This window comes from Roseospira navarrensis, assembly GCF_009601025.1.
Taxonomy (GTDB): domain Bacteria; phylum Pseudomonadota; class Alphaproteobacteria; order Rhodospirillales; family Rhodospirillaceae; genus Rhodospira; species Rhodospira navarrensis.
In genome coordinates this window covers 1-56,071 of record NZ_WIVE01000008.1, presented here as the reverse complement: position 1 = coordinate 56,071, position 56,071 = coordinate 1, and the positions used below count along the sequence as shown (strand labels likewise).

Here is a 56,071-nt window from a genome sequence, read left to right as displayed (position 1 = left end):
CCCGACCCCGCACGCCCACGCCGCCGCCGTCCGCCGGGCCGTGGACCATCACGGCGGCGGGCACGCCACCCTGATCCGGGCGGACCGGGACGTGCGCGCCCATGTGGCCGTGTTCCACCCGCAGCCGCCGGCGCTGGCGGCGCTGACCCGCCGCGTGAAGGAGAGCTTCGACCCCGCCGGGATCCTCAGTCCCGGCCGCATGGGGGAGGGCCGCTGAGCCATGCAGACCAACTTCTCCCCCGAGCGCCTTGAAGCCGACCGCCTCGTCCGACAGGCCAACGACATCCTGCGCACCTGCGTGCACTGCGGGTTCTGCACCGCGACCTGTCCCACCTATGTGCTGCTCGGCGACGAGCTGGACAGCCCGCGCGGCCGCATCTACCTGCTCAAGGACATGCTGGAGAACGACAAGCCGGCCAGCCCCAAGGTGGTCAAGCATATCGACCGCTGCCTGACCTGCCTGTCGTGTATGACCACCTGTCCGTCCGGTGTGGACTACATGCACCTGGTCGAACAGGGCCGGGTGCATATCGAAAAGACCTACAAGCGCCCACCCATGGATCGGCTGGTGCGGCGCATTCTGGGGACCGTGATCCCGCACACCAACCGCTTCCGCTGGGCCATGCTGGGCGGCTGGCTGGCGCGCCCGGTGGCGCGCTTCATCCCGGGACGGCTGGGCGCCATGGCGGGCATGGCGCGACGACGGCCGGCGCTGCGCTCATCCATCGACAGGGCCCAGGTGATCCCGGCCCAGGGACAGACGCGGATGCGGATCGCGCTCATGCGCAACTGCGTGCAGCCGGCGCTGGACCCGGAGATCGACGCCGCCACGGTGCGTCTGCTCACCCGCCACGGCTGCGAGATCGTCATTGCCGAGGGCCAGGGCTGTTGCGGCGCCGCCGTGCAGCACATGGGCGAGGAGGAGCCCGCGAAGGCGATGGCCCGCGCCAATGTGCGGGCATGGACGGCGGCCGGCGTGGACCGCGTCGTGGTCAACGTGTCGGGCTGCGGCACCACGGTGAAGGACTACGGCCACCTTCTGGCCGACGAGCCGGAGTGGGCCGAGGACGCCCGCGCCATCGCGGACAAGGCCGTGGACGTCTCGGAGATTCTGGCCGCGTTGGGCCTGATGGAGCCGACCACCCCACACGCGCGGATCGTGGCCTACCATGCCGCCTGCTCGCTGCAGCACGGCCAACAGATCAAGACCCAGCCCAAGGACCTGCTGGAAGCCGCCGGCTATCGGGTGGTGCTGCCGCGCGATGCGCACCTGTGCTGCGGCTCGGCCGGGACGTACTCCATCACCCAACCGGAGCTGGCGCGCCAGTTGCGGACACGCAAGGTGGAGACCCTGCACGCGCTGAAGGCGGACGTGATCGCGTCGGGCAACATCGGCTGCCTCAATCACCTAGCGGCGGAAGCCAACCTGCCACTGGTGCACACGGTGCAACTGCTCGACTGGGCCACCGGCGGCCCGCGCCCCCCGGCGTTGAAGCCGTAGGGCGGAAGGTCCCGCATACGGCGGGTTGCGCCTGCGGCGCGAACCCGCCCTACGGAGAACGATCGGCCGCGCAGGGCGGATTCGGGGCCGCGTCAGCGGTCCCAATCCGCCGAGAACGGGGCGACTTCAGGCCGGATCAGCCCGCCAGCCGCTCCCACAGGTCGAGGGCATAGCTGCGGGGCACGTGGACATCGACGGTGTCGAAGTCCACCGCGTGCAGCAGCACCGGGATGCCGTGCATCTGGGTCTGGGCGCAGCGGCCGGCGTCGAAGGTCTCGCGCGTCAGGTCCAGCAGGCAGCCCCGGGCGAGCACGCCCCAGGTCCCCGGCCCGGCCAGCCGCAGCACGCAGCGGGCGTGAGACAGGTCCACCACGGTCAGCCCCGGGGCCTGGATCGGCTGCACCCCTTTCGGGAACACCAGCATCCAGCGGCCCGGCCCGATCCACAGGGCGGCGGGGCCGTCCTCGCAGTCGGGCATGTCCGAGGTGTCGGGCACCGTGGGCAGGGCCAGACTGGCGATCCGCTCCGGCATCGGCCCCCGGCCGGCATCCACATGCAGCAGGGTGAGGCCGGTGCGCTCGGTCAAGGTGGCGTCCGGCAGCGTCGCCGGCATGGCGATCCCGGCCAGCGGCGAGCGCGGCAACGGGCAGTCGTACAGCAGGGCGGCGGCGGGCTCAGGCATTCTGGCGGCTCCCGTCCGGATCATGGAAGTGGGGCGGCACGACGCGGGCGCGGACCTGCGTGCCCTTCAGCGGGTAGGCCGCGACGACGGTCTGGCCCTCCCACCGGGCCAGCCCGCCCTTGAGGAACCCGAGCGCCACCGGATGCCCCACGCTCGGCCCCGAACAGGCCGAGGACACATGGCCCAGCATGGGGATCGGCACCGCCTCCGCCGCATGCTCGGTGGCGATGAGCTGGCTGCCCGCCGGGATGGCCGTGCGGCCGTCCTCCGGCACCAGTCCGACCAGCGCCGGCCGGTCCGGATCCTGCAACGCCGGGCGCTGCAGCAGGCGCTTGCCGATGAAGCTCTTCTTGGTGGAGACCATGCGGCCGAGCCCCAGGTCATGGGGCGTCGTGCGGCCGTCCAGTTCCGCGCCCGCCACGTGGCCCTTCTCGATGCGCATCACCCCCAGCGCCTCGGAGCCGTAGGGCACCAGGCCCAGAGCCGCGCCCGCCTGGGTCAGGCGACGCCACAGGGCATCGCCATATCCGGCGGGCACGTTGATCTCGTAGGCCAGTTCGCCCGAGAAACTGATGCGGAACACCCGCGCCGGCAGCCCGCAGACCGGCCCCACGGTCAGACCCATGAACGGCAGGGCCTCGTTGGACACATCCAGGTCGGTGACCAGATCCAGAAGCTGCCGGCTCTTCGGCCCGGCGATGGCGACGGCGGCCCAGGCATCGGTGGTCGAGACCAGCCGCACGTCCAGGTCCGGCCAATGGACCTGAAGGGCATGCTCCAGATGCGCCATGACCCGGCCGGCGTTGGCGGTGGTCGTGGTCATGGCGACGTGGTCTTCGGCGAGTCGCGCGCAGGTGCCGTCATCCAGCGCCATGCCGTCCTCGCGCAGCATCAGCCCGTAGCGCACCCGGCCCACGGGCAGGCTCTTCCAGCCGTTGATGTAGACGCGGTTCAGGAATTCGGCGGCGTCCGGCCCCTGGATGTCGATCTTGCCCAGGAACGACACGTCAACCATGCCCACGTTCGCGCGGGTCGCCAGCACCTCGCGGCGCACCGCCTCGGCCAGGGTCTCCCCGTCGCGGGGGAAGTAGCGGGGCCGCAGCCACGGGCCGACGGTCTGGAACACCGCGCCGGCCTCCGCCTGGGCCTCGTGCATCGGAGAGCGCCGCACCGGCGCGAACCGGGGCCCGACGGACTCGCCGGCCAGCGCCCCCATGGTGATGGGCGTATAGGGCACCCGGAAGGTGGTGGTGCCGACCATCGGGATCGGCTCGCCCCGGGCCTCGGCCAGCAGGGCCAGCCCGTTGACGTTGCTGGTCTTGCCCTGGTCCGTGCCCATGCCGAGCGCGGTGTAGCGCTTCAGATGCTCGACGGTGGCGAAGCCCTCCTGATGGGCGAGCGCGATATCCTCCGCCGTCACGTCGTCCTGGATATCCACGAAGCGCTTGCCGCCCGCCATGGCGGGCTTGGGCACGGCCCACAGCGGCGCCTGGGGCGTACCCTCCCCCACCTCGCTGGGCTCGTCCCGGTCGATGGCGGGCACCGGCGGCGGCGCGCCGGTCAGGCGCAGGCCGGCGGCCTCCACGGCGTTCCGGCCGGCCTCCAGGCCCTGGCGCAACACGGCGTCGAGCCCGCGCGTGCCCGCACAGCCGCCGGCCATCCAGGGCGGCATGCGCCAGGGATCGGGGCGGAAGGCGAGCAGATCATCATCCCACACCGGGCGCGCGCCGGTCTGGGCGTGCAGGTGCAGGGTCGGGCTCCAGCCGCCGGACATGGCGAGCAGGTCGGCCTCGATCCACTCGCCCACCGGCACCATGCCGCCGTCGTGGTAGCGATGGAGGGCGACCCCCTCCAGCCCCCGCGTCGGGTGACCCCGGGTGTCCCCGATGACGTGGCCGTCCAGGACGCGCACCCCCACCGCACGGGCACGGTCGGGCAGCGGACCCCGGACCTCCGGGCGCGGATCGACCACGGCCACGACCTCGATGCCCGCGCCGCGCAGGTCGAAGACGGTGCGGTAGCCCTCGTCGTGGCTGGTGAACACCACAGCCCGCCGACCGGGCGTCACGCCATACTGATTGACGAAGGCGCGGGCGGCCCCGGCCAGCATCACGCCCGCGCGGTCATTGCCGGCGAACACCAGCGGGCGTTCGATGGCCCCGGTCGCCAGCACGGTCTGGGTCGCGCGGATGTGCCACAGGCGCTGGCGCGGCCCCTCGCCCGCCGCCGGAGCATCGGGCCGGTCGTAGATCCGGTCCGCCGCCAGCCAGAAGCCGTGGTCGTGCTGGCCCGTCACCGTGGTCGCGGGCAACAGGGTCACGCGGTCGTCGCGGCTGGCCAGTTCCTCCAGGGCATCGGCCACCCAGGCCGTCCCGGGCCGCCCGTCCAGGCGGGTCTTCTCCTTCAGCAGGCAGCCGCCCATCCAGGCCCGCTCGTCGGCCAGGATCACCCGCGCCCCGCAGCGGGCCGCCGCCTGGGCCGCCATCAACCCGGCCGGACCGGCCCCGACCACGAGCACGTCGCAATGCGCCGTCCGGTGCTCGTAGCGGTCCGGATCAGGCGCCGTCGGGCTGCGGCCCATCCCGGCCATGCGGCGCAGGATCGGTCCCGCCAGCGGCCAGACCTGCGGCGGGGTGATGAAGGTCTTGTAGTAGAACCCGGCCGGCATGAAGGCCGAGGCGACGGCGGTCAGCGCCGCCGCGTCCCAGCGCAGCGACGGCCAGCGGTTCTGCGAGCGCGCCACCAGCCCGTCCGTCAGGGTGGTCAGGGTCGCGCGCGTGTTGGGCTCGTGCCGGTCCCCCCGCCCCAGGGCCACCAGCCCCGAGGGGTCCTCGGCCCCCTCGCCCTGGATGCCGCGCGGCCGGTGGTATTTGAACGAGCGCGCCACCAGCCGCACCCCGTTCGCCAGCAGGGCCGAGGCCAGGGTGTCGCCGGGATGGCCGGTCAGGCTGCAGCCGTCGAAGCGGAAGGAGAGCGTCCGGCTGCGGTCGATGTGACCGCCGGAGCCCAGGCGGTGCGGCTGTCGGGCGGGACCGGGGGCGCTCATCACAAGTCCTCCCCGACGGGCCGGGGCGCGCCGGGCAGCGGATGGCTGCCGGCCACCTCGTGGGTGACGGTGTCCCGCTCCACGACGAACCATTGGCGACACCCGGCGGCATGACGCCACAGCTCGCGGGCGGAGCCTTTCGGGGTGTCGCGCTCGTAGACGTATCGCGTCCACGCCTCCAGCGGCGCGTCGTCGGCGGGCCGGGGATGGTCGGCGGGGTCCGGACCGCCATAGCTGAAGTCCACGCGGGGGCGGGGGCCGCACCAGGGGCAGGGAATGAGCATCATCGGTCGGAAGTCCTCAGCGTGCGCCGTCGTCAGTGCAGGGCCGGGGTGGGACCGGCGCCCTTCTCGTCCAGGGTCGCCCCGCGCGCGAAGCGGTCCAGGGCGAACGGCTTCACCAGATCGTGGGGGGCGTCGTGGGCGATGGTGTGCGCCAGGCACCAGCCGGCGGCCGGGGTGGCCTTGAAGCCGCCGTAGCACCAGCCCGCGTTCAGATAGAGCCCCGGCACCGGCGTGCGGTCGATGATCGGGCTGCCGTCCATGGACATGTCCATGACCCCGCCCCAGGTGCGCATCAGGCGCAGCCGCGAGAACGCGGGGAACAGCGAGACGGCGGCGGCGCAGACGTGCTCGACCAGCGGGGTCTCGCCGCGCTGGGCATAGCTGGGGTAGCCGTCCAGATCGCCGCCGAAGACCAGTTCGCCCTTGTCGGTCTGGCTGATGTAGCAGTGCGCCGCGCCCGAGGTGACCACGGTATCCAGGCACGGCTTGACCGGCTCGGTCACCATCGCCTGCAGCAGGTGCGTTTCCAGCGGCAGGGGCAGGTCCACCATGGCGGCCAGCCGCGAGGTCTGGCCGGCCACGCACAGGCCGATCTTCTCCGCCCGGATACGGCCGCGCGTGGTCTCGACCCCGGTGATCGCGCCCTTGGTGTCGCGCAGGATCTCGGTCACCTCGCACCGCTGGATGATATCCACGCCCAGGGCGCTCGCGGCCCGGGCATAGCCCCAGGCGACGGCGTCGTGCCGCGCCGTTCCGGCGCGCGGCTGGATCAGACCGCCGACGATGGGGAAGCGGGCCTCGGCGGAGGTGTCCAGCAGCGGCGCCAGTTGCTTGATGGCGGGCACGTCCAGCACCTCGGCGTCGATGCCGTTCAGCCGCATGGCGTTGCCCCGGCGGGCGAACGCCTCCATCTGCGCGTCGGTGTGGGCCAGATTGAGCACGCCGCGCTGGCTGAACATCACGTTGTAGTTCAGGTCGCGGGACAGGCGCGTCCACAGCTTCATGCCGTGCTCGTAGAACGCCGCGTTGGCGTCCAGCAGGTAGTTGGAGCGCACGATGGTGGTGTTGCGCCCCACGCTGCCGCCGCCGAGCCACCCCTTCTCCAGCACGGCGATGCGCTTGATGCCGTGGTTGCGGGCGAGGTAATAGGCGGTGGCGAGGCCGTGGCCGCCACCGCCGACGATCACGACGTCGTAGTCGGGGCGGGGATCGGCATCGCGCCAGGCGCGGGGCCAGCCGCCGTGGCCGGCGAATCCCTGGCGCAGCAGGGACAAGGCGGAATATCGGATCATCGGTCGGGTCCGCTGACGGGGGGCCATTGACGGGGGGCCATCGCACGCGCCGCCCTGGCCCGCCGGGGGCCCCGGACACCGCGCACCGGCGCATCATGCCGTGCCCGGGCGCGAATGTCACACGTCATTCAAACCCGGGGACCGGGGCGCGCCCGGATGTCGCTCCCCCCATGACGACCGCATGACATCCGCATGACATCCGCGGGCCGCCGCGCTGCCGTCGCGGCACGGTCATTGACCGCCCCGGGAAACCGCGTATGGTGCGGCCACTTTTCAATCCCCTGTTCTGAAAGGACAAGTGCAGGACCATGGACCTGAAAAAGATTCCCATCGGCCAGAATCCGCCCGAGGACGTCAACGTCATCATCGAGATCCCGCTGCGCGGCGACCCGATCAAGTACGAGGTGGACAAGGAGTCGGGCGCCATGTACGTGGACCGGATCCTGCACACCGCCATGCACTACCCGGTGAACTACGGGTTCATCCCGCACACGCTGTCGGATGACGGCGACCCGGTGGACGTCATGGTTCTGGGCCGCATTCCGGTCGCGGTGGGCGCCGTCATGCGGGTGCGCCCGATCGGCGTGCTGAAGATGCAGGACGAATCGGGCATGGACGAGAAGATCTTCGCCGTGCCGCACACGAAGCTGCACCCGTATCACGACAACGTGAACCACTATAACGACGTGCGGCCGACCGAGCTTCACCGCATCGAGCACTTCTTCACCCACTACAAGGACCTGGAAGACGGCAAGTGGACCAAGATCATCGGCTGGGGTGATCCGCAGGAAGCCTTCGACGTCATCCGCAAGGCCATCGTGGCCGCGAAGGACGCCTGAGCGCGACCGGGGCCAGCCAAGGGCATATCTCGCCCGGGCATATCTCCATTGCGACGGCGCATCCCCGACCCGGGGGTGCGCCGTTCGCATGTGTGCGGCAGGACCCGCCCTACCCCAGCGCTCGCACGGCCTCCAGGACCTTGTCGGCGTGGCCGGGGACCTTCACCTTGGGCCAGACCTGCCGCACGATGCCCGCGGCGTCGATCAGCACCGTGGTGCGCTCGATGCCCATGTACGTCTTGCCGTACATGCTCTTTTCCTTCCAGACGCCGTAGCGCTCGCAGACATCGCCCTCGGCGTCCGATGCCAGGGTGAACGGCAGTTCGTACTTGGCCTTGAACTTGTCGTGCTTGGCGACCGGGTCCTTGGAGACGCCGACAATGACCGCGCCCGCCGCCTCGAAGTCGGCGAGGCTGTCCTTGAAGGCGATCGCCTCCTTGGTGCACCCGGACGTGTCGTCCTTGGGGTAGAAGTACAGCACGACGGCCTTGCCCTTCAGGTCCGCCAGCGACACCCGGCCGCCCCCGTCCGTGGGCAGGGCGACCTCCGGGGCGGGCTGGCCGATCTCGACGGTCATGGAACGACTCTCCTCTTGTTGTGGGAGTTTAATTTGATGGACGAAACGGACACCTATTGCGTCCATCAGCCGGCGCGACTGCGCCGGCGCCGCGAAGGGGCGGAGGCGATGCACCGGATGTGTCCGGTTCATCGCCGATCAGCACTCGAAAGGAAAAAGGCGGATGGCCGCGAAGCCATCCGCCTTGGCGACGGAGACTGTCGCCGGGTCAGGCGGGCGCCGGCAGGGGATCACGGCCGGCCGGCGCGGTGGGCGTCGGCATGGCCTTGTGCATCCACTTCTGCAGCTTCTCGAAGGCCCGCACCTCGATCTGACGCACCCGCTCGCGCGAGATGCCGTACTCGCGGCTCAGGTCCTCCAGCGTCATGGGCTCTTCGCTCAGACGCCGCTCGGTCAGGATGTGGCGCTCGCGCTGGTTCAGCGTTTCCATGGCCTGCTTGAGCAGCGTCCGGCGCTGACCCAGCTCTTCGCCGTCGGCGAGGAGGGTTTCCTGAGAGACACTGTCGTCCACCAGCCAGTCCTGCCACTCGCCCTCGCCATCCATGCGAACCGGCGCGTTCAGCGAATGGTCCGGGCTGGCCAGCCGGCGGTTCATGTTCACCACGTCCTGTTCGGGCACGCCCAGCTTGGTGGCGATCGTGGTCACACTCTCGTGCGGCAGGTCGCCGTCCTCCATAAGCTGGAGCTGCCCCTTCATCTTGCGCAGATTGAAGAACAGCTTCTTCTGGGCGGCGGTGGTGCCCATTTTCACCAGCGACCAGGAATGCAGGATGTACTCTTGGATCGAGGCGCGGATCCACCACATGGCATAGGTGGCCAGTCGGAAGCCGCGTTCCGGGTCGAAGCGCTTGACGGCCTGCATCAGGCCCACGTTGCCCTCGGAGATGACCTCGCCCATGGGAAGGCCGTAGCCCCGGTAGCCCATGGCGATCTTCGCCACGAGACGCAGGTGGCTGGACACCAGTCGGTGGGCCGCATCGCCGTCTTCCGACTCCTGATAGCGCTTGGCGAGCATGTATTCCTCGTCAGGCGCCAGCATGGGAAACTTGCGGATCTCCTGCAGGTAGCGGGAGAGGTTGCTTTCGGGTTCAAGGCCAAGGAGGCCGCCGGTTGCGTTCGCCATGGGTCGCTCTCCTTCTTGCCGCTGCCGCGCCCGGCTGCCCGAATCCCCGGACCAACCGGAAGCCACCGTCGCCGTCTCGGGTCTCACGCCCGACCGGCGCCCTTGGTATTAATCCTATCGAACCGCGTTCTCCCGAGTCCACCGAAATGGTACTAAATTGGTCAGGAATCGGGATGAAAAGTTCGTAACGTCTCCAGGGAGGTGAAGATCTCCTCGATTTCCAAAGGCATACGGGACTCGAAGCGCATCGGTTCACCAGTGACGGGATGAACGAAGCCCAGCGCCACGGCATGCAGGGCCTGCCGCTGAAGCCCGATCAGACGAGTCATGATCTCGGGCGGCAGGTCGGGACGGCGCGGCGGGCGGCGGGGACTGCGCCCATACGTCTGGTCGCCCACCAGGGGATGACCGATATGATCCATATGGACCCGGATCTGATGGGTCCGTCCGGTCGCCAGCCGGCATTCCACCCGGGCCAGCGCGGTGCCATAGGCCCGCAGGGTGCGGTATCGGGTGAGGGCCGCCTTGCCGCCGCGCGCCACCACGGCCATGCGCGTGCGCTGGGTGGGATGACGACCCACGGGCGCGTCGATCTCGCCCGCCGCGGGCGCCGGCACACCCCACACCAGGGCGTGATAAACCCGATGCAGCGTGCGGTCCCCGAACTGGGCCGCCAGGCCCTGGTGCGCCGAATCGGACTTGGCGACGACCATCAGGCCGCTGGTGTCCTTGTCCAGCCGGTGGACGATGCCCGGCCGTCGCACCCCGCCGATGCCGGACAGACTGTCGCCGCAGTGGGCCAGCAGCGCGTTGACAAGGGTATGGTCCATGGCCCCCGGCGCCGGGTGCACCACCAGCCCGGCCGGCTTGTCGATGACGATCACATGGGCGTCCTCGAACACCACCGTCAGCGGCATGTCCTGCGGCCGCGGCGCGGCATCCACCGGCGGCGGTTCGGCCAGCCGGACCCGCTGCCCGGCGCGGACTCGCAGACTTGGATCCGTCGCCACCGCGTCGTCCAGGGTGACCGCGCCGCCCAGAATCAGAGCCTTCAGCCGCTCCCGCGAATGGCCCCCATGCGCCCCCGCAAGCCATCGGTCCAGACGCAGGCCCGCGCCGTCCTCCGGAATGGCCGCCTCGAACACCGTCGGCGCGCCGCCCTGCCCCGTCGGCGCGTCGTTGCCCTGCCCCATGCTCTGCCTCTATACCATCCATGCATGATTAACGATCCCGAGGCCAATTCGATGCGTGCCGTCAAGATCCTGGTTGCCACGATGGGCGTCCTCATCATCGCGGGGATGGGCCTCGTGATCTACGGGCTCATGAAATCGTCGGAGGAGATGGCGAAGGACGGCGCGGTGCCCGAGGTCGCGCCGGCGGGTCTGGCGCGCCCCGTGCCCGCGCCCGTGCCCGCGCCGGCGAGCCCGTTCGATCCGGTGCATCTGGGCGAGCCCGCCGGCAGCCGCATCGCCCACATGACCAGCGACGGCCACGGACGCCTTCTGCTCGGCCTGACGGACGGTGGCCGCCCGGACCGCGTGGTCGTGATCGACACGGCGAGCGGCCGCACGCTGGGCGTGATCGGGCTGGAAGCCGCGCCGACACGCTCCATCCAGTGACACGACCCACGGCCCTCGTGCTGCCCGCCGGGGCGCGGGCCGTGCTGCTCGATCACATGCGGGCGGCGTGGCCGCGCGAGGGATGCGGCCTGCTGGTGGGATCCGACGACACGCAAAGCGGCGCCCTGGTGGTCGAGGCCGTCCACCCCACCACCAACGTGGACGCCAGCGGCCGTCCGGATCGCTTCGAGGTGGACCCGGCCGCCCGGTTCGACCTGATGCGCCAGCTGCGCGGCAGGCCGTCGCGCCTGATCGGCCACGTCCACAGCCATCCGGGCCATCCGGCCGAGCCCAGCGAGACCGACCGCCGGGCCGCCTTCGAACCGGACCTGGTGTGGGTCATCGTGGGGCTTGCGGACCGGACCACGCCGGACCCGCCCGTGACCGCCTGGACCGTCGTGCCCGGCCCGGAGCCCGGCGCGCCCGCCGCCGGGTTCCGCCCGCTGCCGATCATCTCACGGTCCTGACGGGGTTAGGCTCCCGCGCTCATGGCCAGCCAGCCCAGATAGGCCGCATAGCCGAGCAGCAGCACCGCGCCTTCGCGCCGGCTGACCCGCCAGCCGGTGACCACAGCCAGCACCAGGGCCGCCGTCGCCCCCAGCATGACCCAGATGTCGAAGGCCGCGATCTCGGCCGGGATGGCGATGGGGGTGACGATGGACACCACGCCCAGGACCCCCAGCACGTTCACGATGTTGCTGCCGATGATGTTGCCGAAGGCCACATCGCCTTGCCCCCGCACCGCCGCCACGATCGAGGTGGTCAGTTCCGGCAGCGAGGTGCCCACCGCAACCATGGTCAGGCCGATCAGGGTGTCCGACACGCCCAGCCCGGCGGCGATCGCCACCGCGCCGTCGATCAGCAGCCGCGCGCCCAGCACCACCAAGACCATGCCCCCGAACAGGAACAGCAGCGACGGAAACAGGCCCATGGGGGCCGATCCCGCCGCATCCGCCTCGGCGGTGTGCATGTCGGCGGAGGCATCGGGCTGTTTCCGCTCCCGCAGGTAGGTGATCGTGACATAGGCGATCAGCAGCAGCACCATCATCAGGCCGCTGGTCCGCGAGACCACGCCCAGCATGGTCACGGCCATGGCCACCACGGCGGCCAGCACCACCATCGGCCCATCGCGTCCGAACGCCACGGGATGGGCCAGAACGGGGCGGATCAGCGCGGTCAGGCCCAGGATCAGCAGGATGTTGGCGATGTTGGAGCCGACCACGTTGCCCACCGCGATCCCGGAGGACCCGGCCAGCGCGGCCTGCATGCTCGTCACCAGTTCAGGCGTGGAGGTCCCGAACCCCACCAGCGTCAGCCCGATCAGCAGCGGCGACACCCCCAGGCGCCGGGCCACGGAGACCGCCCCCCGCACAAGCCCCTCGCCCCCCAGCACCAGCAGCACGAAGCCGCCGATCACCAGCACAGTGCTCGACATTCTGGTTCCCCTCTGGCTGCAGTGGCCTTTTCATTATCCTGATCGGCGATGACCCGGACTCGTCCGGCTCATCGCCTCCGCCGCTTCGCGGCGCCGGCCCAGTCGGGCCGGCCACGGACTTCGACGGTCATCATCAGATGCCGTTGGGATCAGGAGTCCGATGCGTTCTTTTTCGCCTTGGCGGGCGCATTGTCGCGCCCGGCCACACGGTGCCGGGGCAGCGTGATATGGACCGTGGTGCCGGACCCCGGGTTGCTGGTGACCGAGACCCCGCCGCCGTGCAGGTCGATCAGCGCCCGCACCAGCGACAGCCCGAGGCCCCGCCGGGGTTCCAGACTGCCGCCGGCATGGGACACCGCGGCGTCCAGGGGCCGTTGCAGGGCCATCAGGTCGTCCTCGCCCAGGCCCAGCCCGGAATCGCTCACCGAGACCCGCGGCTCGCCGCCCCGTTCCATGGTCACGCGCACCATCACCGACCCGCTGGCCGGGCTGGCGCGCAGGGCCGCCCCGATCAGGGTGGAGAGCGCATGACGGATGGCCCCCTCGTCGCCCTGGATCAGGATGCGCTCATTGGGCAGGTGCCAGTCCCACGAGACGTTCCGATCCCGCCCGCTCTGCCTGAGTGCGCGGCACACCTCGCCCACCAGAAGCGTCAGGTCGAACACCCCGGCCGACCCGGGGTCGCCCCCGGTCTCCAGCCGCGCCACGTCCAGCAGTTCATTGAGCAGATCCATGAGGGACCCGCTGAGCGCCCGGATCTCCCCGGCGTATTCGCGGAACCGATCCGCGATCACCGCCTGATCGCCGGTCTCCAGCGACTCGGCGAAGCCCTGGATGGCATGGAGCGGAACCCGCAGCTCCCGGGCGAGCTGACCCAGGAACTCCGTGCGCCCCCGGGCCCGCGCCAGCGCCTGAGCCCGGGCGGCCGTCAGCGCCCGCTGGGTGCGGTACATGTTGGTCACGTCGTCGAACGTGAACACCCCCCAGGCGCGCGACTCGCCATCGCGGTCGACGGCGAACAGCCCCCGGCGCACGACCTGAAGCGTGCGGTGCCCAGCCGTGCCGGACCACCACTCGACCTCCTGCACGCCGCCCTGGGGCAGGTCCACCAGACCCGTGGGCAGGCCCATCGCCACCAGCACGTCCACGACCGGACGCCCGAGGATGTCGGCATGGTCCACGTCGAACTGGACGCAAAAGGCCGCGTTGGCCGCCAGCGCCACGTCGCGCGGCACGCCGGCCCGGCCCCTGGAGCCGTCCGGCCCGGGCACCGCGAGCAGCGCCCCGTTGTCGGCCAGATCCAGCCCCTCCAGGATGGTGGGCGCGCGGCGCTCGAACCCGGCCATGAGCGCATCCACGGCCTCCGCCCACAGCGCCGCACGGTCCCGTTTGTCCCGGCCGGGAAGGGACTCGGTCAGCACCTCGGCGAGGTCGCGGAACAGGTCGATGGTCCAGTCCTCCCAGGGCCGGGCATGGCCCCGCACCTCCTCGCGCCAGAGGTTGAAGGACTTGCGCGGCGACAGGCGCTGCGAGGCCGCATCCACCTCGACCGGCTTGTTGGGATCGCCGCCCCAGTGCACCTCCTGCACCACCTCGTCCCGGAAGCAGGCCAGGGCCACGAGCGGATCCCGGCTGACGATCACCACCAGGGCGCCGCAGCAGCCGGCCGGCAGCACGTCCTCGAACCCGCCCGCGGCGCTCAGGGCGTCCGAGACGAACAGGCCGTCCTCGGCCAGCATCGCCACCCGCTCCAGGAAGGCCCGCAGATCGCCGGGCGCCGGCGTGTTGCCGGTGGCGGCCACCCGGCCCGGCGCGCAGACCGCCAGCCCGTCGCAGCGCACCACGTCGGCCAGCCGGGGCGCGCCGAAGAACAGGGTCTCCAGCGCATTGCCGGTCTGGCGCTGGGCCGCGCCGATCAGATCCAGGAACCGCCGCTTGCGCCGCTTCTGGCGCGAGCGCTGAATCGTCAGGATGTCGCCGATGCGCTCCGAGATGCGGATGCTCAGACGGTCCATGGCCTCGCGCCGATGCCATGGCAGCATTTTGGGGCTGTAGTTGTGGCAGGCGATCAGCCCCCACAGCCGCCCATCCACCACCAGAGATGTCACCAGCGTCGCCGCCACCCCCATGTTGCGCAGATACTCGATGTGATAGGAGGACACGCTGCGCAGCACCGCCTGACCCAGGTCCAGCGGCGCTTCCTCCGCCACCGACGGCGCGCCGCGCAGCATGGGCACGCTGACGCTGCCCACATCGGCGATGACCCGCAGACGGTTCGACAGGTACAGGTCGCGGGCCTGCGACGGAATGTCGGACGCCGGATAGCGCAACCCCAGGAAGGGCGTCAGGTCGCCGGAGAAGGACTCGGCCACCACCTCGCCCGACCAGTCGGGATGGAACATGTAGGCCATGACGCGGTCATAGTCCGTCAGCCCGGCGATGGCGTGGACCGCCTGATCGAGCAGCTTGTACAGGTTTTCGCTCTCGGTCAGGGCCGCCATGGCGAACCCTTCGGCCTCATAGGTGTGTTCGGCGTCGTCCTCGTCCGATTCCGGACAGTGCTCCAGCTCCAGGATCAGGCAGGGCTGCCCCGCGTGCTCGATGCGGCGGGCGAGGCCGCGCAGCCGCTGGCTGCGGCGGCCGGTCACGGTGGAGCGGGCGTACAGGCCGAACGGGTGCCCTTCGCTGGTCCGGACCCCGCCTTCGGTCATCAGGTCCAGCAGCAGGTCGGCGGCCAGATCATCCAGCAGGCCCTCGACCGGCTGGCCCAGGATCTGCTCGGCGGTCCGGCCCAGGAACCGATCGGTGTTGTTGCTGGCCTGGATGACCGTCAGCGGCTCGCCCGCCAGCAGCAGGATGCAGCCGTGGCTCTGGACCAGTTCCAGCAGGTGAATCGGCTCGTTCTCGCACTCGCTCAGGTCCACCGTCGGCAGGTCGGCGGCACGGTCGGGCTGGGATCCGGTCATGGGGCCTCGTCGAACCAGGCGGTCAGGGCCGAAAAGGCGGCGCAGGCGGCGCCGACGGCCGCGTCGGCGCGCGCGGGATCGCGGCCCAGGGTGTTGATGAGGGCGCCAACCTGACGCCAGTGAGCCCCGATATCGACTCCCGGAGACCCCAGGAAACGCGTCGCCATGGCGGACGAGCGCGGCAGCGCGCGGCCCAGATGGCGCGCCAGACCGCGCCCGCCCAGCCGCGAGCCCTCGACCACATACAGCACCCCCAGCGCCGCGCCCTCGCCCGGGGCGACCCCCAGCCCGCCGGGCGGGCGCTCCGGGGCGGGTTCGGGCGGGGGAGCGGCTCCGGCCTCGCGCAGATCGGTCAGGTCGCGGGCGAGGTCGTACCGCCGCGAGACGCGATGGAATCCGTTCGCGGCGAACCAGCCGTCGGCGGGCACCAGCACCTCGCGTTCGGCCGCCGCCAGAAACCCATCGAAACACTCCAGGATGTGGCGGTAGCGCCGCGCGCCGAGGCTGGGGGCGAGCAGATCGCCCAGGGCGTGATGCTCGTGCAGGGCGTCGTGGACATCGCGCGTCGCCGCCCGCAGCCGCGCCATCAGGACAGGATCGCCGCCCGCTCGATCCGCATCGTCGGGCGTGGAGAGCGCGGCCTCGTCCCCGGCGGCGGACGAGGCGGTCAGATCGGGATGAACGGTCACGGTGCAAACCTCGACGGTAGAGTTGACCGGCTCGCTACGCTATCAGGCGCCCGCGCGCCAATCCACGGTCAACTGCATGCGGGCCGGACCCCGGGTCCACCCGTCACGTCAGGCTGTGCAGCCCATAGGCCACGCCGGCCGCCACCGCCGCCACCAGCAGGGCCAGCAGCGGGTTCGCCAGACGCGGGGCGCGCGCGGCGGCCTCGGCCGGCAGCCTCTTGTGACCGATCACCATGGGGCGGATGAGGTTCTCTTTCTTGATGAACAGGTACCCGAAGGCCGCCACGATATGCACCGCCGCCAGCACCAGCAGGGTGTCGAACAGGATGCCCTTGTGCAGGCTGGTGATCGTGGACGAAAGGTCGCTGCCCACCAGCGAGGCCAGCGGGCCGGAGACGAAGGCCCAGGTGTTCTCGCTGGCGAACAGGCCGGTCAGGGCCTGTCCGCCGGTGGCCAGCAGCAGCAGGATCACCATCAGCCCGCCGGCCGGATTGTGGCCCAGGGCGTTGTCCTTGCGCGTGGTGCTGAACAGGCCGCGCAGATAGCGGCCGATTTCGCCCGGCCCCTTCACGAAATCGGAGAACCGCGCGGTCTGGCTGCCGATCACGCCCCAGGCGAGCCGGAACAGCACGAGCCCGAACACCACATGCCCCGAGATGAAGTGGACCGTGAAGTTGCCCTCCTCGCCGCTCCACCAGCACACCCCGAGTGCGACGGCCAGGCTCCAGTGAAACAGGCGGGTGGGCAGGTCCCAGATCTTGACGGCCACGCGCGGGGCGGACGAAGCGGCCGGGGCGGCCCCGGTCTCGGATGACGACGCCATGGACTGAACTTCCCTGCTGCGGATCCGGTCGCGGGAGCACAGCCCGGTTGACCGCGCGCCCGAGACACGCCCATATCGAGTCAGGGCCGGACTGTCCAGGGGAACCGTCAGGGCCCGGGCGGACCCGGCTTGGGCGGCCGGGGCAATGGGGAGGCGCAACCGTGGACACGCGAACCCTGTGGGGCATTGTGGGAGCGGCCGCCGTCCTGGTGGTGGCGATCCTGGGCATTCATGCCTTCCTGTCGATGCCCGTGCTGTTCCATTCCACATTCGAGACGCCGACGGAGACGGACTCGCCCGACGTCGTCGCCGAGGACGGCGCTCCGACCGAAACCTCCACCGGCAGCGCGACCCTGGATCGGGCGTTCGCCGAGGCACGCGAGACGCTGACCGCCACGGCACCCGATCCGGCCACCCCGTCCCGACAGTCGGCCGAGGCGGGCGTATCCGATGCGGCCTCCCGCCCCGTCGTCGTTGCGAGCGTACCGGACGCCGGCGAGACCCCGCCCGAAGCGGCCGCGTCCGCCGCGCTGCCGGCCGCCGTCCCGCCGCCCAGGGTGGAGGCCAGCGGCGCGCCCGATGGCCCCGACGCGCCCACCTTCGATGTGGTCCGCGTGGACCCCGACGGCAGCGCCGTCATCGCCGGGCGGGCCGCGCCGGGGGCGACGGTGTCCGTGCTCGCCGACGGGGCCGCCATCGGCGAGGCCACGGCCGACCGCCAGGGCCAGTGGGTCTACCTGCCCGACACGCCGTTCGCGCCGGGCGCGCGCGAGTTGTCGTTGAGCGCCCGGGGGGGCGACACGGCGGGACCGGCCCCCGCCGCCCAGGCCCGCCTGTCCCCCACGGTCGTGGTGCTGTCCGTGCCCGAGCGGGAGGGCGGCTCATCCCGTGCGCCGGAAACGGGCGCCAGGGGAGATTTTGCGCCGGTCATCGCGCTGGAGGCCCCGCGCGTCGGCGGCGGCACCGGCCGTCTGCTCCAGGGACCGACGCCGGAGGTGGCGGAAGGGACCCTACAAGTCGGCCGGGTGGACTATTCCAGCACCGGCGCCCTGTCCCTGGCCGGCACGGCCGAGCCCAACGCGGTGCTGAACCTCTACATGGACAACGCCCCGGTGGCCCAGGTGCGCGCGGATGCCTCCGGCGCCTGGACCGCCCGCCCGGACACGGCGGGCCTGGAGGAACGGGTCTACACCCTGCGGGTCGATCAGGTGCGGCCGGACGGGGCTGTGGAAACCCGCGTGGAACTGCCGTTCCAGCATACGGACTTCACCTTCCGGCGCGGGGACGAGGGCGAGGCGCTGCTGGTGGTTCAGCCCGGCAACAACCTGTGGCGCGTGGCCCGGGCGGTGTACGGGCGCGGCATCGAGTACACCGTGATCTATCAGGCCAACGCCGACCAGATCCGCGATCCGGATCTGATCTACCCCGGACAAGTGTTCGTCGTGCCGGATGAGGGCGATGGTGGGGATTGAAGAATCGTTACCATTCTGAAGAGCTGGTGCCTGGACTAAGAGTCCGACGTTTGGCGGTCATCCTGAGGACGCGAAGCGACCGAAGGATCTCGGGCACGGACACGCTTCCTGCACCGCTTCACACTTCCTCCCGAGATCCCTCCCCGCCTCCGGCGGCTCGGGATGACTTTGATACCAGCGGTGGGTGAGTGTAACTCACCCACCGAGCGGCACCGGCCCGGCCGGGCCGGCGCCGCGACGCGGCGGAGGCCCTGAAACGGACGGGTCCGTTTCAGGGCCGATCCCATCCAGACTCACGAATAGCGGTAGGGCACGCCCACCTGTTCCATGACCTTGTTGTACTCCTTGAAGATCTCGACCACGCGGCCGGCGCGCGGGCTGGAGGCCGCGATCTCGTCCCAGAAGCTTTCGGCGTCCTTGACCACGGTGTCCCACTCTTCCGCCGGGATGGTGGTCAGTTCCATCTTCTTGCCGTTGACGCGCAGGTCGGCCTCGCCGCCCCAGTACCAGACCTGCCGGTAGTAGTGCGACTGGTCGATGGTGATCTTGAACAGCTCCTTCAGGTGCTCCGGCACCTTCGCCCAGGAGTCCGAGTTGGCGAAGTAGGAGCCGCACCACGCGCCGGTCACGTTGTTCAGAAGCGCGTAGTTGCAGACGTCGGCCCAGCCCACCTCGTAGGCTTCGGTGAAGCCGCACCACGCCACGCCGTCGAGCTGGCCGGTCTGGATGGCCACTTCCACGTCGTCCCAGGGCACGGTGACCGGGATCAGGCCGTAGCGGGCCAGGAAGCGGCCGGCGGTCGGCACGCCGAAGACGCGCTTGCCCTTCATGTCGGCGAGCGAGCGGATCGGCTCCTTGGTGAAGATGTGCAGCGGGTCCCACGCCCCGGCGGAGATCCACTCGACGCCGTCGATCTCGTCGTAGGCCTCCTTCCAGATCTCGTTCAGGCCGTAGCGCTGGAACAGCACCGGCAGGTCGAGGCTGTAGCGGGTCGAGAACGGGAAGTAGCCGCCGAACACGGCCACGTCGGCCGGCGAGGCCATGGTGGCGTCATCGGACTGCACGGCGTCGATGGTGCCGTTCTGCAGGGCGCGGAACAGCTCGCTGGTGGGAACGAGCTGGTCGGCGTAGTACAGCTCGATCTCCATTTCACCGTTGGCGGCCTTGTTGAAGGCCTCGATCTGCGGCTTGATGACGTGCGCCCCCAGGGGCGCGCCGGAATAGGTCTGCAGGCGCCAGCGGATCGGGCCGTTCTGGGCGTGCACGGCCGGGGCGGCCAGGGTGGAGGCGGCGGCGGCGGCCCCGGCGAGGCCGGCGGTCTTCAGGAAGCCGCGACGGTTGGCGTCGGCCGGGCCGCTGGCGGCGTCGTCCGGGCGGATGATCGTGGTCTTGTCGGTCTTCTTCATCCCTGTCGTCTCCTGTTTTGGTTCAGGTCTGGCTCGGACGCCGGGACCCCCCTGGGCGCCCCGGGACCGCACGGCGCAATGGCCCTAGTTCCCGTACACGGTGTTCGGCAGCCACAGCGCGATCTGGGGGAAGATCACGACGAGCATCAGGCCGATGGTCATCACGATCACGAATGGAATGATGGATCGGTAGATGTCGATCAACGAGATCTCCGGCGGCGCCATGGCGCGCATCAGGAACAGGTTGTAGCCGAAGGGCGGCGTCATGTAGGCGATCTGGCAGGTGATCGTGTACAGCACGCCGTACCAGATCAGGTCGAAGCCCAGCGCCCCCACCAGCGGCACGTAAAGGGGCGCCACGATCACCAGCATGGCCGTGTCGTCCAGGAACATGCCCATCAGGATGTAGGAAAGCTGCATCATGATGAGCACTTCCCACGGGCTCAGCTCCCAGCGGGTGATGAACAGCGTCTCGATGGCGCGCACCGCGCCGATGCCGTCGAACACCGCGCCGAAGGCCAGCGCCGCCAGGATGATCCACAGGAACATGCAGGAGATGCCGAGCGTCTTGCGCACCGTCTGATGCAGCACCCGGGCCGTCAGCCGCCGCTTGAACAGGGCCGCCGCCGTCGCCGCCAGCGCACCCACGGCAGCGCTCTCGACCAGGCTGGTGTAGCCCATCACGAACAGGCCGGTCATCAGGAAGAAGACCAGGAACGGAATGATGCCGGCGCGCAGCAGCCGCAGTTTCTCGACCAGCGGGATGTCCAGTTCCTCGGGCGAGAGGGTCGGCCCCAGGTGCTTCTGGATGCGGCAGCGGACGTAGATGTAGATAATGAACAGCGTGGCCATCATCAGGCCGGGCAGCGCGCCCGCGAGCCACAACTGTCCCACCGGCTGGCGCGCGATCATGCCGTACAGCACGAGCACCACGCTCGGGGGCACCAGAATCCCCAGCGATGACCCCGCCTGGATGACGCCGGTCACCATGACCTTGTCGTAGCCCCGCCGGAGCAGTTCCGGCAGCGCGATCGTGGCCCCGATGGCCATGCCCGCGACCGACAGCCCGTTCATGGCCGAGATCACCACCATCAGCCCGATGGTGCCGATGGCCAGACCGCCGTGCATGGTGCCGAACCAGACGTGGAACATCTTGTACAGGTCGTCGGCGATGCCGGACTCCGACAGCATGTAGCCCATGTAGATGAACAGGGGCAGCGTCAGCAGCGGGAACCAGTTGAAGACCTTGAAGGCCTGGCTGAAGGGCATCTCGATGGCGCCGTCGCCGTACAGCAGCAGGGCCGTGCCCGCCGCCACGGCGCCGATGGCCGCGAACACCCTCTGGCCGGTCAGCAGCATCACCATCATGACGCCAAACATGGTCATGGCGATCATTTCATGGGTCATACCGCCGTTTCCTCATGCATCCGCACGCCGGGGATCGTCACGCCCCGAGCCGTCGCCAGGTCCTTGAACAGAACGGAGAGCACCTGGAGCAGCATCAGGACGATGCCGAACACCATGATGATCTTGATCGGCGCCAGGGGCGGCGCCCACACCGACATGAGCTTCTGGTTGTACTGCAGCGAATACAGGGTCGAGGAGACCGCCCCGATCAGAAGGCACACCAGATAGAAGATCATGAAGCTGCTGGTGACCACATCCATCCACGCCTTGCCGCGCTCGGACAGCCGGTCATAGATCAGATCCATGCGCACGTGGTCGCCCAACTGCAGCGAGTGCGCCCCGCCCACGAAGTAATAGGCGGCGAGGATGAACTGAGCCATCTCGATGCACCAGTGCAGCGGGATGTTCACCACGTTGCGGGTGAAGGCGTCGAGCAGCAGCACGGCCATCATGACGAAGATCAGGCACATCGCCAGCAACCCGAACTTGTGCGAGACCCAATCGACGACCTGGACATAGAGCACTATCGGACGGGGCATGCCGGCGCCTCCCTTTTCCGCCGGGTCAACCCGGCGCTGGGACCGAACGGGGCATTCGCCCGCGCCCGCCCCCGTCGTTCCAACCTCATGGTGCGACCACCCCTTGTCATTGAACGTGGTGTCATTGCACGTGGTGTCATTGCACGTGAACCCCGCTTGCCGCGAGCGCCTCGGCCAGCGTGCCGTCCGGCGCTCGCTCGCAAACAAGATGATCGACCTGACCGAAGCCGCAAACCGTAAATGCGGCATGGCGATCGAATTTGGAGGAATCGGCGACCACCACCACGCTGTCGGCCAGGTCCACCATGGCCTGGGCGATGTGGGCTTCGTTGACGTTGATGTCCGCAACGCCCGCTCGGGCATTCAGGGCGGCGGCCCCCAGAATCGCGCGGTCCGCATGGAACGCGGCCAACTGGCGCACGGCCATCGGCCCCACGGTCTCGCGGTTGTCGCCGTCGTAGGCGCCGCCGACCAGAAAGACGCCGCTGGCGCGGCCGCCGTCGGCGATGGTCGCCGCGATCCGGGTGGAGTTCGTGACCACGGTCAGGCGGTCGATTCGGGCCAGGTCCTGGGCACAGAGCAGGGTCGTGGAGCCGGTGTCGATCAGGAGGGTCTCGCCCGGCTCGATCAGACGGGCGAGCTTGGCGGCGATCTCGCGCTTGGCCGGCTCGTGCTGCGTCATGCGGTCGCGGAAGGGGCCTTCCTCGCGGCGGCTGGGCACCTTGGCGCCGCCGTGGACCTTCTGCACCACGCCCGCTTCGGACAGCGCGGTCAGGTCGCGCCGGATCGTCTCGTGCGACGCCTGGAAGGCGCGGGCCAGGGCCTCCACCGTCACGGTGCCGCGCGTGCGGACCATGTCCGCAATGCGCGCCTGCCGGACCCGCGGGCTCATTGCCGTTTGACTGCGCATTGCGCGCCCCCTCAGGGAGAACTGACCCCTTGTTGGGCAAAAACTCTACCGAGGGAATTGACTGTTTCCAACATGTTTTTCGTTTCCCTCTGATTCAACACGAAAAATGGGGATGCCGCCACGCCGTCGCGATTGACCGAACGGTCAAAGCGGCGTACCGTGAGTGCACCCATGGGCCAATCCAGACCGGCCCCGGACTCGCCAGGGAGAGGCACCGCGTGACATCCAACGGTCTCTACGACGTGGCCGTCATCGGCGCAGGCGTGGTCGGATGCGCCATGGCCCGGCGGTTCACGCTGGACGGGGCGCGCGTGCTGGTGCTGGAGCGCGCACCGGACATCCTGGATGGGGCCAGCAAGGGCAACAGCGGCATCCTGCACACCGGGTTCGACGCCCCGCCCGATACCCTGGAACAGGCGTGCATCGCCGCCGGCCATCAGGAGTACCTGAAGATCCGCGACCGCCTCGGCCTGCCGCTGCGGACCACGGGCGCGATGGTCGTCGCCTGGACGGAGGCCGAGGCCGCGCGCCTGCCGGCGCTGATGGAGCAGGCGCACCGCAACGGCGTGACCGACGTGCGGCCGCTCGACCGGGCGGAGATCCTGGAGCGCGCGCCTCACATCAACCCGGCGTTCCACGGCGGGTTCCTGGTGCCGCGCGAATCGGTGATCGACCCGTGGGCGGCGCCCACGGGCTATCTGCTCCAGGCCATCGCCAACGGCGCCCATGTGGACCGCAACGCCCCGGTCCAGGGCGGCGCGTTCGACGGCGAGACCTGGCGGCTGGACCTGCCCGGGCGCAGCGTGCGGACGCGCAGCGTCATCAACTGCGCCGGGCTGTACGGCGACCACGTGGACCAACTGCTGCTGGGCGCGCCGGGGTTCGAGATCCGGCCGCGCAAGGGGCAGTTCGTGGTGTTCGACAAGGCGGCGGCGCGACTGCTGCCCACCATCCTGCTGCCGGTACCCAGCCCCACCACCAAGGGGGTCGTGGTCTGCCCCACCGCCTACGGCAACATCCTGGTCGGCCCCACGGCCGAGGAGCAGGAGAGCCGCGCGGACGCCTCGGTGGACGGCGCAACCCTGGCCATGCTGCGCGAGACGGCGGCCCGCCTGGTGCCCGCCCTGGCCGGCCAGCCGATCACCGCCACCTATGCCGGCATCCGCCCCGCGACCGAAGAGAAAGGCTACCGCATCACGCCCTACCCGGACCGGCGCTACATCTCCGTGGGCGGCATCCGCTCCACCGGACTGACCGCCGCCCTGGGCATCGCCCGGCACGTGGCCGGACTGCACCGCGCCTGCGGGACCGACTGGGCGCCCCTGGCCGCACCCGGCTGGCCGGCCGCGCCGCGCCTGTCGGAGACGGACCCGCGCGACTGGCAGGACCGCGACAACGGCGGCATCGTCTGCCACTGCGAACTCGTGACCCGGCGCGAGATCGAGGCCGCGCTGGGCGGCCCCCTGCCCGCCCGCAGCCTGGGCGGCCTGAAACGGCGCACCCGGGCGACCATGGGGCGCTGCCAGGGCTTCTATTGTTCGGGCGCCCTGGCCGAGATCACCGCCGGGCACTTCGCCGCGCCCCTGGCCGACCCGGCGGAGGATCGCCATGACTGACGCCGGCCGCACGGGGCCCGGCGGGTCCGACAGCGAATGGGACGTGATCGTGATCGGCGGCGGACCGTCCGGCCTGTCCGCCGCCACGCGCCTGCGGGCGCTCGGCGTGCCCCGGGTCGCCGTGCTGGAGCGCGAGGTCGAGGCCGGCGGCGTGCCGCGGCACTGCGGCCACTCACCCTATGGCCTGCGGGAGTTCGGCCGGCTGATGGGCGGGCGGAGCTATGCCGCCTGTCTGGTCGAGGCCGCCCAGGCCGCCGGAGCCGAAGTGCTGACCCAGCACACCGTGGTGTCCTTCGGTCCCGGCCCGGACCCGGTGCTGATCGTGACCACGCCAAGCGGCGCCACCCTGATGACCGCGCGGCGGGTGGTGCTGGCCACCGGCATCCGCGAGACCAGCCGCGCCGCGCGCCTGTTGGGCGGCGACAGACCGCTGGGTGTGATGTCCACCGGCGCGTTGCAGGCCGTGGTCTATCTGCAGCGCATGACGCCGTTCCGCCGACCCGTGGTGCTGGGCACGGAGCTGGTGTCCTTCTCCGCCCTGCTGACCTGCCGCCATGCGGGCGCCCGCCCCCGGGCCATGATCGAACCGAACGACGGCCTCACCGCGCGCGGACCCGCCCGGCTGCTGCCCCTGGCGCTGGGCATTCCCCTGCACCTGGGCACGGACATCGCGGCCATCCACGGCGCGACACGGGTGGAGGGCGTCACCCTGCGCGACCGCGACGGGGCGACCCGGACGCTCGACTGCGACGGGGCGGTCATCACCGGCCGCTTCACGCCCGAGGCGGCCCTGGCCCGCATGGCCGGCTGGACCGTGGACCCGGGCACGGAGGGCCCGCGCATCGACGGGTTCGGGCGCAGCCTCGACCACCCGGCCTATTTCGCGACCGGCAACCTGCGCCGTCCGGTGGAGACCGCCGGCTGGTGCTGGGGCGAGGGACAGGCCACCGCCGCGGCCGTCGCCGCCGACCTGGAGCGCGGGCTTCCGCCGCCCGACGACGCGGTGCCGTTGACCGTCGCGGGCGATCCGCTGCGCTACGTGGTGCCGCAGGCCATCCACCCGACCGCCGAGACCCCGGACCTGATGCCGGAGGTCGCCCAGCTTCGCCTGTCGCGGCCCGCGCGCGGCACCCTGATCGCGGAGCAGGACGGCCGGACGCTCTGGTCGCGGCGCCTGGACAGCCGGCCCGAGCGCCGCATCACCGTGCCCCTGCGTCCGATGATCGAAGCCGTCGAGCCGGGCGGCCCCATGACGTTCCGGCTGAGGGAGGCCCCCTGACATGTCCGATCCCGCCGCCGCCGTTCTCGCCATCGACCAGGGCACCACCAGCACCCGGGGCCTGCGGCTGGCCGCCGATGGATCGGCCACCGTCCGCCACGCCGTGACGCACGCCCAGCACTATCCGAAACCGGACTGGGTCGAGCACGACCCGGCGGACCTGCTGCGCAGCATCGACGCCTGTCTGGAGGCCGCCGGGCCGGTGCGCGCGGTGGCCCTCGACAACCAGGGCGAAAGCTGCCTCGCCTGGGACGCCGAGACCCTGGAGCCGCTCTCGCCGGTCGTCGTCTGGCAGGACAGCCGCACCCAGAGCGTGGTGGACGCCCTCAAGCGCGACGGCGCCGAGGCGGAGGTGATGCGCCGCAGCGGGCTGCCGCTGGATTCCTACTTCTCGGCCAGCAAGCTGGCGTGGCTGTACCAGACCGTCCCGGACGCGGCGCGCCTGCACGCCCGGGGCCGGCTGCGCCTGGGGACCACCGATGCGTTCTTTCTGCACCGGCTGACCGGGCGGTGCGTGACCGACGCCACCACGGCCTCGCGCACGTCGCTGATGAACATCGAAACTCTCGCCTGGGACCCGGACCTGTGCCGTCTGTTCGGCGTGCCCTTGGAGGCGCTGCCGCCGATCGTGCCCACCACCGGGGACTTCGGCACGCTGATGACGGAGCACGGGCCGGTGCCCGTGGTCACCAGCATCGTGGATCAGCAAGCGGCCCTCTACGGCCACGGCTGTCGCGTGGCGGGGGATGCCAAGATCACCTTCGGCACCGGCGCCTTCGCGCTCATGGTCACCGGGGACAGCCCCCTGCGCGCGCCCGAACGCGGCCTGTCGCCCACGGTCGCCTGGCACAGGGACGGCGAGGCCCCCCAGTACGCCATCGACGGCGCCGTGTTCTGCGCCAGCGCGGCCGTGAACTGGGCGCGCGACCTGGGCCTGTTCCGGTCGTTCGACGAGATCAACGCCTTCGAAGGGCCCTCCGCCGTGGAGCGCGGGCTTGTGTTCGTGCCCGCGCTGACCGGACTGGCCTGCCCGCACTGGGTCCGCAAGGCGCGCGGCGCCTGGCTCGGCCTGTCGCTGGAAACCACGGCCGCCGACATGGTGCGGGCGGTGCTGGAGGGCGTGGCCTTCCGCGCCGCCGAGGTGCTGGAGGCCATGGGGTCCCTGCGCCCCACCGGGGATACGGTGTCGGTGGACGGCGGCCTGACCGCCAACCCCTACTTCGTGCAGTTCCTGGCCTGCGCCCTGGACCGCCGCATCGTCGTGCCGGCCGGGGCCGAGGTCACCGCGCTGGGCGCGGCCCGCCTGGCCGCCGAACACGTGGGGCTGACCATCCCGGCGCGGGACACTCCGGTCATGGTCGAACCCCCGGCCATCCCCGGGTCGGGCGGAGTCCGCTTCCAGAAGGCCGTGTCGATCGTTGCCGACTGGCCATGACCCGGACGGGGCCTCACGGCGCAACTATATTTTAAATACTGCTATCTTTTGGGATAGAAAGTTCGTATGATGCCGGCCATCGAACATCATCCAGTCTAGCCGCGACCCAAACCGCCCCATGCGCCCCTGGCGCCCGTGCGGGGACCCGCCGCAACACGAGCGGGGCGCGACTGGACGGGACAGGGAGGAGGCCCGCCATGATGCGCACCGTGACCGCCGATCTCGGCACCGGGCCCGTGCCCGACTACGAATCCGTGACCGTTGACGAGTCGGGCCTGTGGGTTCACCGGGCGCTGGCCGATTTCCGGCGCGCCCCCGTCACCAGCCTGATCTACGGCGGCGTGTTCGTCGGGATCTCCTGGCTGGTGGTCGCGGCCATGCTGTTCGCGGGGCTGGGCTCCGTGCTGCTGCCCCTGGCGAGCGGCTTCATGCTGGTGGGCGCGATGTTCGCCGTGCCGCTGCACGTCATCAGCCGCGCCCACGAGCAGGGCGAGTCCATCAGCCTGATCGAGGCCATCCGCCGCAGCCGCGCCAGCGTGCCGGGCCTGGCCTTCGTCGGCATCACCCTCACCCTGGTGATGCTGTCATGGATGCTGCTGGCCCTGCTGCTGTTCGCCGGGTTCTACGGCGGCCAACCGCCCACGCTCACGCATTTCGCCACGGCCCTGCTGAGCAGCCCGCAGGCGGCCATCTTCCTGGCGGTGGGCACCGTGGTCGGCGGCGTGATGGCCACGGTCGCCTTCGCGCTGGCGGCGTTCTCGATCCCCATGCTGGTGGACAGGCCGGACACCCAGCCCGTCCACGCCATGGCGGTCAGCATCGAGGCCGTGGCCCGTCAGCCCGGCGTGCTGATCGGCTGGGGCGCGACCATCGGCTTCATCACCGTCTCGGGCATGGTGCCGGCCTTCCTCGGTCTGGCGTTCACCCTGCCGCTGGCCGGCTATGCCTCGTGGCACGCCTACCGGGCGATCCTGCCGCGCGGGGCGTGATCCCTGATCCCCTTCCTGCGAGAACGGGGCCTCAGACCGCCCGGCCTGTAACGTGACGTCATACGCCGCTTCGCGGCGTACGGCTTTTGTCCTGACGAGTCAGGACAAAAGCCGGCCAGTCTCACGCCGTCGGCGGTTCCGGCGCGGGCCCCATGTCCAGCAGAATGCGGCCGTCCTCCGTCAGCGCGAAATCGACCCAGGTGATTTCCCAGGGGTGACCGTCCGGATCGGCGAAATAGGCCGTCACCCCGCCCCACGGCATGGTGCGCGGCCCCTTGAGGATCCGCGCCCCGGCGGCCTCCGCCACCGCCAGACGGGCCGGCACCTCCTCCGGCGTTTTCACGTTGAAGGCCAGGGTGATGCCGCCGGGCCGCCCGTCGGGCAGGCCCGTGTCCTCGGCCAGGGCGTCCCGGCCGTACAGGCTGAGCACCACACCCCCGCCATCCAGGAACACCACCTCGTCATTGCTCTCGGGGGCGGCGCGCAGCCCCAGCGCCTCGTAGAACGCCCGCGCCCGCGCCATATCGGCCACGGCCAGGGTCACCAGACTGATCGCGGGCATGCGCCCCTCCCTGTCACCAACACTGGCCCGGAGCATAGCACGCCGCGCCGGGGGGCCGTCTGCCCCGCCCCTATTCTTAAGAAACTGTCATGCGCCGGCAAATCCCCCGTCACGTGCCCCATGCGATAAAGGGAGCATCAGAGGCGGACGGAACACCGCACCTGATCCTCAGCGAAGAGCCAAGAGCACCGTATCCGATCGAAATCCAGGACCTCCGACCCCCGGGACCCACCCGCTTCAGCCACGGATGGCCACCGAACAGAGACTTTCCTTCTCGAACCCCGCGCTTCAGCCACGCGACGGTTCATATGGGACCCAAACGCAACGCCCGCCTCGCACCCCCCTCGCGAGGCGGGCGTTTCGCTGTCCGGGCCCCGTCTTGGGCCAGAGCGCCCTTGAAGAGCGCCCTTGATCGGCAAGAGCAGCCCGGCCCATCATCCGGAAGCGATGCGCCGGCATCGCGCCACGGTCGCGGGAGCCCCCACCATGGTCCTCAGTCTCGACACCCGCCGCACCATCCGCGCCAGCCAGCCGCGCGTGATCCTGGAGGACCGGCACACCCGGGATTGCCGCGTGCTGCCGTCCCGGGACCACCTGATGGACCACATGCCGAAGGACGCCGAGGCGGCCGAAGTCGGCGTCGCCCACGGCGATTTCACCCGGGTCATCCTGGACCGCGCCCGGCCCCGGCGGCTGCACCTGATCGACCTGTGGTCCGGCGATCGCTTCGAGAGCGGCCTTGAGGCCGTCAAGGACGCCTTCGCCCCCCGGATCGCCGACGACTCGGTGCGGCTGCACGTGGGCGAATCGGTCCCCATGCTGGATGCCTTCCCCGACGCCAGCCTGGACTGGATCTATCTGGACTCGGACCACTCCTACGACACCACGCGGCAGGAACTGGAGATCGCGGCCCGCGTGCTGCGCCCGGGCGGGCTGGTGGCCGGCCACGACTATTGCGCCGGCAACGTGGTCAAGCCGGTGGTCTACGGCGTGGTGGAGGCGGTCAACGCCTTCTGCGCCCAGTACGACTGGCGGTTCCGGTTCCTGACCGTGGAGCCCAACGGCTACTTCAGCTTCTGCCTGCAGGCGCCCTGATCCCGGGCGAGATCAAGTCTCCGGCCATTCCGTGGGGTCACGGTCGCGGTCCCGCTCGCGCTTGAACACCGCATTCGCAAGCTGGTCCATGAGCGCCAGGAAGGCCACGTCGGGCTGGGCGGGCACCGGGCCGCCCCAGCCCTCGCCCCACGCGATCATCTTCGTGCCGTTGCACAGGGCCGCGCTGGCGTGCAGCGTGCCGCCTTTGGGGCTGTCCGTGGGCAAACCGGCCTCGCACAGGGCCTGACCAGCGACGATGCCGCCCCCGCTCAGGAACAGAACCATGCGGTAGCCGGGATGATCGGGACCGAAGCGGTCGGGGGCGGGCACGAAGGCGAGCGGGCGGCCGTTCACGTTGCCGCTCAGGCCGTCGGCGGCGGCCGCGCGGACGAAGGCGTCGGCGGCCTGGGGAAAGGGATTGCCGACCACATCCAGCGGTAGGCCGGACACCGGCAGATACTTGAACACGTCGTTCAGGCTGGAGACGTGCGAGACCGTGCGCGGTCCGGCGCAGGCAGCCAGGGCCAGCGCGGCGGCAACGGCCGCGCCGACACCGAGGATGGGACGCGTGAACCGGGAGCACGAACCGGGCGATGGGGTGGGCATCGCATCGACCTTTCCGTCAGGGATCCGGCGCCGCGCGCGGTCACGCGGGCGCCACCCGGCCTATATGGGCCGCCGCATGCGGCGCGTCCACGGCGCCCAGCAGGACGACCCCTTTCTTATAAGATTGATCACGGAAAATCGGGGTTGCAGGGTTTCCGGGCCGGAGCGGTCAAACGGGACAACCCCTCCCCAGCCCTCCCCATTCCATGGGGAGGGAGTCCGGTCGGCGCCTCATGGACCCAGACGCCTCCCCCATTTATGGGGAAGGTTGGGAGGGGGTTCAGGCTCGAAGCGCGACGCCAGAGGGCCCTTCTGGTTCCCCAGAAATCCGTGATGAACCTTATTAAAGCAAGAGGCCGAACGCTTTCATAAGCGCCGGCCTTGCTAAAGGATGCGTTCATCAGACGGCGTCGGCGCCGGGCCACACCGGCCCATCCGACGCCCTCCCCGCTGAGGCTCACCCCGTGCGTTCGAACATCGCGATCTTCAGGTCCGCGATGGCCTTGCCGGGGTTGAGGCCCTTCGGGCACGTCGTGGTGCAGTTCATGATGGTGTGACAGCGATACATGCGGAACGGGTCGTCCAGCATGTCCAGGCGCTCTTCGGTCGCCTCGTCGCGGCTGTCGAACACCCAGCGGGCGGCCTGCAGCAGGATCGCCGGACCCAGGTAGCGGTCCGCGTTCCACCAGTAGCTGGGGCACGACGTGGAGCAGCAGAAGCACAGCACGCATTCCCACAGACCGTCGAGCTTCTCGCGCTCCTCCGGGCTTTGCAGGCGTTCGCCGCTGGTGGGCGTGGGGCTGTCGGTCTTCATCCACGGCTCGATCATCTCGTACTGCGCGTAGATGTGGGTCAGGTCGGGGACCAGATCCTTGACCACGGCCATATGGGGCAGCGGATAGATGTCCACCGCCCCCTTGATCTCGGCGATCGGCTTCAGGCAGGCGAGCGTGTTGTCCGTGTCGATGTTCATCGCGCAGGACCCGCAGATGCCCTCGCGGCAGGACCGGCGGAAGGTCAGGGTCGGATCGACCTCGTTCTTGATCTTGATGAGGGCATCCAGGACCATCGGCCCGCAGTCGTCCAGATCGACGTGGAACGTGTCCAGAGTCGGGTTGTCGCCCGAGTCCGGGTCGTAGCGGTAGATCTTGAAAGTCTTGACGTTTTTGGCGCCGGCCGGAGCCGGCCAGGTCTTGCCGGGCTTGACCCGGGACTTGGGAGGAAGCGAGAACTCCACCATGACGTCGATCCTTGGTTATGCGTCCGTTTGGCTGTCGAGTCCGACAACGCAGCCCATAGGTCCGGGGGCCCGGAGACCCCGTGACCTCTCAACCCGCTAGTACACCCGCTTTTGCGGCGCGATGTACGCCACGTCCTTGGTCAGCGTGTAGGTATGCACCGGCCGGTAATCCAGCGTCGTCTTGCCGGTGTCCGGGTCCACCCAGGCCAGCGAGTGCTTCATCCAGGTGGCGTCGTCGCGGTCCGGATAGTCCTCGCGGGCGTGGGCGCCCCGGCTCTCCTTGCGCGCCTCGGCGCTGTAGACGGTCGCCTTGGCGCAGGCCAGCAGGTTCTCCAGCTCCAGCGCCTCCACCAGGTCGGTGTTGAACACCAGCGAGCGATCGGCGACCTTGATGTCGGCGACCGTCTCGGCGATGGCGTCCACGCTCTTCACCCCCTGGGACAGGCTTTCGGCGGTGCGGAACACGGCCGCGTCCGTCTGCATGGCCTTCTGCATGTCCAGGCGGATGGCCGAGGTCAGGCGCGCGCCGTTGGCGGTGCGCAGGCGCTCCAGGCGGGCCACGCCGCGCGCGCCGGCGTCCTTGGGCAACGGCGCATGGCCCGTGCCCGGCTGGATGGTCTGGGCGCAGCGCTTGGCGGCGGCGCGGCCGAACACGACCAGATCGAGCAGCGAGTTGGTGCCCAGGCGGTTGGCCCCGTGCACCGAGACCGAGGCGCACTCGCCCACCGCCATCAGACCCGGCACGATGGCGTCCGGATCGTCGCGGGTGGGGTTGATGACCTCGCCCATGTAGTTGGTGGGGATGCCGCCCATGTTGTAATGCACGGTCGGCAGCACCGGGATCGGGTCCTTGGTGGCGTCCACGCCGGAGAACACGCGCGCCGTCTCGGTGATGCCCGGCAGGCGCTTGTGCAGCACATCGCCGCCCAGGTGCTCCAGGTGCAGGAAGATGTGGTCGCTGTCCTTGCCCACGCCGCGACCCTCGCGGATCTCCATGGTCATGGCGCGGCTGACCACGTCGCGGCTGGCCAGATCCTTGGCGTTGGGCGCGTAGCGCTCCATGAAGCGCTCACCGGCGGCGTTGGTGAGATAGCCGCCCTCGCCGCGCGCGCCCTCTGTAATCAGGCAGCCGGCGCCGTAGATGCCGGTGGGGTGGAACTGCACGAACTCCATGTCCTGCAGGGGCAGGCCGGCGCGCGCCACCATGGCGTTGCCGTCGCCGGTGCAGGTGTGCGCCGAGGTGCACGAGAAGTAGGTGCGGCCATAGCCGCCGGTCGCCAGGATCGTCTGGTGCCCGCGGAACCGATGCAGGGTGCCGTCGTCCAGGTTCCAGGCCACGACCCCGCGACAGGCGCCGTCCTCCATGATGAGGTCGAGGGCGAAGAACTCGATGAAGAACTTCGCCTTGTACTTCAGCGACTGCTGATAGAGCGTGTGCAGGATGGCGTGGCCGGTGCGGTCGGCGGCCGCGCAGGCGCGCTGCACCGGGGCTTCGCCGAAGTTGCGCATGTGGCCGCCGAAGGGGCGCTGATAGATGCGACCATCCTCGGTGCGCGAGAACGGCACGCCGAAGTGCTCCAGCTCGTGCACCGCCGGGATGGCCTCGCGGCACATGTACTCGATGGCGTCCTGATCGCCCAGCCAGTCCGACCCCTTGACGGTGTCGTACATGTGCCATTCCCACTTGTCCTCGGCCATGTTGCCGAGGGCGGCGCCGACGCCGCCCTGGGCGGCGACGGTGTGGGAACGGGTCGGGAAGACCTTGGTCAGGCAGGCGGTCTTGAGGCCCTCGGCCACGGCGCCGAAGGTGGCGCGCAGGCCGGCGCCGCCGGCGCCGACGACGACAACGTCGTAATCGTGGTCGATGAACGCGGGGGATGCCATGGGGCCGTTACCCTCCGAAGGCCAGGGTGAGGACGCAGATGGTGCAGAACAGGCCGCCGGCGATGGCGAACAGCTTCGTCAGCAGCACGGTGACGTGCTTCACCGCCGGGGCGTGGATGTAGTCTTCCTGCACGACGATGGCGCCCAGGGCGCCATGGTGAAAGGCGGCGACGATGAACAGGATCATCAGGGTCGCGTTCAGCGGCTGGGCCATCCAGGCCTGGAACGTCGCATGATCGACCCCCGCGTTGCCGATCACCGCGCCGAACACGAACCACAGGGCCAGCGGCACCAGGGCGATGCCGCCGATGCGCTCGGCGAACCAGTGGTCGGCCGCGCCCGTCTTGGCGGAGCCGCGTCCGCGCGCGACACCCAGGGCGGACCGCATGGTGGGGCTCTTGCCGGAACTCATGGCCACGTCCTCCCTCAAGATTTAAAGCGCGACCGCGAGGCCGACGATCCAGATCAGTGCCGTCAGGGCGGCGACGGCGGCCAGCATGACCATGCCGGTCAGGCGCACACCGGCGATGGAGACCTGATGGCCGGCGTCCCACACTAGGTGGCGGATGCCGTTGCACAGGTGGTACATCAGCACCACGGTCCAGCCGAACAGCACCAGATAGCCGAGGGGCGAGCCGAACACCGCCTGGGCGGAGGCGAAGCTCTCCGGTCCATAGGCGGCGGCACCCAGCCAGTAGACCACGAACAGGGTCCCGATCACGAACATCAGCATGCCCGTGATGCGGTGCGAAATGGACAGCACCGGCGCGATCTTGGTGTGGAGCTTGTAGACCTGGAGATGCGGTGAGAGCGGCCGCTCGCGGGTCGGCATGGCTGGAGCCTCTCGCAATGAGCGCGCCCCATCGGGCGCGGAACGTCGGCGAAAACCCCGGGACAACGCCCACGCGACCCCATGGGGACGTCCATGAGGGGCGAGGCCCGGCCCGGTCGTTCCGGGCGGCCCGCGTCGCATGTGCGCCGGTCGTCTCTGGAAAGGGATGGCACGGCGGCAGGCGGCAGGGCGGACAGCGGAACCGACGGAGTCGCCGGAACGCCCTGCGGCGCCGCGCGCGGTCACCGGAACGGCTTTGTGTTTAGCTTTTGGTACAATGCGAGTCAAGTTGCGGTGCACAACGCCCTCAATACCGGAGCGTGCGCCTCGGCCTTGCCGCCGGACCCGCCCCGGGGCGGATCGCGCGGTTCCGGGGCCGGTCCCGCAACGAGCCCTGGGAACGGGCGTCCATTCCGGGACCGTTCGCCTGCGACTTCCACTCTGGCCAACCGCCACGGAAGCCCCGATAATGCCGCCAAAGGTGCGGGCAGTCCCCCGGATCCTCGGGTCGGCCGCCCCGTCACCCGCCCTTTTCGAAGGCTGGACAAGGAGGACACGTCATGCCCGTCCCGCGTACCCGATCCCGCGCCCGCTCCCTGGTGCTCGCCGCCGGTGTGGCCGCCACCGCCCTGGGCGGCACCGTCGCCTCGGCCCAGGCGGAAACCTTCCGCTGGGCCTTCCAGGGCGATTTCCAGGCGCTGGAACCCTACGTGCTGAACGAGACCCACACCCTGGGCACGCTGTCCAACATCTACGAAGGGCTGGTGCGGCGCGACAAGGACCTGGGCATCGAACCCGCGCTGGCGGAGTCCTGGGAGGTCGTGGACCCCACCACCTGGCGCTTCCACCTGCGCGAGGGCGTGACCTTCCACAACGGCAACCCGTTCACGGCCGACGACGTGCTGTTCTCGCTGGAGCGCGCGGGCAAGGAGGGCTCCGACATGTCCTCGCGCGTGGCCGCCATCGCCGAGGTGCGCAAGGTCGATGACATGACGGTGGAGATCGTCACTAGCGCGCCCTACCCCATCCTCACCGCGGACATGACCGATCTGTACATCATGGACAAGGAGTGGGCGGAGGCGAACGACGCCGTCGATCCCGCCAACGTGAAGAAGGGCGAGGAGAACTACGCCACCCGCCATTCCAACGGCACCGGCCCGTTCATGGTCACCGAGCGCCAGCCCGACGTGCGCACCGTGTTCGTGCCGTTCCCCGACTGGTGGGACGAACCCACCCACAACATCACCGAAGCCATCTTCACCCCCGTCACCAGCGACGCCACCCGGGTGGCCGCGCTGCTGTCGGGCGAGATGGACCTCGTCTACCCCGTGCCGCTGCAGGACGCGCCCCGCGTCGAGGCCGCCCCCGGCGTCGAGATGATGGCCGGGGCCGAGGTGCGCACCATCTTCCTGGGCATGGACCAGTGGCGCGACACCATGTTCGAGGGCAGCGTGACCGACGCCAACCCGCTGCAGGACGTGCGCGTGCGCGAGGCGTTCTATCGCGCCATCGATGTGGACGCGATCAAGCAGAAGATCATGCGCGGCAACAGCGCGCCGACCGCCCTGCTGATCGGACCGCAGGTCAACGGCTTCGACCCCGCCTTGAACGAGCGACCGGCCGTGGACATCGAGCGCGCCAAGGCCCTGCTGGCCGAGGCCGGCTATCCGGACGGCTTCGAGATCGGCATGGACTGCCCCAACAACCGCTATGTGAACGACGAGGCCATCTGTCAGGCCGTGGCCGGCATGCTGGCCAAGATCGGCATCAAGGTGAACCTGCTCGCCCAGCCGAAGAGCAAGTACTTCGCCAAGGCGCTGGCCTACGACACCAGCTTCTATCTGCTGGGCTGGACGCCCTCCACCCTGGACGCCCACAACCCGCTGCGCGACTTGGTGAAATGCCGCGAGGAGGGGTACGGCAAGTTCAACCTGGGTGGCTACTGCAATCCCAAGGTGGACGAGCTGACCGACGCCATCCAGAGCGAGATCGACCCGGAGACGCGGCAGGCCATGATCTCCGAGGCGTTCAAGATCGTGCAGGACGACTGGGGCTATATCCCGCTGCACCAGCAGCCGCTGTCCTGGGGCAAGAAGGAGAGCATCGACCTGCACCAGCGGGCGGACAACATCTTCGAGCTGAAGTACGTCACCGTGAACTAGCCGGGTCGGAGAGGCTCACCCCGTAGCGCGGGGTGCCCCCGAATACAGGGCTCAGACCCCGGATTGCCGTTCTATGGCACTGATGGGGTCGAACCCGCCTCACGAGATCCTTCGGTCGCCCCCGGCGACGCGTCGCGTCGCCGCAAAGGAGCGCGACCATCGGACCGATGGTCGCGGGGGCTCCCTCAGGATGACACACTATTGATAGAGTTTGTCATCCTGAACGCCCAAAGGGCGCGAAGGATCTCGTAATGAGGCACGAACCATGACTCCCCTGTCATCTGGATTCGCAGCCCTGCCCCCGAAAAGATCCCCTTTCCCGACCGGCGGAATCGGTTCAGACTGGCTCGATGGCGGATCGTTTCCGAACGATGCGCATCCGTCCCGGCCGCGAGCGGGTGTCCCGCTCCTTGACCGGCAGCCCCGTCCACGGGAGGGACGCATGATTACATTGTACGATTGCTGCAGTCTCTGCGAGGCCGTGCCCGACGAGGTGGAGGCGGTCGCCAGCCATGAGCGTCTGCCGCCAATCGTCGCCACGGGCAAGGTATCGGTTCTGCTCCGGCAGCCCTGGGGCGCCCCGGCCGTCCGCCAGATGATCCTGGATGAGTTCTGCCGCGCCAGCGAGCGCGGCGACCGCGCCGACGCCATGGCGCTGGCGAACCTGGTCTACGAGGCGCGCCGTCGCCACCCCGGCGGCCACGACCGACGGCTTGCGGGCCGCGTGCCCCCCAGTCGGGACTGATCCGACCGGGACTGACCTGACTCCGGACGGAAACGGGGATCCCGACGTTAGAGATCATCCAGAAGGGTGCCCTGTCGCGGGTCCTTTCTGCGGGGTTTCGCGCGTCCGGACGCGCGCGGTTTCGGCGGATCAGGCGCGGCCCCCGGGGACGGGGACGGGGACGGGGGCGGCGGAGACGAGGCCCGCTCCGCCCCGCCGGACCCGATGGTGGCCCCCAGACGGCCGTCGGCGAACTGCAGCGAGACCCCCTGCCCCTCGGCCAGACCCGCCGCCGCCGGAACCGGGCGGTCGTCGGCGTCGCGGACCAGCACGAAGCCCCGGTCCAGCACCTTGCGGAACGAATAGCTCTCCAGCAGCGTGCCGGCGCGCTCCAGGCGGCCGGCGGCATCCTCCAGGCGACGGGCCGCCGCCGCGTCCAGCACCCCGGACAGACGCGCCAGATCGGCGCCCCGGCGCTCGGCCTCGCGGGCCAGGGGCTCCGGGCGCAGCCGCGCCGCCAGCCCCGCCAGAGCCTGCCCGCGCGCATCCACCGCCCGCACCGCCGCGCCGTCCAGGGCGCGGGACAGATGCCCCAGCTCCGCCGCGCGCAGGGCCACGATCTCGCGCGGGCTGCGCAGCCGGGCGGCGAGCCGGTCCAGGTCGGCCCGGCGGCGGTCCAGCAGCGCCGGTCCCGCCAGCGCCAGCCGCTGCGCCCGGTCGTCCAGACGCAGGGTCAGGTCCTCCATCAGCCGATACGGATCCGGCAGGCCCCGCAGCAACCCCGTCAGCCTTGCCCCGCCGTCCTCCAGCAGCCGCCCCATGGCGCCCAGCAGCCGGCGGCCGTCGTCGGCAACCTGGGCCATCAGGTCCAGGCGCACGGGCACGACCATTTCGGCCGCGCCCGTGGGGGTGGGGGCGCGAAGGTCGGCGGCGAAGTCGATCAGCGTGGTGTCCGTCTCGTGCCCCACCGCCGAGACCAGCGGAATGGCCGACGCGGCGGCGGCCCGAACCACGGCTACTTCATTGAAGGCCATCAGGTCTTCGAGGCTGCCGCCGCCGCGCGCGACGATCAGCACATCCGGGCGCGGCACGGTCCCGGCCGGGTCCAGCGCGTTGAAGCCCGCGATGGCCGCCGTGATCTCCTGGGCCGCGCCCTCGCCCTGCACGCGCACCGGCCAGACCAGCACATGCACCGGGCAGCGGTCGTTCAGCCGGTGCAGGATGTCGCGGATCACCGCGCCGGTGGGCGAGGTCACCACCCCCACCACCCGGGGCAGGAACGGCAGCCGCCGCTTGCGCTCGGCCGCGAACAGGCCCTCGGTCGCCAGCCGCCGCTTGCGCTCCTCCAGCATCTTGAGCAGCGCGCCCTCGCCGGCCAGTTCCAGCGACTCGATGATGATCTGATAGCTCGACCGGCCGGGATAGGTGGTCAGACGGCCCGTCGCCACCACCTCCAGGCCCTCTTCCGGCCGCACCGACAGCTTGGCCAGCGTGCCGCGCCAGATCACGCCGTCCAGCACCGCCGCGTCGTCCTTCAGGCGCAGATAGCAGTGACCGGAGCCCGGGATCTTGGGCTGGCTGATCTCGCCGCGCACGCGCACGCGGCCGAAGGCATCCTCGACCGTGCGCTTGAGCGCCTGCGACAGGTCGGAGACGCTCAGTTCCGGCAGGTTGTGAACGGTCTTTGAGTCAGGATCTGGGGTCATGGGCGGAGGATATGCTACACACGGCGCCCGGCGCAAAGCGCCAGACGGACACGGTCGAAAAAGGAACACGGACCCATGAATATCCTGGTGGTCGGCGGCGGCGGACGCGAACACGCCCTGTGCTGGGCCGTGGCGCGCTCGCCCCGGTGCAAGGGCCTGTGGTGCGCCCCCGGCAACGCGGGCATCGCGGCGGTGGCCACCTGCCTGCCGGACGTGGCGGCGGAGGACCTGGACGGCATCCTCGCCGCCTGCCGCGCCCACGCCATCGACCTGGTGGTGGTCGGGCCGGAAGCCCCGCTGGTCTCCGGGCTGGTGGACCGGCTGGAGGCCGCCGGCATCGCTGTGTTGGGCCCCACCGCCGCCGCCGCGCGGCTGGAGGGCTCCAAGGCGTTCATGAAGCAGGTGCTGGCCCGCGCCAAGGTGCCGACGGCCCGGTTCGAGGCGTTCTCGGACGCCGAGGCCGCCAAGGCCCACGTGCGCGAGCGCGGCGCACCCCTGGTGGTCAAGGCCGATGGGCTGGCCGCCGGCAAGGGTGTCCTGATGTGCGAGACCGAAGACGAAGCCCTCGCCGCCGTGGACACCATGCTGTCCGACCGGGCGTTCGGCGCGGCCGGGGCCTCCATCGTCATCGAGGACTGGCTGCGCGGCGAGGAGGCCAGCGTCTTCGCCCTGTGCGACGGCGAAACCGCCGTCTCGCTGGGCGCGGCCCAGGACCACAAGCGCGTCGGCGAGGGCGACACCGGCCCCAACACCGGCGGCATGGGGGCCTATGCGCCCGCGCCGGTGGTCGATCCCGTCATGGAACAGCGCATCATGACCGAGATCGTCCAGCCCACCGTGGACGCCATGGCCGCCGCCGGCACGCCGTTCAAGGGGATCCTGTTCGCCGGGCTGATGATCGACGACACCGGACCGAAGGTGCTGGAGTTCAACGTCCGCTTCGGTGACCCGGAGTGTCAGGCGCTGATGGTGCGGCTGGCGAGCGACCTTGTGGACCTGCTGGAGGCCGCCGCCCACGGCACCCTGGAGGACGCCCCCCTGCCCCGCTGGCGCGACGAAGCGGCGCTGGTGGTGGTGATGGCCGCGCGGGGCTATCCCGGGGCCTACGAGAAGGGCACCGGCATCGGCGGGCTGGACGCCGCCGACGCGGTCGAGGGCGTGACCGTGTTCCACGCCGGCACCAAGGCGGGCGCGGACGGCGCGGTGCTGGCCACCGGCGGCCGGGTGCTGGGCGTGACCGCCCGGGGCGCCAGCGTCGCCGAGGCCCAGGGACGCGCCCATGCCGCCATCGACCGCCTGGACTGGCCCGAGGGCTTCTGCCGCCGCGATATCGGCTGGCGGGCGATCCAGCGGGAACAGGCGGGCTGATCCCTGGACGGGAGTCACGATGGGCGGGGCGAACGCGACCCCGAACCGTCGGGCGGCTTCGCGCCGGAGGCGCAAGCCGCCGCGTGCGACGCCAGCAATTCTCAGGATGGAGGGAGAGCGCCGGTTGCGGCCGGTGCCGGCCTGTTCTCCTCCCCCCTTCGGGGGGAGGTTGGGAGGGGGGCGCGTTCATTTCCGCGCGGACCCCACTTGCCGCATCAACCCCACGGGCTTTGTTTCAACCCCACCCCAACCCTCCCCTATCCAGGGGAGGGAGTCCGGTTCGCGCCTGGGGCTCACAGGCGCTCATTTCGGAGGCCGCGCGGCCAAAATGAGAACTGCTGGTGCGGCGCAGCCCCGGCGGATTGCCCCCGCCTGATCCCCCAACGCACATCGGGCGGGGGAAATCCCCCGCCCGACGCCCGTCCAGCCATCCGGCCCGCGCGTTACGCCGCGACCTTCGGATCCAGCGAGCCCGAGGCGTAGCGCTTCGCCATGTCCGCCAGCGGGATCGGCTTGATCTTGCTGGCCTTGCCGGCGGTGCCGAAGGCCTCGTAGCGGTCCTCGCAGACCTTCTGCATCGCCTCCATGGACGGCTTCAGGTACTTGCGCGGATCGAACTCTTCCGGCTTGGTCGTCAGCACCTTGCGGATGGTGCCCGTGATCGCCATGCGGCAGTCGGTGTCGATGTTGATCTTGCGCACGCCGTTCTTGATGCCCTCGACGATCTCGGACACCGGCACGCCCCAGGTCTCGGGCATGGCGCCGCCGTTCTCGTTGATGAGCTCCTGCAGGTCCTTCGGCACGGTGGAGGACCCGTGCATCACCAGGTGCGTGTCGGGCAGGCGCTTGTTGATCTCCTTGATGACGTTCATCGCCAGGATGTCGCCGGTCGGCTCGCGCGTGAACTTGTAGGCGCCGTGGCTGGTGCCGATCGCCACCGCCAGCGCATCCACCTTGGTGCGCTTGACGAAGTCGGCGGCCTCGTCCGGGTCGGTCAGCAGCATGGAGTGGTCCAGCTCGCCTTCGAAGCCGTGACCGTCCTCCTTGTCGCCCTTGCCGGTCTCCAGCGAGCCCAGGCAGCCCAGTTCGCCTTCCACCGAGACCCCGACCATGTGCGCGGACTCGGCCACCTTGCCGGTGATGCCCCAGTTGTAATCGTAGGAGGCGGGGGTCTTGGCGTCCTCTTCCAGCGAGCCGTCCATCATGACCGACGAAAAGCCGTTGGCGATGGCCGACAGGCAGGTGGACATGGAGTTGCCGTGGTCCTGGTGCATCACCACCGGGATGTCCGGGAACATCTCGGCGACGGCCTGGATCATGTGCTTGATCATGATGTCGCCGGCATAGGAGCGCGCGCCGCGGCTGGCCTGCAGGATGACCGGGGAATCGGTCTTCTGCGCCGCGTGCATGATCGACAGGACCTGCTCCATGTTGTTGACGTTGAACGCCGGCACACCGTAGCTGTGCTCGGCGGCGTGATCGAGGACTTGCCGCAGGGAAACCAGGGCCATGGGTGTGTCTCCTGTTGTGTCTGGATCGGGTCGAGCCGCACGGAAAGCCCGGGGACGGGATACCCGAGTCTGGCGCCGTGTCATGATCTGGGTTCGGCGCCACCCGGGCAAAAGGCGTCGCGTGCTGCCCGGCACGGCGACAGGATGATCAGGCTCTCGCGAGGCACGACCCGGCGCACCGTGGTTTTTTTGACGGCGCGCGCAGAATCCCTCCCGTTTGTCGAGAGCGGTGATACCAACAGTGCAGGGGTCCGGTCCAGTCCGGATACGCGCCGGAGGGCAAGAGCGCGCGCGCGTCACCCACCCGTGACGCTCATGTGGCGGGAGACGGCGGGCCGGTTCGTCCGGTCGATGACGAAATCATGCCCCTTCGGCTTGCGCGCGATGGCCGCGTCGATGGCCTCCAGAAGCGGACCGTCATCGTCGGGATAGGCCCGCAGCGGCGCGCGCAGATCGGCGGCGTCCTCCTGGCCCAGGCACATGTACAGCGTGCCCGTGCAGGTCAGACGGACCCGGTTGCAGCTTTCGCAGAAGTTGTGCGTCATCGGGGTAATGAAGCCGATGCGCTGGCCGGTCTCCGCCACGTCCACATAGCGCGCCGGCCCGCCGGTGCGGAACGGCGTCTCGGTCAGGGTCCAGGATTCGCCCAGGCGATCACGGACGCTGGTGACCGGCAGGTACTGATCCACCCGGTCGGGACCGATCTCGCCCATGGGCATGGTCTCGATGAAGCACAGGTCGAAGCCGCGCTCGCCGCACCAGGCGACCATGCGGCTGAACTCATCCTCGTTGAAGTCCTTCATCGCGACGGTGTTGATCTTCACCTTCAGGCCGGCGGCGCGGGCGGCGGCGATGCCTTCCATCACCTTGTCGGAGTCGCCGCGCCGGGTGACGGTGCGGAAGCGCTCCGGATCCAGCGTGTCCAGCGAGATGTTGATGCGCCGCACCCCGCAGTCGGCCAACGCGTGGGCGTGTTTGGCCAGCGTGGTGCCGTTGCTGGTGAGGGTCAGTTCGTCCAGCCCGCCGTCGTCCAGCATCCGCCCCAGCCCCCGGAACAGGGTCATGACGTCCTTGCGGACCAGCGGTTCGCCGCCGGTGATGCGCAGCTTGCGCACCCCCTTGGAGACAAAGGCGCGGCAGACGCGCTCCAGCTCCTCCAGCGTCAGCAGCTCCCGTTTCGGCAGGAAACTCATCTGCTCCGCCATGCAGTATTGGCAGCGGAGATCGCAGCGGTCCGTCACGGAAACCCGGAGGTAGGTCACGGCGCGTCCGAAGGGGTCGATCATACGGTCCGGTCCCGGAACAGGCTGAAGGGGCCACGGGGGCGCAACCGTCTGCACCACCCTCGAAACATATAGCGCCGCCGCGACCGATCGGCCAGGGGCGCATGTCCCCGATTTTTCACGGGACATCGCGGCCGAGACGGTGAGCCGGCCACATCCGGGTCACGGCCGATCAGGATGACCACCGTCAGCGGGGCGTCAGGGACACGTCAGCGGGGCGTCAGCCGTCCTTTGCTAGACACCCGGTCATGGTCAACCCGGACCACAGACAGGAGAACGCATCATGATTGTTCGCACCACCCTCCAGGGTCTCGCCGCCGCCGCCGTGATCGCCGGCGCCGGCCTCGCCTGGGCCGAAGTGGCCGCCCCCACCTATGCCCCCGTCGCGATGACCGCGCCGACCTCCAGCGCGGAGACGAGCGCCCAGACGGCGGACGCGCCGTCCGCGCCCGCAACCGCAACGGCGCCCACCGTCCTGGCCCAGTCGGGCTATGTCAACACGCCCTCCGGCGAGGGCGGCCGCATGTCCGGCCGCGACGGCGACGACCGGGGCCGGGGCCAGGGCCAGGGCAACGGGCGGGGCTCCGGATGGACCGGCGGCCAGGGCGGCCAGGGCAGCCAGGGCAACCAGACCGGCTATGTCGGTCAGGGCGGCCAGGGCAGCCAGACCGGCTACCGGACCGACGACGATCGCAGTGGCTACAGCGGCTCCGGGTATGAAGACGATGACGACGATGACCGGGACGAGGATCGGGACGGCGACCGCGACGACGACTGATCCCATCCGAAGCGCTCCATCACCGACCCAGGGAGACCGTTCATGACCCGCGCCACCCCATCCCGGCCCCGCGACACCGCCCGCCGCCCCTCGTTCCGGATCGCGCTGCCCGCGATGCGGGCCTGGCATGCCGTCATTGCCGGTGGTTTCCTCGTCGCCTGGCTGACCGGCGACAACGACGATTTCTACATGATGCACCAGGTCGCCGGGTACACGGTGCTTGTGGCCGTCGCCGCCCGCCTGCTGGTCGGTCTGTTCGCCACCAAGATGCCCTGGCGGCTGCCGCGCCCGTCGCTGGCCGGCACGCGCCGCTGGCTGGCCGAGCGCCGGGGCCGCAATCCCCTGTTCGGCTGGCTCGCCGTGGCCCTGTTCGCCACCGTCGGCGCGTCCGCCGGGAGCGGCATGGCCGCGCACTGGCTGCCCTCGGTCGAGGACCTGCACGGCGGCCTGACGGATGCCGCCCTGTGGGTGATCGGCGCCCATGTGGCCTTCGTTGTGTACATGTTCGCCGGCCTGCGCCGGATGCTCACCCAGCGCCTGCGGCCGGCGACCGTCTCCGCCGGAATGCTGTTCGCCGCCGCCGTGGCCGCGCCCCTCGCGCTGACCGCGCCGACCCCGGCGCTGGCGGGGGACGCCGAGGACCGACAGGCCATCCTGGACACGCTGGCCGAGGAGGCCCGGGCGGCCGATCCGGCCTTCAACGGGTTCGATGCGGCGGCGGGGGAAACCCTGTTCCGCACCCGCTGGGCCGGCGGCGACGAACGCACGCCCTCTTGCACCGCCTGCCACACCGAGGATCCGCGCGCCACGGGCCGCAACGCCAAGACCGGCCGCCCGATCGAGCCCGTGGCCGTCTCGGTCAACCCGGACCGCTTCACCGATCCCGACGAGGTCGCCAAGCAGTTCCACCGCGATTGCGACGAAGTGCTGGGTCGCGAATGCACGGCCCAGGAAAAGGGCGACTACATCACCTTCATGATGGGACAGTGACCATGACCCGAACCCCGACCCGCCCCCGCCTGCGCAGCGTCGCCACCGGCGCCGCCGCGCTCCTGATCGGCCTCGCCGCCGGCACCGCCCAGCCCGGGTCCGCCCGGGCCGATGACGACGAGTGGATCCCGCCGGTGACCCACCAGCTCACGCAGGAGGAATGCGGCGACTGCCACATGGCCTTTCAGCCCGGGTTCCTGCCGGCGCGCTCGTGGCTGGCGATGATGAACGGGCTTGCCGACCACTTCGGCGACGATGCCACCATCGCCCCCGAAAAGGCCGACGAAATCCTGGTCTATCTGATGGCCAACGCGGGCGATGCCCAGCCGTCCGGCCTGGCCCGCGAGTACATGCGGTACGTCCGCGAGGACGGCGTGCCGCTGCGCATCACCGAGAACCCCGCCTTCCTGGACGAGCACGACTTCCGCCCGTCGGTCTGGGAGCGCCCGGAGGTGGTGACCAAGTCCAACTGCCTCGCCTGCCACAAGGACGCCGAGCGCGGGTATTACGACGACGATTGATCCGCCGCCCGCCGCACCACCAGGGTCCGGCCGAAGCGCATCAGGGTGCGGGCGCCGGCCCCCTCGGCCACCGCGCGGGCGAGGCCGTCCGCATCCTCCACCACCAGTCCCGCCAGCGCCGTCACCCCGTGGTCGCACAGCAGCGGGGCCAGCGGGGTGCCGGGGCCGGTGACGATCACCTCGGCGCCCGGACGAGCCAGCGCCAGCAGTCCCGGCAGCGAGCCGTTGGCGAAGGTGGCGGCAGTCAGCAGCACGGCTTCGGCGTCCGGCAGCAGCGCGGGCGCCGCCTGCTCGGGAAAGCGGCCGGGGCCGGGCGCGCGCTCGATCAGGCGCAGGTGGGGCACCCGCTCCGCCACCCCCGGGAACGCGCCCACCATCGCCGGCGCGCTGGCATGAGCCGCCGCCTCGGCGAACAGGTCGAGGCCGTTGACCGCCTCTCCCGCCAGATCGACCCGATTATGGGCCGCGTTCAGGGCCGCCGCGCCGAGCGCCCGGGCCATGGGATCGAGCGACCCGGCCAGCCGCGCCAGGTCGGCCAGGGGCCGCCCGGTCAGCGCCCCCGCCGCCGGGGGCGGGCGGCATCCCGCGCCGTCCCGCACGGGAGTCTGGGCGAGCCCCACGCCGTCCGGCCCTTCCACCATCATCCAGTTCAGGCCCACCACCACCCGGCGGACGAGCGCGTCGGCGGGCACGCCCGCCATCATCTCGTCGTACAGGCCGTGCGGCCCCCACCAGCGCCAGCAGGCGTCCAGCGTGGGCCGCAGGATGCGGCCCACGGGCTCGGTGAAAGCCAGCCAGTCCAGGGCGTGGGACTCGGGCACCAGGGTCAGCACCGGCACGCCCTCGGCCATGGCGTGCAGCATCTCGTGGGCCAGCCCCTGGCCCTCCGCCTCCAGGTGGCCGAACTTGGAGACCACCAGCAGGTCCACCCCGTCATCGACGGCCTGGCGCAACACGTGGGTGGCCCCCGCCAGCCCCTGAGTATCCAGCGAGCAGGCCGCCGAGTCGCGCCCCAGCTTCTGCATGATGTCGTGCGACCGCCCGGTGGCCACATCCACCACGGCCATGCCGGTCTTGCGGCCGGTCTCCGGGTGACGCCGGGTGCGCTGGGCCAGCCCGCCGACCCGCAGGCCGCGCGCGGCCAGGGCGGCGGCGAAGGCGATGGGGATCTCCTCCAGCGGGCCGGCGTGGCCCCGATAGAGCAGCGCGGCGGGCCCGGGGCGCGGACGCGGCACCACGGGACCGGGATCGAGGGCGGACAACTCTTGGTATGTCATACGGAACCCGGAAGACAGGATCGGAGTCGGACCGCGAGACCGGACTCCTCCCCACGGCAGGGGGGAGGTTGGGAGGGGGCAAGGGCGGCACAGGGCAACGGGCACAGGTTAAACGGATGGCACGGTCCGCGCCGTCAGAGCAGGCCTCTCGAGATCCCTCGTCTCGCTTCGCTCACTCGGGATGACACCCTAAAATGATAGGATGTCATCCTGAAGCCGCGAAGCGGCTGAAGGACCTCGAGCGCAGGTCTCCGACCCCCTGCAAAGACCTGGAAGAGGGATGCCGTTAACCTGAGCCCGTCGCCCTGCCCCTCCCCAACCCTCCCCTCGCCAGGGGAGGGAGTCCGGGAGGCGCGCCCCGATGATACGGCAAACCGATCATCCGAAGCGAACCAATCCTCCGGAGCGAACCCGTCAAACGGCTTGCGTCTCATGCGCCCGATCGACGCCGAGCCGGGCCGGGGTCAAGACTCCGCCTGCAGGAGCGCCTTGAGGGGCACGGACAGGGTCTCGCGCTCGGCGGCGCGCGCATCGTTCAGGCGCGCCCCGACCGTCTCCGCCCAGGGGCCGCCCGACATCGGACCGCCGTCCGGCATGCGCAGATCGAGCAGCCCCATCAGGTCGTCCAGCGTGACCGCGTCCAGATCGCGGCCGAGCAGCCAGCGGCCGCCCTCCGCCCGCGCCACCAGACCGGCGGTCTCCAGGTCGGTCAGGATACGGCGCAGGCGTTCCTCGGGCAGGCCCGTGTCCAGCAGCAGGCGGCGCCGGCCGACCCCGGCGGGCACCCTTCGGCGCGAGGTGCGCTGCACGCGCGTGGCCTCCTTCTGCAGACGATGCAGCACGCGCAGCGCCGCGTTCAGGTCCTGCCGGCGGGGCTCCGCGCCCTCCTGCCGCTCCATCCGCCACACCGGCAGCACGGCGGTGATGACCGCGCCGGCCAGCACCACCAGCCACGACAGGTACATCCAGACCAGGAACACGGGGATCACGGCGAGGGCCCCGTAAAGGGTCTGGTAGGCCTCGGCATTGGTGACGTAGATCAGAAAGCCGAACCGGAGCGCCGCCACCAGCGCGGCGGCCGCCACGCCGCCCACCAGCGCATCGCGGGGATGCACGGCCCGATAGGGCACCACCAGATAGAGCAGCGTGAAGGCCAGCGCCGTCAGCAGCCACGGCAGCGCCCGCGTCGCCAGCCCGCTCAGGCCGTGCAGGATCGCCGGGCCCTCGCTGGCCACCTCCTGCAGCGCATAGATATAGCCGGACAGCGAGAAACTGGCCCCCAGCAGCATCGGCCCCAGGGTGACCAAGGCCCAATAGATCAGCAGCCGGGCCAGCACGGCCCGCGCCGCCTTGACCCCGAAAATCCCGTTCAAGGCCGTCTCGATGGTCACCAGCAGCATGATCGCCGTCACCGCGATGCCGATCAAGCCGAAGGCGGTCAGGCCGCCGGCCGCCCGGACGAAGTCTTCCACGCGGGTCCGCACGGTCTCGTCCGCGTAGGGAAACAGGACCTCGAACAGGCTGTCCATGATGGCGCCGCGCACCTCGGCGAACACCGGAAAGGCGGCCAGCATGGCCAGCGCGATCGCCAGCAGCGGCACCATGGCCAGCAGCGAGGTATAACTGAGCGAGGCGGCCATGCGCACCGCCTGGGTCTGTTCCACCCGGTTCAGCGTCATGCGCCCCAGCAGAAGCATCGAGTCCCGGACCGACATCCAGGCGGCCGCCCGGCCGCCCTTGGGTCGCGCCGGGTTGCGGTCGGTTTGGGCGGGTGCCGTTTCGCCCGTCATGCTGCCTCCCTTCACCAAATGTCCGGGCCGTCGCGCGCCCATACGAAGCGTTCCCTCCCGGAAGATTATGGTCTAGTGTACGGCCTCCCGGGACGTTCCCACACCGATTGTGGCCCTATCCGTTCAAATCGCCGGCCGGTGACGCGCGGCGATCCGGTTCCGCGTCGGTCCGGAACCGGGTGGCGGCGGGGCCCGTGCCCCTGACGCAACCGGCGGCCAGGGTGATAAGATTCGCAAGACAAGAGGATGAGAATGACGGCTTCCACCCCCATCCTGGCCGGCAAACGCGGTCTCGTCATGGGCGTTGCCAACGACAAGTCCATCGCGTGGGGTATTGCCAAGGCCTGCGCCGCGCATGGTGCGGAACTGGCCTTCACCTATCAGGGCGAACCGCTGCTGAAGCGGGTGCGGCCCCTGGCCGAGAGCATCGGCGTCTCCAAGCTGCTGGACTGCGACGTCATGGACGGCGACAGCATGGACCGGGCCTTCGACGACCTGAAGGAGACCTGGGGCGGCCTGGACTTCGTGGTCCACGCCATCGCCTATTCCGACAAGGACGAACTCAAGGGCCTTTACGTTGATACGTCCGCCGAGAACTTCAAGAACACCATGATGGTCTCGTGCTATTCCTTCACCGACGTGTGCCGGCGCGCGCGCCCCCTTCTGAACACGGGCGGCAGCCTGCTGACCATGAGCTATTACGGCGCCGAGCAGGTCATGCCGCACTACAACGTCATGGGGGTCGCCAAGGCCGCGCTTGAGGCAAGTGTTCGGTATCTCGCCAACGACCTGGGGCCGGAAGCGGTGCGGGTCAACGCCATCTCCGCCGGGCCGATCCGCACCCTGGCCGCCTCGGGCATCGGCGACTTCCGCTTCATCCTGAAGTGGAACGAGTACAACGCGCCGCTGCGCCGCAACGTCACCACGGATGAAGTGGGCAACGCCGCCGTCTACCTGCTGTCCGACCTGAGCTCCGGCGTCACCGGCGAGGTCCACCACGTGGACAGCGGCTATCACACCGTGGGCATGGTGGCCCCGGATTCGGCCCCGCAGATCATCGACCTGCTGGGCGGGTTCAAGTCGGCCAAGCCGGCGGGCTGACGCAGGACAGGGGCTGAGGGGCCGCCGGATGTCGCACAACAGCTTCGGCCACCTGTTCCGGGTGACGACCTTCGGCGAGAGCCACGGGCCGGCCATCGGGTGCGTGGTGGACGGCACGCCGCCGGGGCTCGCCCTGGACGAGGCCGCCCTTCAGCGCGACCTGGACCGGCGCCGGCCCGGCCAGTCGCGCCACACCACGCAGCGCCGCGAGCCCGACGCCGCGCGCATCCTGTCGGGGGTGTTCGAGGGCCGGACCACCGGCACCCCCATCGCCGTGCTGATCGAGAACACCGACCAGCGCAGCAAGGACTACAGCGAGATCGCGGCCAAGTACCGGCCCGGCCACGCGGACTACACCTACGACGCCAAGTACGGCCTGCGGGACTATCGCGGTGGCGGCCGCTCCTCGGCGCGCGAGACCGCCACTCGGGTCGCCGCCGGAGCGATCGCGCGGGCCGTGCTCGGTCCGGCGGTGATCGTGCGCGCCGCCCTGGTGCAGGTGGGCGGGGACCGCCTGGAGGTCCCGCGCGAGGCCTGGGACTGGGACGAGGTCGGCCGCAACCCGTTCTTCTGTCCGGACGCCGCCACCGCCGCGCGCTGGGGCGATCTGATGGACGCCGTCCGCAAGGCCGGCAGTTCCGTCGGCGCCGTGGTCCAGGTGGAGGCCGAGGGTGTGCCTCCCGGCTGGGGCGCGCCCCTGTACGGCAAGCTGGACCAGGACCTGTGCGCCGCGCTGATGAGCATCAACGCCGTCAAGGGCGTGGAGATCGGGGCCGGGTTCGCCGCCGCCGCCCTGTCCGGCGAGGACAACGCCGACGAGATGAGACCCGGCCCGGACGGCGGACCGCCCGTCTTCACGAACAACCACGCCGGCGGTATCCTGGGCGGCATCTCCACGGGGCAGACGGTGGTGGCGCGCATGGCCGTCAAGCCGACCAGTTCCATCCTGACGCCGCGCCGCACCGTCACCCGCGACGGCGCGGCCTCCGAGATCGTCACCAAGGGCCGCCATGACCCCTGCGTCGGCATCCGCGCGGTGCCGGTGGCCGAAGCCATGATGGCCTGCGTGCTGGCCGACCACAAGCTGCGCCATCGGGGCCAGTGCGGCGCGGACGGCGGCGAGGCTCCCCCGTGAGCCGCGACCCGGCCGAGCCCCCCGAAATCGACCCCGTCATGGAGTCGGCCTACAACTGCCGCGCGGCCGTGCCGGAACACCCCGAGATTTTCGACCGCTGGTCCCGCAGCAGCGCCGATGCCCGCGCCTGGGCCGGCCGCCATGTCCGCCGGGACATCCGCTACGGCCATGGCCCGCGCCGCACCATGGATGTCTTCGGGGCCGGCATGACGGCCCTGCCCCGGCCGGTGCTGATCGTGCTGCACGGCGGCTACTGGCAGGCCATGGACAAGAGCGTGTTCGGCTTCCTGGCCCCCCCGTTCGTCGAGGCGGGGGCCGCCGTGGTCATCCTGAACTACCCCCTGTGCCCGGACGAGCCCCTGTCCGCCATCACCAACGCGGTCCGCGAGGCGATCCAGGTGCTGTGGCAGGATGCCTCGATCCTGGGGCTGGACCGGCACCGCTTCGTCGTCGCCGGGCACTCGGCGGGCGGCCATCTGGTGGCCCAGATGCTCTGCACCAACTGGCCGGGCCTGGATGCCGGCATGCCGCTGGACACCCTGAAGGGCGGCATCGCGATCAGCGGCCTGTTCGACCTGCGCCCGCTGGTGCGCACCTCGATCAACGGCGCGCTGCGGCTGGACACGGCGGCGGCCGAACGCAACAGCCCGCTGTTCGGCACGCCGCTGCCCGGGGTCTCGCTCACGCTGGCCGTGGGCGAGCTGGAGAGCGACGCCTTCCATGACCAGTCCGGCCGGCTGCTTCAGCGCTGGATCGCCCAGGGCGCGCACGCCACCTGGATCCCGTTGCCGGGGCGCCACCACTTCACCGCGCTGGAGGCCCTGGCCGATCCCCGCCACGAACTGTTTCACGACGCCCTCGGGCGTCTGGGCGTGCCGGCCTCAGGCCGGTCTTGACGGCGCCCCGAGCCTACGCCCAGGATTCCGCCGGGTCGGGCCGAGTACGCCCCGCGCATCACGGCCCCGCCCCTTCCTTTCCCCGCTCCCTCCGCGAGACCGACCGATGCAGAAAATCTTCGTGTTCATGAAATGCGACCTTGGCCATGCCTACGACGTGGCCGCCGCCCTGGTGGACGGCCTGGAAGAGGTGTCGGAGGTGGACAGCATTTCCGGCCAGTACGATCTTCTGGCGAAGTTCTACCTGCCCAAGGATCACGACATCGGCCGCTTCGTGACGGAGAAGGTCCAGACCATCAAGGGCATCAAGGACACCTTCACCCTGGTCGCCTTCAACGCCTTCACCTGATCGGGCACCTGATCGGGCACCTGATCGGGCACCTGATCGGGCACCTGATCGGGCACCTGATCGGGCACCTGATCGGGACCGGGACCGCTACCGGCCGCCGCTGCCGGTGATGCCCGCGTTGAAGTGATCCAGCAGAGCCGCGATCCGCGCCGCATCCGGCTGGCCGAGCGCCTGATGCGCCAGCGCGTGCGCCTTGCCGGCGGAGATGCGCCGCACCCGCTGCTTGACCGCCGGGATGGCGATGGCCGCCATGGACAGATCGCGCAATCCCAGCCCGATCAGCAGCGGCGTCAGGCGCGGATCGCCCGCCATCTCGCCGCACACCGACACCGGAATCCCCGCCGCCTGGGCGGCCCCGGTGGTGAAGTGCATCAGCCGCAGCACGGCCGGATGCAGGGGGTCGTACAGGTGCGCGACGGCCTCGTCCGTGCGATCGATGGCCAGGGCGTACTGGGTCAGGTCGTTGGTGCCGATGGCGAAGAAGTCCGACTCGCGGGCCAGCGCGTCGGCCGACAGCGCCGCCGCCGGCACCTCGATCATCACGCCGACCGGCGGCATGGGATCGGGCAGCGGCCGGCCCCGGGCCCGGAAGTCGGCCACCACCTCCGCCAGCACCGCCTTGGTCGTCGTCAGTTCGTCGATGGTGCAGACCATCGGGATCAGGATGCGGGTCGGCCCGTGCCAGGCGGCGCGCAGGATGGCGGCGAACTGGGTGCGCAACAGGTCGCGGCGCACCAGCGACAGCCGCACGGCCCGCAGTCCCAGCGACGGATTGGTGCCGGGCTTGATGTCCAGCGCATCGCCCAGCTTCTCGCCGCCCAGGTCCAGGGTGCGGATGGTCACGGTGCGCCCGCGCATCTGCTCCACCAGCGTGGTCAGGGCGGCGGCCTGCTCGTCCTCGGTGGGCAGCGTCTTGCGGTTCATGAACATGAACTCGGAGCGCACGAGGCCGATCCCCTCCGCACCGGCCTGCAGCACCGACTCCGCCTCTGTCGGCAGCTCGATATTGGCGTTCAGGTGGACGGCCACCCGGTCGCGCGTCACCGACGGCACATCCCGCAGGCGCTGCAGGTTGCGCCGGGTGCGCAGAAACCCCACGCGGCGGTCGCGGTACAGCGCCAGGGTCTCCGCGTCCGGGTCCAGGATCACCACACCCTCGGAGCCGTCCACGACCGCCTTGGCGCCCGCCCGCGCGTGCCGCATCACGCCGGTGGCCGCCATCACCGCCGGCAGCCCCAGCGAGCGGGCCATGATCGCCGTGTGGCTCTGGCGGGCCCCCAGGCCCGTGACCAGCCCGCCGACGAGGCGGGGATTGAGCTGCGCGGCATCGGCGGGGCTGAGTTCCTCGGCCACGATGACGGTGCCACGCGGCAGCGCCCCCAGCCCGGTGGAGCGGGGCCGGCGCGCCAGATTGCGGATCAGGCGCCGACCCACCTCGCGGATGTCGTCGATGCGCGCCGAGACGTATTCGTCGTCCACGGCGGCGAACGCCCCGATCAGCTCGCCCATTTCGGTGCGCACGGCGGCCTCGGCGTTGATGCGCTCGTGCGAGATGCGGTGGTCCACCCCGCGCACCAGCCGCGAGCCCCGCAGCATCTGCTCGTAGGCCTCCAGGATGCAGGCCAGCTCCTCGCCCGCCTCGGCCGGCATGGCGCGCGCCCGCTGGACCAGCGCGCCCAGTTCCTTGATGGAGCGGTCCGCCGAATCGGCGAAGCGCAGGCGTTCCCGCTCCACCAGACCGACGGGGATGCGGTATTCCGGAATCGGCGCCAGACCGCCGTCGTGGAGATAGACCGTGCCGATGCCGAACCCGGGCCCCACCGAAACGCCGGTCAGCCGCACCATGTCGCGGGGCTCGTCCGGGGTGTCATCGTCGGTCACGGGGTCCATGTCGCCGCCCCCGCCCGCTTCCGGATCGTCGAAGTCCTCCGCATCGGCGACCGTCGGGCTCAGCGGCGACGGCAGACCGGGCGGACGTCCTGCCGCGATCCTAGTCCTCATCGAACCTGTCCGCGATGAGGGCCTGCAGGGCCTCCAGGACGTCCCGGGCCTGGGCGCCGTCGCAGACGATGCGGATGACGGTGCCCGGCCCCGCGGCCAGCATCATCAGCCCCATGATGGAATGGCCCGAGACCTCCTGGCCCCGGCTGAACACCTTCACCGAGGCGTTGAACCGCTCCACCGTCTTGACGAAGCGAGCCGCCGCGCGGGCGTGCAGGCCGCGCTGGTTGATGATCTCGCATTCGGCCGCAACCGCGCCCTCCCCGCCGGTGGCCGCGACCTCGACACCGGACGAAGTCCCCGCCGGGTCGGCGGTGGACCGCAGCACGCGACCGCAGGGGCCGGACCGGGCGGGGGAATGGCGGGCGTGCAAGGGGCTACTCCTGGGTCAGGAGGCGCGAGGCCACGTTGATGTATTTGCGCCCCGCCAGTTGGGCGCTGGTGACCGCGTCGGCGAGGGGTTCCGTGCCGCGCACCGAGGCCAGCTTGATGAGCATCGGCAGGTTGACGCCGGCGATCACCTCGATGGTGGACCGATCCATGATGGAAATCGCCAGGTTGGAGGGCGTGCCGCCGAACATGTCGGTGAGCACGATGACGCCCTGGCCCTGATCGACCCGCCCCACCGCCTCGACGATGTCGGCGCGGCGCTGCTCCATGTCGTCGTCCGGGCCGATGCAGATGGTCCCCACGTTCTTCTGCGCCCCGACCACGTGTTCCAGCGCGGCCAGCATTTCCTCGGCCAGCCGGCCGTGGGTCACGAGCACCAGTCCGATCATCGGATGTCCCCTCGGGTCATGCCGGCCCCTGTCATCCCGTGTTGTCCCCGTCTCGTCTCGTCACGTCTCGCCGCACCCCATGCGCGGCGTCCGTCGCGGCGGCGTCTAGAGCGCCGTCGTCCCCGCCTCCAGATCCCGGTGCCGCACCGAGACCCGCCGACCCTGGTCCCGAAGCCAAACCCCCAGGCGCTCCGCCAGCAGCACCGAGCGGTGCCGTCCCCCGGTGCAGCCGACGGCCACCGTCAGGTAGCTTTTGCCCTCGCCGCCCTGCCGGGGCAGGACGACATCCAGCAGCGCCACCAGCGCCGACCAGAAGCGGCCGAAATCCGGATCGCCCTCCACATGCGCGCCCACGGCGGGATCGCGCCCCGTCAGGGGACGCAAGTCTGTCACGTAATGTGGATTACGCAGGAACCGCGCGTCAAACACAAGGTCCGCCTCGCGCGGCAACCCGTGCCGGAACCCGAAGGAGACCACCGCGATCTGCAACCCGTCGCTGACGGTCCCGAGGCCCAGTTGATCCTCCAGCCGGCGCTTCAGGTCGCCAAGGGTGGCGTGCGCGGTGTCCACCAGCACATCGGCGCAGGCCCGCAGCGGCGCCATGCGGGTGCGCTCCAGCGCCAGACCATCGCTCAGGGGACGGTCCAGGGCGAGCGGGTGGCGGCGGCGCGTCTCGGTGAAGCGCTGGCGGAGCACCTCGTCGTCGCAGTCCAGGAACACCAGCGCCACATCCAGCCCCGGCCGCTCGCGCAGCCGGGTCAGCGAGGACAGCAGGCGCGAGACGGTGAAGTCCCGCGTCCGCACGTCGATCCCCACGGCCAGCGGGCGGTCGAGCGTGCCGCCCGCGACCAGCGCATCCAGAAGCGCCAGCGGCAGGTTGTCCACCGCTTCGTAGCCCAGATCCTCCAGCGCGTTCAGGGCGGAGGACTTGCCGGCCCCGGACATGCCGGTCAGCACGACCAGCCGGTGGGACCCGCTCGCTTCGCCCTCCACGCCGGGATCGGGATTCGCCTCGCCGCCGGCATCCGCGTGATCCGAGCCCTGCTGCGCGTCGGCGGTCATGCGTCGATCTCTTCCGCCACCGGCTTGATGGCCCCGGTGGCGATGGCCGCCGCCAGCCGCACCTTCGCCGGGGCCGAGACCTCGAACGGCCACAGCACGAACCGGCGCACCCGCACCGGCGTGTGCGTGCTGTGCCGGTTGGCGTCGGCCAACGGATCGCACGTGCCCGTGGCCGGCATGCGCGGCACCGCGCCGGGCAGCGGCGCCATGTCGATGACGGCGATCACCGGGGCATGCGCGACCCAGCGCGTCGTGTCCAGCGGGATGATGCCGATACCGCGCACCTCCATCATCCCGCGCAGCGTGGCCGGGGTCGAGGCGTACAGCAGCCCGCTTTCCTCGTCGCGCTCCAGGATTGTCTGTTTGATTTGTGGCATTGTGGAGATGCCGGGTTGCGGGGCCCCGGGTGGCCACCCGGGGCCCCGCACCGGATCGTGTGATCGTCTCAGGATGGGGTCTTTGCCCGTTGTCATCGTGATCCGCGATCCGG

At 70.5% G+C, this 56,071-nt stretch carries 52 protein-coding genes (1 of these 52 cut by a window edge); 21 read left to right on the top strand and 31 right to left on the bottom strand.

The features are described 5' to 3' along the window. Positions 1–217, top strand: partial view of a glycolate oxidase subunit GlcE gene (gene glcE / locus GHC57_RS04495; protein WP_153341612.1) — the end only. Its footprint begins 1,031 nt before the window's first position; only the last 217 of its 1,248 coding nucleotides appear in the window; its start codon lies off the left edge, out of view; its stop codon occupies positions 215–217. A gap of 3 nt (positions 218–220) precedes the next feature. Then, positions 221–1,501 carry a glycolate oxidase subunit GlcF gene (gene glcF, locus GHC57_RS04490; protein ID WP_153341610.1) on the top strand — a complete coding sequence of 427 codons (1,281 nt, stop codon included), beginning with the start codon at positions 221–223 and terminating at the stop codon, positions 1,499–1,501. A 136-nt stretch (positions 1,502–1,637) separates the two neighbouring features. Here the strand turns inward: glcF and GHC57_RS04485 are convergent, their stop codons facing one another. From GHC57_RS04485 to GHC57_RS04470, 4 genes are read right to left on the bottom strand one after another with little or no spacing between them, the layout of a single operon-like run. Continuing rightward, the gene (locus GHC57_RS04485; RefSeq protein WP_170294677.1) at positions 1,638–2,183 is read right to left on the bottom strand and encodes a sarcosine oxidase subunit gamma; all 546 of its coding nucleotides are present in this window, start codon (positions 2,181–2,183) and stop codon (positions 1,638–1,640) included. Continuing rightward, complete coding sequence (locus tag GHC57_RS04480; RefSeq protein ID WP_153341606.1) at positions 2,176–5,229, bottom strand: sarcosine oxidase subunit alpha family protein; 3,054 nt, start codon at positions 5,227–5,229, stop codon at positions 2,176–2,178. The genes GHC57_RS04485 and GHC57_RS04480 overlap by 8 nt, the downstream gene beginning before the upstream one ends. Then, positions 5,229–5,516 carry a sarcosine oxidase subunit delta gene (locus GHC57_RS04475; RefSeq protein WP_153341604.1) on the bottom strand — a complete coding sequence of 96 codons (288 nt, stop codon included), beginning with the start codon at positions 5,514–5,516 and terminating at the stop codon, positions 5,229–5,231. The genes GHC57_RS04480 and GHC57_RS04475 overlap by 1 nt, the downstream gene beginning before the upstream one ends. Before the next feature lie 29 nt (positions 5,517–5,545). After that, the gene (locus tag GHC57_RS04470) at positions 5,546–6,805 is read right to left on the bottom strand and encodes a sarcosine oxidase subunit beta family protein (RefSeq protein WP_153341602.1); all 1,260 of its coding nucleotides are present in this window, start codon (positions 6,803–6,805) and stop codon (positions 5,546–5,548) included. A 308-nt stretch (positions 6,806–7,113) separates the two neighbouring features. Between GHC57_RS04470 and ppa the strand changes: the two genes are divergently transcribed. After that, entirely contained in the window at positions 7,114–7,644 is a 531-nt protein-coding gene (gene ppa, locus GHC57_RS04465) for an inorganic diphosphatase (RefSeq protein ID WP_153341600.1), read from the top strand. Between the two features lie 109 nt (positions 7,645–7,753). Here ppa and bcp read toward each other — a convergent pair whose 3' ends face one another. The 3 genes from bcp to GHC57_RS04450 form a co-directional block, all read right to left on the bottom strand. Continuing rightward, the gene (bcp, locus tag GHC57_RS04460; protein WP_153341598.1) at positions 7,754–8,221 is read right to left on the bottom strand and encodes a thioredoxin-dependent thiol peroxidase; all 468 of its coding nucleotides are present in this window, start codon (positions 8,219–8,221) and stop codon (positions 7,754–7,756) included. Positions 8,222–8,429: 208 nt separating this feature from the next. Then, complete coding sequence (gene rpoH, locus GHC57_RS04455) at positions 8,430–9,344, bottom strand: RNA polymerase sigma factor RpoH (protein ID WP_153341596.1); 915 nt, start codon at positions 9,342–9,344, stop codon at positions 8,430–8,432. A gap of 161 nt (positions 9,345–9,505) precedes the next feature. Then, the gene (locus tag GHC57_RS04450; protein WP_153341594.1) at positions 9,506–10,537 is read right to left on the bottom strand and encodes an RluA family pseudouridine synthase; all 1,032 of its coding nucleotides are present in this window, start codon (positions 10,535–10,537) and stop codon (positions 9,506–9,508) included. Between the two features lie 51 nt (positions 10,538–10,588). Between GHC57_RS04450 and GHC57_RS04445 the strand changes: the two genes are divergently transcribed. After that, positions 10,589–10,963 carry a hypothetical protein gene (locus tag GHC57_RS04445; RefSeq protein ID WP_153341592.1) on the top strand — a complete coding sequence of 125 codons (375 nt, stop codon included), beginning with the start codon at positions 10,589–10,591 and terminating at the stop codon, positions 10,961–10,963. Further along, positions 10,960–11,430, top strand: a complete 471-nt coding sequence (locus GHC57_RS04440) for a M67 family metallopeptidase (protein WP_343031104.1) — start codon at positions 10,960–10,962, stop codon at positions 11,428–11,430. Before GHC57_RS04445 ends, GHC57_RS04440 begins: the two co-directional genes overlap by 4 nt. A gap of 5 nt (positions 11,431–11,435) precedes the next feature. Here the strand turns inward: GHC57_RS04440 and GHC57_RS04435 are convergent, their stop codons facing one another. The 4 genes from GHC57_RS04435 to GHC57_RS04420 form a co-directional block, all read right to left on the bottom strand. After that, on the bottom strand, positions 11,436–12,398 hold the full coding sequence (locus GHC57_RS04435; protein WP_153341590.1) for a calcium/sodium antiporter: 963 nt from the start codon (positions 12,396–12,398) through the stop codon (positions 11,436–11,438). 149 nt (positions 12,399–12,547) lie between these two features. After that, positions 12,548–15,364, bottom strand: coding sequence for an ATP-binding protein (locus GHC57_RS20215; protein WP_153341588.1), 2,817 nt, complete (start codon positions 15,362–15,364; stop codon positions 12,548–12,550). Further along, positions 15,361–16,053 (bottom strand): biliverdin-producing heme oxygenase, encoded by a 693-nt coding sequence (locus GHC57_RS04425; protein WP_153341586.1) that lies wholly within the window; start codon positions 16,051–16,053, stop codon positions 15,361–15,363. Before GHC57_RS04425 ends, GHC57_RS20215 begins: the two co-directional genes overlap by 4 nt. A 103-nt stretch (positions 16,054–16,156) precedes the next feature. Then, positions 16,157–16,876, bottom strand: a complete 720-nt coding sequence (locus tag GHC57_RS04420; protein WP_153341584.1) for a cytochrome b/b6 domain-containing protein — start codon at positions 16,874–16,876, stop codon at positions 16,157–16,159. 161 nt (positions 16,877–17,037) lie between these two features. On the opposite strand from GHC57_RS04420, the gene GHC57_RS20395 reads away from it, so the two are divergent. Further along, entirely contained in the window at positions 17,038–18,348 is a 1,311-nt protein-coding gene (locus GHC57_RS20395; RefSeq protein WP_153341582.1) for a LysM peptidoglycan-binding domain-containing protein, read from the top strand. Positions 18,349–18,641: 293 nt separating this feature from the next. Here the strand turns inward: GHC57_RS20395 and GHC57_RS04410 are convergent, their stop codons facing one another. From GHC57_RS04410 to GHC57_RS04395, 4 genes are all read right to left on the bottom strand, one after another. Continuing rightward, complete coding sequence (locus GHC57_RS04410; protein WP_153341580.1) at positions 18,642–19,754, bottom strand: TRAP transporter substrate-binding protein; 1,113 nt, start codon at positions 19,752–19,754, stop codon at positions 18,642–18,644. Between the two features lie 84 nt (positions 19,755–19,838). Then, positions 19,839–21,161 carry a TRAP transporter large permease gene (locus GHC57_RS04405; RefSeq protein ID WP_153341578.1) on the bottom strand — a complete coding sequence of 441 codons (1,323 nt, stop codon included), beginning with the start codon at positions 21,159–21,161 and terminating at the stop codon, positions 19,839–19,841. Beyond that, positions 21,158–21,700 carry a TRAP transporter small permease subunit gene (locus GHC57_RS04400; protein ID WP_153341576.1) on the bottom strand — a complete coding sequence of 181 codons (543 nt, stop codon included), beginning with the start codon at positions 21,698–21,700 and terminating at the stop codon, positions 21,158–21,160. Before GHC57_RS04400 ends, GHC57_RS04405 begins: the two co-directional genes overlap by 4 nt. A gap of 136 nt (positions 21,701–21,836) precedes the next feature. Continuing rightward, positions 21,837–22,592 (bottom strand): DeoR/GlpR family DNA-binding transcription regulator, encoded by a 756-nt coding sequence (locus GHC57_RS04395; protein WP_153341574.1) that lies wholly within the window; start codon positions 22,590–22,592, stop codon positions 21,837–21,839. Between the two features lie 236 nt (positions 22,593–22,828). On the opposite strand from GHC57_RS04395, the gene GHC57_RS04390 reads away from it, so the two are divergent. The 4 genes from GHC57_RS04390 to GHC57_RS04375 all read left to right on the top strand — a co-directional run bounded on the left by GHC57_RS04390 (position 22,829) and on the right by GHC57_RS04375 (position 27,929). Continuing rightward, positions 22,829–24,226 carry an NAD(P)/FAD-dependent oxidoreductase gene (locus GHC57_RS04390; protein WP_343031103.1) on the top strand — a complete coding sequence of 466 codons (1,398 nt, stop codon included), beginning with the start codon at positions 22,829–22,831 and terminating at the stop codon, positions 24,224–24,226. Continuing rightward, a complete protein-coding gene (locus GHC57_RS04385; protein WP_153341572.1) occupies positions 24,219–25,505 on the top strand; it encodes an NAD(P)/FAD-dependent oxidoreductase in 1,287 nt (428 codons plus the stop codon). The genes GHC57_RS04390 and GHC57_RS04385 overlap by 8 nt, the downstream gene beginning before the upstream one ends. Position 25,506: 1 nt before the next feature. Further along, positions 25,507–26,940 carry an FGGY family carbohydrate kinase gene (locus GHC57_RS04380; RefSeq protein ID WP_153341569.1) on the top strand — a complete coding sequence of 478 codons (1,434 nt, stop codon included), beginning with the start codon at positions 25,507–25,509 and terminating at the stop codon, positions 26,938–26,940. Positions 26,941–27,137: 197 nt separating this feature from the next. After that, the gene (locus GHC57_RS04375; RefSeq protein ID WP_153341567.1) at positions 27,138–27,929 is read left to right on the top strand and encodes a DUF2189 domain-containing protein; all 792 of its coding nucleotides are present in this window, start codon (positions 27,138–27,140) and stop codon (positions 27,927–27,929) included. Between the two features lie 121 nt (positions 27,930–28,050). Here GHC57_RS04375 and GHC57_RS04370 read toward each other — a convergent pair whose 3' ends face one another. Then, positions 28,051–28,491 (bottom strand): VOC family protein, encoded by a 441-nt coding sequence (locus tag GHC57_RS04370; protein WP_153341565.1) that lies wholly within the window; start codon positions 28,489–28,491, stop codon positions 28,051–28,053. Between the two features lie 486 nt (positions 28,492–28,977). Between GHC57_RS04370 and GHC57_RS04365 the strand changes: the two genes are divergently transcribed. After that, the gene (locus GHC57_RS04365; protein WP_153341563.1) at positions 28,978–29,586 is read left to right on the top strand and encodes a class I SAM-dependent methyltransferase; all 609 of its coding nucleotides are present in this window, start codon (positions 28,978–28,980) and stop codon (positions 29,584–29,586) included. A gap of 12 nt (positions 29,587–29,598) precedes the next feature. On the opposite strand, the gene GHC57_RS04360 is transcribed toward GHC57_RS04365, so the two are convergent. The 5 genes from GHC57_RS04360 to sdhC all read right to left on the bottom strand — a co-directional run bounded on the left by GHC57_RS04360 (position 29,599) and on the right by sdhC (position 34,148). After that, the gene (locus GHC57_RS04360; protein WP_153341561.1) at positions 29,599–30,192 is read right to left on the bottom strand and encodes a hypothetical protein; all 594 of its coding nucleotides are present in this window, start codon (positions 30,190–30,192) and stop codon (positions 29,599–29,601) included. 457 nt (positions 30,193–30,649) lie between these two features. Next, positions 30,650–31,432 (bottom strand): succinate dehydrogenase iron-sulfur subunit, encoded by a 783-nt coding sequence (locus tag GHC57_RS04355; protein WP_153341559.1) that lies wholly within the window; start codon positions 31,430–31,432, stop codon positions 30,650–30,652. Positions 31,433–31,528: 96 nt separating this feature from the next. After that, complete coding sequence (gene sdhA, locus GHC57_RS04350) at positions 31,529–33,316, bottom strand: succinate dehydrogenase flavoprotein subunit (RefSeq protein ID WP_153341557.1); 1,788 nt, start codon at positions 33,314–33,316, stop codon at positions 31,529–31,531. Positions 33,317–33,323: 7 nt separating this feature from the next. Continuing rightward, positions 33,324–33,728, bottom strand: coding sequence for a succinate dehydrogenase, hydrophobic membrane anchor protein (sdhD, locus tag GHC57_RS04345; RefSeq protein ID WP_153341555.1), 405 nt, complete (start codon positions 33,726–33,728; stop codon positions 33,324–33,326). Between the two features lie 21 nt (positions 33,729–33,749). Beyond that, the gene (gene sdhC / locus GHC57_RS04340) at positions 33,750–34,148 is read right to left on the bottom strand and encodes a succinate dehydrogenase, cytochrome b556 subunit (RefSeq protein WP_153341553.1); all 399 of its coding nucleotides are present in this window, start codon (positions 34,146–34,148) and stop codon (positions 33,750–33,752) included. A 560-nt stretch (positions 34,149–34,708) separates the two neighbouring features. Between sdhC and GHC57_RS04335 the strand changes: the two genes are divergently transcribed. Both GHC57_RS04335 and GHC57_RS04330 read left to right on the top strand, forming a co-directional pair. Further along, on the top strand, positions 34,709–36,310 hold the full coding sequence (locus GHC57_RS04335; protein WP_153341551.1) for an ABC transporter substrate-binding protein: 1,602 nt from the start codon (positions 34,709–34,711) through the stop codon (positions 36,308–36,310). A gap of 442 nt (positions 36,311–36,752) precedes the next feature. Beyond that, on the top strand, positions 36,753–37,055 hold the full coding sequence (locus GHC57_RS04330; RefSeq protein ID WP_153341549.1) for a hypothetical protein: 303 nt from the start codon (positions 36,753–36,755) through the stop codon (positions 37,053–37,055). Positions 37,056–37,102: 47 nt separating this feature from the next. Here GHC57_RS04330 and xseA read toward each other — a convergent pair whose 3' ends face one another. Beyond that, the gene (gene xseA / locus GHC57_RS04325) at positions 37,103–38,740 is read right to left on the bottom strand and encodes an exodeoxyribonuclease VII large subunit (protein ID WP_153341546.1); all 1,638 of its coding nucleotides are present in this window, start codon (positions 38,738–38,740) and stop codon (positions 37,103–37,105) included. 75 nt (positions 38,741–38,815) lie between these two features. Between xseA and purD the strand changes: the two genes are divergently transcribed. Then, positions 38,816–40,108, top strand: coding sequence for a phosphoribosylamine--glycine ligase (gene purD, locus GHC57_RS04320; protein ID WP_153341543.1), 1,293 nt, complete (start codon positions 38,816–38,818; stop codon positions 40,106–40,108). Between the two features lie 443 nt (positions 40,109–40,551). Here purD and fba read toward each other — a convergent pair whose 3' ends face one another. After that, positions 40,552–41,619, bottom strand: a complete 1,068-nt coding sequence (gene fba, locus GHC57_RS04315) for a class II fructose-bisphosphate aldolase (protein WP_153341540.1) — start codon at positions 41,617–41,619, stop codon at positions 40,552–40,554. A gap of 296 nt (positions 41,620–41,915) precedes the next feature. After that, complete coding sequence (moaA, locus tag GHC57_RS04310; protein WP_153341538.1) at positions 41,916–42,905, bottom strand: GTP 3',8-cyclase MoaA; 990 nt, start codon at positions 42,903–42,905, stop codon at positions 41,916–41,918. A 280-nt stretch (positions 42,906–43,185) separates the two neighbouring features. On the opposite strand from moaA, the gene GHC57_RS04305 reads away from it, so the two are divergent. The 3 genes from GHC57_RS04305 to GHC57_RS04295 are packed head-to-tail and all read left to right on the top strand — an operon-like array spanning position 43,186 to position 45,191. Further along, positions 43,186–43,680 (top strand): hypothetical protein, encoded by a 495-nt coding sequence (locus tag GHC57_RS04305; protein ID WP_153341536.1) that lies wholly within the window; start codon positions 43,186–43,188, stop codon positions 43,678–43,680. 42 nt (positions 43,681–43,722) lie between these two features. Then, complete coding sequence (locus tag GHC57_RS19830) at positions 43,723–44,670, top strand: DUF1924 domain-containing protein (RefSeq protein ID WP_246152131.1); 948 nt, start codon at positions 43,723–43,725, stop codon at positions 44,668–44,670. Positions 44,671–44,672: 2 nt separating this feature from the next. Further along, positions 44,673–45,191, top strand: coding sequence for a cytochrome C (locus GHC57_RS04295; RefSeq protein ID WP_153341533.1), 519 nt, complete (start codon positions 44,673–44,675; stop codon positions 45,189–45,191). Here the strand turns inward: GHC57_RS04295 and GHC57_RS04290 are convergent. Both GHC57_RS04290 and GHC57_RS04285 read right to left on the bottom strand, forming a co-directional pair. Beyond that, entirely contained in the window at positions 45,176–46,453 is a 1,278-nt protein-coding gene (locus tag GHC57_RS04290) for a DUF2478 domain-containing protein (RefSeq protein ID WP_170294676.1), read from the bottom strand. The two genes, GHC57_RS04295 and GHC57_RS04290, sit on opposite strands and share 16 nt — an antisense overlap. Positions 46,454–46,932: 479 nt before the next feature. Beyond that, a complete protein-coding gene (locus GHC57_RS04285) occupies positions 46,933–48,258 on the bottom strand; it encodes a YihY family inner membrane protein (RefSeq protein WP_170294675.1) in 1,326 nt (441 codons plus the stop codon). Positions 48,259–48,510: 252 nt separating this feature from the next. Between GHC57_RS04285 and fabI the strand changes: the two genes are divergently transcribed. The 4 genes from fabI (at position 48,511) to GHC57_RS04265 (ending at position 51,739) form a co-directional block, all read left to right on the top strand. Continuing rightward, complete coding sequence (gene fabI / locus GHC57_RS04280) at positions 48,511–49,359, top strand: enoyl-ACP reductase FabI (protein ID WP_153341527.1); 849 nt, start codon at positions 48,511–48,513, stop codon at positions 49,357–49,359. A gap of 28 nt (positions 49,360–49,387) precedes the next feature. Continuing rightward, on the top strand, positions 49,388–50,494 hold the full coding sequence (gene aroC, locus GHC57_RS04275) for a chorismate synthase (RefSeq protein ID WP_153341525.1): 1,107 nt from the start codon (positions 49,388–49,390) through the stop codon (positions 50,492–50,494). Then, entirely contained in the window at positions 50,491–51,390 is a 900-nt protein-coding gene (locus tag GHC57_RS04270) for an alpha/beta hydrolase fold domain-containing protein (protein WP_153341522.1), read from the top strand. The genes aroC and GHC57_RS04270 overlap by 4 nt, the downstream gene beginning before the upstream one ends. Before the next feature lie 106 nt (positions 51,391–51,496). Next, a complete protein-coding gene (locus tag GHC57_RS04265; RefSeq protein WP_153341520.1) occupies positions 51,497–51,739 on the top strand; it encodes an Lrp/AsnC family transcriptional regulator in 243 nt (80 codons plus the stop codon). Positions 51,740–51,826: 87 nt separating this feature from the next. Here GHC57_RS04265 and ptsP read toward each other — a convergent pair whose 3' ends face one another. The 5 genes from ptsP to GHC57_RS04240 all read right to left on the bottom strand — a co-directional run bounded on the left by ptsP (position 51,827) and on the right by GHC57_RS04240 (position 55,958). Continuing rightward, a complete protein-coding gene (gene ptsP / locus GHC57_RS04260) occupies positions 51,827–53,740 on the bottom strand; it encodes a phosphoenolpyruvate--protein phosphotransferase (protein WP_246152130.1) in 1,914 nt (637 codons plus the stop codon). After that, on the bottom strand, positions 53,730–54,113 hold the full coding sequence (locus tag GHC57_RS20530; RefSeq protein WP_281354689.1) for an HPr family phosphocarrier protein: 384 nt from the start codon (positions 54,111–54,113) through the stop codon (positions 53,730–53,732). Before GHC57_RS20530 ends, ptsP begins: the two co-directional genes overlap by 11 nt. Positions 54,114–54,117: 4 nt before the next feature. Beyond that, on the bottom strand, positions 54,118–54,519 hold the full coding sequence (locus GHC57_RS04250) for a PTS sugar transporter subunit IIA (RefSeq protein WP_153341518.1): 402 nt from the start codon (positions 54,517–54,519) through the stop codon (positions 54,118–54,120). A gap of 105 nt (positions 54,520–54,624) precedes the next feature. After that, entirely contained in the window at positions 54,625–55,581 is a 957-nt protein-coding gene (gene rapZ / locus GHC57_RS04245) for an RNase adapter RapZ (RefSeq protein ID WP_153341516.1), read from the bottom strand. Then, positions 55,578–55,958: a phosphoenolpyruvate carboxykinase (ATP) gene (locus GHC57_RS04240; protein ID WP_153341514.1), complete on the bottom strand. Its 381-nt coding sequence runs from the start codon at positions 55,956–55,958 to the stop codon at positions 55,578–55,580. Before GHC57_RS04240 ends, rapZ begins: the two co-directional genes overlap by 4 nt. Positions 55,959–56,071 lie beyond the last annotated feature (113 nt).

What these genes read in the sequence shown, in the direction of transcription:
- glcF (WP_153341610.1), top strand. Translation starts at nt 221, where the DNA reads ATGCAGACCAACTTCTCCCCCGAGCGCCTTGAAGCCGACCGCCTCGTC.
- GHC57_RS04485 (WP_170294677.1), bottom strand. Translation starts at nt 2,183, where the DNA reads ATGCCTGAGCCCGCCGCCGCCCTGCTGTACGACTGCCCGTTGCCGCGC.
- GHC57_RS04480 (WP_153341606.1), bottom strand. Translation starts at nt 5,229, where the DNA reads ATGAGCGCCCCCGGTCCCGCCCGACAGCCGCACCGCCTGGGCTCCGGC.
- GHC57_RS04475 (WP_153341604.1), bottom strand. Translation starts at nt 5,516, where the DNA reads ATGATGCTCATTCCCTGCCCCTGGTGCGGCCCCCGCCCCCGCGTGGAC.
- GHC57_RS04470 (WP_153341602.1), bottom strand. Translation starts at nt 6,805, where the DNA reads ATGATCCGATATTCCGCCTTGTCCCTGCTGCGCCAGGGATTCGCCGGC.
- ppa (WP_153341600.1), top strand. Translation starts at nt 7,114, where the DNA reads ATGGACCTGAAAAAGATTCCCATCGGCCAGAATCCGCCCGAGGACGTC.
- bcp (WP_153341598.1), bottom strand. Translation starts at nt 8,221, where the DNA reads ATGACCGTCGAGATCGGCCAGCCCGCCCCGGAGGTCGCCCTGCCCACG.
- rpoH (WP_153341596.1), bottom strand. Translation starts at nt 9,344, where the DNA reads ATGGCGAACGCAACCGGCGGCCTCCTTGGCCTTGAACCCGAAAGCAAC.
- GHC57_RS04450 (WP_153341594.1), bottom strand. Translation starts at nt 10,537, where the DNA reads ATGGGGCAGGGCAACGACGCGCCGACGGGGCAGGGCGGCGCGCCGACG.
- GHC57_RS04445 (WP_153341592.1), top strand. Translation starts at nt 10,589, where the DNA reads ATGCGTGCCGTCAAGATCCTGGTTGCCACGATGGGCGTCCTCATCATC.
- GHC57_RS04435 (WP_153341590.1), bottom strand. Translation starts at nt 12,398, where the DNA reads ATGTCGAGCACTGTGCTGGTGATCGGCGGCTTCGTGCTGCTGGTGCTG.
- GHC57_RS20215 (WP_153341588.1), bottom strand. Translation starts at nt 15,364, where the DNA reads ATGACCGGATCCCAGCCCGACCGTGCCGCCGACCTGCCGACGGTGGAC.
- GHC57_RS04420 (WP_153341584.1), bottom strand. Translation starts at nt 16,876, where the DNA reads ATGGCGTCGTCATCCGAGACCGGGGCCGCCCCGGCCGCTTCGTCCGCC.
- GHC57_RS04410 (WP_153341580.1), bottom strand. Translation starts at nt 19,754, where the DNA reads ATGAAGAAGACCGACAAGACCACGATCATCCGCCCGGACGACGCCGCC.
- GHC57_RS04405 (WP_153341578.1), bottom strand. Translation starts at nt 21,161, where the DNA reads ATGACCCATGAAATGATCGCCATGACCATGTTTGGCGTCATGATGGTG.
- GHC57_RS04400 (WP_153341576.1), bottom strand. Translation starts at nt 21,700, where the DNA reads ATGCCCCGTCCGATAGTGCTCTATGTCCAGGTCGTCGATTGGGTCTCG.
- GHC57_RS04395 (WP_153341574.1), bottom strand. Translation starts at nt 22,592, where the DNA reads ATGAGCCCGCGGGTCCGGCAGGCGCGCATTGCGGACATGGTCCGCACG.
- GHC57_RS04385 (WP_153341572.1), top strand. Translation starts at nt 24,219, where the DNA reads ATGACTGACGCCGGCCGCACGGGGCCCGGCGGGTCCGACAGCGAATGG.
- GHC57_RS04380 (WP_153341569.1), top strand. Translation starts at nt 25,507, where the DNA reads ATGTCCGATCCCGCCGCCGCCGTTCTCGCCATCGACCAGGGCACCACC.
- GHC57_RS04375 (WP_153341567.1), top strand. Translation starts at nt 27,138, where the DNA reads ATGATGCGCACCGTGACCGCCGATCTCGGCACCGGGCCCGTGCCCGAC.
- GHC57_RS04370 (WP_153341565.1), bottom strand. Translation starts at nt 28,491, where the DNA reads ATGCCCGCGATCAGTCTGGTGACCCTGGCCGTGGCCGATATGGCGCGG.
- GHC57_RS04365 (WP_153341563.1), top strand. Translation starts at nt 28,978, where the DNA reads ATGGTCCTCAGTCTCGACACCCGCCGCACCATCCGCGCCAGCCAGCCG.
- GHC57_RS04360 (WP_153341561.1), bottom strand. Translation starts at nt 30,192, where the DNA reads ATGCCCACCCCATCGCCCGGTTCGTGCTCCCGGTTCACGCGTCCCATC.
- GHC57_RS04355 (WP_153341559.1), bottom strand. Translation starts at nt 31,432, where the DNA reads ATGGTGGAGTTCTCGCTTCCTCCCAAGTCCCGGGTCAAGCCCGGCAAG.
- sdhA (WP_153341557.1), bottom strand. Translation starts at nt 33,316, where the DNA reads ATGGCATCCCCCGCGTTCATCGACCACGATTACGACGTTGTCGTCGTC.
- sdhD (WP_153341555.1), bottom strand. Translation starts at nt 33,728, where the DNA reads ATGAGTTCCGGCAAGAGCCCCACCATGCGGTCCGCCCTGGGTGTCGCG.
- sdhC (WP_153341553.1), bottom strand. Translation starts at nt 34,148, where the DNA reads ATGCCGACCCGCGAGCGGCCGCTCTCACCGCATCTCCAGGTCTACAAG.
- GHC57_RS04335 (WP_153341551.1), top strand. Translation starts at nt 34,709, where the DNA reads ATGCCCGTCCCGCGTACCCGATCCCGCGCCCGCTCCCTGGTGCTCGCC.
- GHC57_RS04330 (WP_153341549.1), top strand. Translation starts at nt 36,753, where the DNA reads ATGATTACATTGTACGATTGCTGCAGTCTCTGCGAGGCCGTGCCCGAC.
- xseA (WP_153341546.1), bottom strand. Translation starts at nt 38,740, where the DNA reads ATGACCCCAGATCCTGACTCAAAGACCGTTCACAACCTGCCGGAACTG.
- purD (WP_153341543.1), top strand. Translation starts at nt 38,816, where the DNA reads ATGAATATCCTGGTGGTCGGCGGCGGCGGACGCGAACACGCCCTGTGC.
- fba (WP_153341540.1), bottom strand. Translation starts at nt 41,619, where the DNA reads ATGGCCCTGGTTTCCCTGCGGCAAGTCCTCGATCACGCCGCCGAGCAC.
- moaA (WP_153341538.1), bottom strand. Translation starts at nt 42,905, where the DNA reads ATGATCGACCCCTTCGGACGCGCCGTGACCTACCTCCGGGTTTCCGTG.
- GHC57_RS04305 (WP_153341536.1), top strand. Translation starts at nt 43,186, where the DNA reads ATGATTGTTCGCACCACCCTCCAGGGTCTCGCCGCCGCCGCCGTGATC.
- GHC57_RS19830 (WP_246152131.1), top strand. Translation starts at nt 43,723, where the DNA reads ATGACCCGCGCCACCCCATCCCGGCCCCGCGACACCGCCCGCCGCCCC.
- GHC57_RS04295 (WP_153341533.1), top strand. Translation starts at nt 44,673, where the DNA reads ATGACCCGAACCCCGACCCGCCCCCGCCTGCGCAGCGTCGCCACCGGC.
- GHC57_RS04285 (WP_170294675.1), bottom strand. Translation starts at nt 48,258, where the DNA reads ATGACGGGCGAAACGGCACCCGCCCAAACCGACCGCAACCCGGCGCGA.
- fabI (WP_153341527.1), top strand. Translation starts at nt 48,511, where the DNA reads ATGACGGCTTCCACCCCCATCCTGGCCGGCAAACGCGGTCTCGTCATG.
- aroC (WP_153341525.1), top strand. Translation starts at nt 49,388, where the DNA reads ATGTCGCACAACAGCTTCGGCCACCTGTTCCGGGTGACGACCTTCGGC.
- GHC57_RS04265 (WP_153341520.1), top strand. Translation starts at nt 51,497, where the DNA reads ATGCAGAAAATCTTCGTGTTCATGAAATGCGACCTTGGCCATGCCTAC.
- ptsP (WP_246152130.1), bottom strand. Translation starts at nt 53,740, where the DNA reads ATGAGGACTAGGATCGCGGCAGGACGTCCGCCCGGTCTGCCGTCGCCG.
- GHC57_RS04250 (WP_153341518.1), bottom strand. Translation starts at nt 54,519, where the DNA reads ATGATCGGACTGGTGCTCGTGACCCACGGCCGGCTGGCCGAGGAAATG.
- rapZ (WP_153341516.1), bottom strand. Translation starts at nt 55,581, where the DNA reads ATGACCGCCGACGCGCAGCAGGGCTCGGATCACGCGGATGCCGGCGGC.
- GHC57_RS04240 (WP_153341514.1), bottom strand. Translation starts at nt 55,958, where the DNA reads ATGCCACAAATCAAACAGACAATCCTGGAGCGCGACGAGGAAAGCGGG.